The sequence below is a fragment of the Streptomyces sp. NPDC051976 genome (genome assembly GCF_040680795.1).
Taxonomy (GTDB): Bacteria; Actinomycetota; Actinomycetes; order Streptomycetales; family Streptomycetaceae; genus Actinacidiphila.
Map to the genome: position 1 here is coordinate 1 of NZ_JBFAXL010000054.1, position 56,345 is coordinate 56,345.

General features: G+C 73.0%; 54 protein-coding genes (1 of these 54 running past the window's edge). 38 read left to right on the top strand and 16 right to left on the bottom strand.

What is annotated here, in order from left to right:
- Positions 1-63: 63 nt before the first annotated feature.
- Positions 64-417, bottom strand: a complete 354-nt coding sequence (locus AB0M29_RS35810; protein ID WP_365390629.1) for an iron-sulfur cluster assembly accessory protein — start codon at positions 415-417, stop codon at positions 64-66.
- Between the two features lie 236 nt (positions 418-653).
- On the opposite strand from AB0M29_RS35810, the gene nadA reads away from it, so the two are divergent.
- Positions 654-1,826, top strand: coding sequence for a quinolinate synthase NadA (nadA, locus tag AB0M29_RS35815; protein WP_365390631.1), 1,173 nt, complete (start codon positions 654-656; stop codon positions 1,824-1,826).
- Between the two features lie 22 nt (positions 1,827-1,848).
- Positions 1,849-2,727: a GNAT family N-acetyltransferase gene (locus tag AB0M29_RS35820; RefSeq protein ID WP_365390633.1), complete on the top strand. Its 879-nt coding sequence runs from the start codon at positions 1,849-1,851 to the stop codon at positions 2,725-2,727.
- Positions 2,728-2,736: 9 nt separating this feature from the next.
- Here AB0M29_RS35820 and AB0M29_RS35825 read toward each other — a convergent pair whose 3' ends face one another.
- From AB0M29_RS35825 to AB0M29_RS35840, 4 genes are all read right to left on the bottom strand, one after another.
- On the bottom strand, positions 2,737-3,435 hold the full coding sequence (locus AB0M29_RS35825) for a response regulator transcription factor (RefSeq protein ID WP_365390635.1): 699 nt from the start codon (positions 3,433-3,435) through the stop codon (positions 2,737-2,739).
- Positions 3,432-4,742, bottom strand: coding sequence for a histidine kinase (locus tag AB0M29_RS35830; protein ID WP_365390637.1), 1,311 nt, complete (start codon positions 4,740-4,742; stop codon positions 3,432-3,434). The genes AB0M29_RS35825 and AB0M29_RS35830 overlap by 4 nt, the downstream gene beginning before the upstream one ends.
- 116 nt (positions 4,743-4,858) lie before the next feature.
- Positions 4,859-5,137 (bottom strand): hypothetical protein, encoded by a 279-nt coding sequence (locus tag AB0M29_RS35835; RefSeq protein ID WP_365390638.1) that lies wholly within the window; start codon positions 5,135-5,137, stop codon positions 4,859-4,861.
- 78 nt (positions 5,138-5,215) lie between these two features.
- Complete coding sequence (locus AB0M29_RS35840) at positions 5,216-6,007, bottom strand: PspA/IM30 family protein (protein ID WP_365390640.1); 792 nt, start codon at positions 6,005-6,007, stop codon at positions 5,216-5,218.
- A gap of 206 nt (positions 6,008-6,213) precedes the next feature.
- Between AB0M29_RS35840 and AB0M29_RS35845 the strand changes: the two genes are divergently transcribed.
- The 3 genes from AB0M29_RS35845 (at position 6,214) to AB0M29_RS35855 (ending at position 8,870) form a co-directional block, all read left to right on the top strand.
- Complete coding sequence (locus AB0M29_RS35845; RefSeq protein ID WP_365390641.1) at positions 6,214-6,795, top strand: DUF3043 domain-containing protein; 582 nt, start codon at positions 6,214-6,216, stop codon at positions 6,793-6,795.
- Between the two features lie 65 nt (positions 6,796-6,860).
- A complete protein-coding gene (locus AB0M29_RS35850) occupies positions 6,861-7,679 on the top strand; it encodes a class I SAM-dependent methyltransferase (protein ID WP_365390643.1) in 819 nt (272 codons plus the stop codon).
- Positions 7,680-7,778: 99 nt separating this feature from the next.
- Complete coding sequence (locus AB0M29_RS35855; RefSeq protein WP_365390645.1) at positions 7,779-8,870, top strand: trypsin-like peptidase domain-containing protein; 1,092 nt, start codon at positions 7,779-7,781, stop codon at positions 8,868-8,870.
- A gap of 90 nt (positions 8,871-8,960) precedes the next feature.
- Here AB0M29_RS35855 and AB0M29_RS35860 read toward each other — a convergent pair whose 3' ends face one another.
- Complete coding sequence (locus AB0M29_RS35860) at positions 8,961-9,179, bottom strand: hypothetical protein (RefSeq protein WP_365390647.1); 219 nt, start codon at positions 9,177-9,179, stop codon at positions 8,961-8,963.
- A 125-nt stretch (positions 9,180-9,304) separates the two neighbouring features.
- Between AB0M29_RS35860 and AB0M29_RS35865 the strand changes: the two genes are divergently transcribed.
- The 16 genes from AB0M29_RS35865 to rpmG all read left to right on the top strand — a co-directional run bounded on the left by AB0M29_RS35865 (position 9,305) and on the right by rpmG (position 30,835).
- Positions 9,305-10,501: a bifunctional adenosylcobinamide kinase/adenosylcobinamide-phosphate guanylyltransferase gene (locus AB0M29_RS35865; protein WP_365390649.1), complete on the top strand. Its 1,197-nt coding sequence runs from the start codon at positions 9,305-9,307 to the stop codon at positions 10,499-10,501.
- Between the two features lie 358 nt (positions 10,502-10,859).
- Positions 10,860-11,942: a nicotinate-nucleotide--dimethylbenzimidazole phosphoribosyltransferase gene (gene cobT / locus AB0M29_RS35870; protein ID WP_365390651.1), complete on the top strand. Its 1,083-nt coding sequence runs from the start codon at positions 10,860-10,862 to the stop codon at positions 11,940-11,942.
- Between the two features lie 88 nt (positions 11,943-12,030).
- Positions 12,031-13,764: a phosphatidylglycerol lysyltransferase domain-containing protein gene (locus AB0M29_RS35875; RefSeq protein WP_365390652.1), complete on the top strand. Its 1,734-nt coding sequence runs from the start codon at positions 12,031-12,033 to the stop codon at positions 13,762-13,764.
- A gap of 61 nt (positions 13,765-13,825) precedes the next feature.
- Complete coding sequence (locus AB0M29_RS35880) at positions 13,826-14,569, top strand: hypothetical protein (protein ID WP_365390654.1); 744 nt, start codon at positions 13,826-13,828, stop codon at positions 14,567-14,569.
- A 71-nt stretch (positions 14,570-14,640) separates the two neighbouring features.
- On the top strand, positions 14,641-15,447 hold the full coding sequence (locus AB0M29_RS35885; protein ID WP_365390656.1) for an adenosylcobinamide-GDP ribazoletransferase: 807 nt from the start codon (positions 14,641-14,643) through the stop codon (positions 15,445-15,447).
- Positions 15,448-15,685: 238 nt separating this feature from the next.
- Positions 15,686-17,197 (top strand): leucyl aminopeptidase, encoded by a 1,512-nt coding sequence (locus tag AB0M29_RS35890; protein ID WP_365390657.1) that lies wholly within the window; start codon positions 15,686-15,688, stop codon positions 17,195-17,197.
- A gap of 383 nt (positions 17,198-17,580) precedes the next feature.
- Positions 17,581-18,969 (top strand): dihydrolipoyl dehydrogenase, encoded by a 1,389-nt coding sequence (lpdA, locus tag AB0M29_RS35895; protein WP_365390659.1) that lies wholly within the window; start codon positions 17,581-17,583, stop codon positions 18,967-18,969.
- Between the two features lie 52 nt (positions 18,970-19,021).
- Complete coding sequence (gene sucB / locus AB0M29_RS35900; protein ID WP_365390661.1) at positions 19,022-20,785, top strand: 2-oxoglutarate dehydrogenase, E2 component, dihydrolipoamide succinyltransferase; 1,764 nt, start codon at positions 19,022-19,024, stop codon at positions 20,783-20,785.
- Between the two features lie 135 nt (positions 20,786-20,920).
- Positions 20,921-21,559: a GntR family transcriptional regulator gene (locus AB0M29_RS35905; RefSeq protein WP_365390663.1), complete on the top strand. Its 639-nt coding sequence runs from the start codon at positions 20,921-20,923 to the stop codon at positions 21,557-21,559.
- 401 nt (positions 21,560-21,960) lie between these two features.
- Positions 21,961-24,654: a pyruvate dehydrogenase (acetyl-transferring), homodimeric type gene (gene aceE / locus AB0M29_RS35910; protein WP_365390664.1), complete on the top strand. Its 2,694-nt coding sequence runs from the start codon at positions 21,961-21,963 to the stop codon at positions 24,652-24,654.
- A 261-nt stretch (positions 24,655-24,915) separates the two neighbouring features.
- Positions 24,916-25,932: a GNAT family N-acetyltransferase gene (locus AB0M29_RS35915; protein WP_365390666.1), complete on the top strand. Its 1,017-nt coding sequence runs from the start codon at positions 24,916-24,918 to the stop codon at positions 25,930-25,932.
- 66 nt (positions 25,933-25,998) lie between these two features.
- Entirely contained in the window at positions 25,999-26,511 is a 513-nt protein-coding gene (locus AB0M29_RS35920) for a DUF4240 domain-containing protein (RefSeq protein WP_365390668.1), read from the top strand.
- A gap of 64 nt (positions 26,512-26,575) precedes the next feature.
- Entirely contained in the window at positions 26,576-27,469 is an 894-nt protein-coding gene (locus AB0M29_RS35925) for a TIGR01777 family oxidoreductase (RefSeq protein WP_365390670.1), read from the top strand.
- Positions 27,470-27,598: 129 nt separating this feature from the next.
- On the top strand, positions 27,599-28,951 hold the full coding sequence (locus AB0M29_RS35930; RefSeq protein ID WP_365390672.1) for an NAD(P)/FAD-dependent oxidoreductase: 1,353 nt from the start codon (positions 27,599-27,601) through the stop codon (positions 28,949-28,951).
- Positions 28,952-29,189: 238 nt separating this feature from the next.
- A complete protein-coding gene (locus AB0M29_RS35935) occupies positions 29,190-30,566 on the top strand; it encodes a pyridoxal-dependent decarboxylase (RefSeq protein ID WP_365390674.1) in 1,377 nt (458 codons plus the stop codon).
- A 104-nt stretch (positions 30,567-30,670) separates the two neighbouring features.
- Entirely contained in the window at positions 30,671-30,835 is a 165-nt protein-coding gene (rpmG, locus tag AB0M29_RS35940; RefSeq protein WP_365390676.1) for a 50S ribosomal protein L33, read from the top strand.
- A gap of 57 nt (positions 30,836-30,892) precedes the next feature.
- Here rpmG and AB0M29_RS35945 read toward each other — a convergent pair whose 3' ends face one another.
- Positions 30,893-32,428: a regulator gene (locus tag AB0M29_RS35945; RefSeq protein ID WP_365390678.1), complete on the bottom strand. Its 1,536-nt coding sequence runs from the start codon at positions 32,426-32,428 to the stop codon at positions 30,893-30,895.
- Between the two features lie 238 nt (positions 32,429-32,666).
- On the opposite strand from AB0M29_RS35945, the gene lipB reads away from it, so the two are divergent.
- The 4 genes from lipB (at position 32,667) to AB0M29_RS35965 (ending at position 35,732) form a co-directional block, all read left to right on the top strand.
- On the top strand, positions 32,667-33,476 hold the full coding sequence (lipB, locus tag AB0M29_RS35950; protein ID WP_365390680.1) for a lipoyl(octanoyl) transferase LipB: 810 nt from the start codon (positions 32,667-32,669) through the stop codon (positions 33,474-33,476).
- 75 nt (positions 33,477-33,551) lie between these two features.
- Positions 33,552-34,529 carry a lipoyl synthase gene (gene lipA / locus AB0M29_RS35955; protein ID WP_365390682.1) on the top strand — a complete coding sequence of 326 codons (978 nt, stop codon included), beginning with the start codon at positions 33,552-33,554 and terminating at the stop codon, positions 34,527-34,529.
- 173 nt (positions 34,530-34,702) lie between these two features.
- Positions 34,703-34,945, top strand: coding sequence for a hypothetical protein (locus AB0M29_RS35960; RefSeq protein ID WP_365390684.1), 243 nt, complete (start codon positions 34,703-34,705; stop codon positions 34,943-34,945).
- 97 nt (positions 34,946-35,042) lie between these two features.
- Positions 35,043-35,732 (top strand): DUF4191 domain-containing protein, encoded by a 690-nt coding sequence (locus AB0M29_RS35965; RefSeq protein ID WP_365390685.1) that lies wholly within the window; start codon positions 35,043-35,045, stop codon positions 35,730-35,732.
- A 115-nt stretch (positions 35,733-35,847) separates the two neighbouring features.
- On the opposite strand, the gene AB0M29_RS35970 is transcribed toward AB0M29_RS35965, so the two are convergent.
- Entirely contained in the window at positions 35,848-36,315 is a 468-nt protein-coding gene (locus AB0M29_RS35970; protein ID WP_365390687.1) for an RDD family protein, read from the bottom strand.
- 200 nt (positions 36,316-36,515) lie between these two features.
- Here AB0M29_RS35970 and glnA point away from each other — a divergent pair, with 200 nt between their 5' ends.
- The 4 genes from glnA to AB0M29_RS35990 all read left to right on the top strand — a co-directional run bounded on the left by glnA (position 36,516) and on the right by AB0M29_RS35990 (position 40,972).
- Positions 36,516-37,925 carry a type I glutamate--ammonia ligase gene (glnA, locus tag AB0M29_RS35975; RefSeq protein ID WP_365390689.1) on the top strand — a complete coding sequence of 470 codons (1,410 nt, stop codon included), beginning with the start codon at positions 36,516-36,518 and terminating at the stop codon, positions 37,923-37,925.
- Between the two features lie 177 nt (positions 37,926-38,102).
- A complete protein-coding gene (locus tag AB0M29_RS35980) occupies positions 38,103-38,975 on the top strand; it encodes a helix-turn-helix transcriptional regulator (RefSeq protein WP_365390691.1) in 873 nt (290 codons plus the stop codon).
- A 160-nt stretch (positions 38,976-39,135) separates the two neighbouring features.
- Complete coding sequence (locus AB0M29_RS35985; protein WP_365390692.1) at positions 39,136-40,005, top strand: DNA-formamidopyrimidine glycosylase family protein; 870 nt, start codon at positions 39,136-39,138, stop codon at positions 40,003-40,005.
- A 274-nt stretch (positions 40,006-40,279) separates the two neighbouring features.
- A complete protein-coding gene (locus tag AB0M29_RS35990) occupies positions 40,280-40,972 on the top strand; it encodes a LuxR C-terminal-related transcriptional regulator (protein WP_365390694.1) in 693 nt (230 codons plus the stop codon).
- A gap of 31 nt (positions 40,973-41,003) precedes the next feature.
- Here AB0M29_RS35990 and AB0M29_RS35995 read toward each other — a convergent pair whose 3' ends face one another.
- Positions 41,004-42,428, bottom strand: coding sequence for a PLP-dependent aminotransferase family protein (locus AB0M29_RS35995; protein ID WP_365390696.1), 1,425 nt, complete (start codon positions 42,426-42,428; stop codon positions 41,004-41,006).
- Here AB0M29_RS35995 and AB0M29_RS36000 point away from each other — a divergent pair.
- The 3 genes from AB0M29_RS36000 (at position 42,427) to AB0M29_RS36010 (ending at position 45,410) form a co-directional block, all read left to right on the top strand.
- Positions 42,427-42,717 carry a hypothetical protein gene (locus AB0M29_RS36000; protein WP_365390698.1) on the top strand — a complete coding sequence of 97 codons (291 nt, stop codon included), beginning with the start codon at positions 42,427-42,429 and terminating at the stop codon, positions 42,715-42,717. The two genes, AB0M29_RS35995 and AB0M29_RS36000, sit on opposite strands and share 2 nt — an antisense overlap.
- Positions 42,714-44,018: an MFS transporter gene (locus AB0M29_RS36005; RefSeq protein ID WP_365390699.1), complete on the top strand. Its 1,305-nt coding sequence runs from the start codon at positions 42,714-42,716 to the stop codon at positions 44,016-44,018. Before AB0M29_RS36000 ends, AB0M29_RS36005 begins: the two co-directional genes overlap by 4 nt.
- Before the next feature lie 87 nt (positions 44,019-44,105).
- Entirely contained in the window at positions 44,106-45,410 is a 1,305-nt protein-coding gene (locus AB0M29_RS36010; protein ID WP_365390701.1) for a serine hydrolase domain-containing protein, read from the top strand.
- Positions 45,411-45,425: 15 nt separating this feature from the next.
- On the opposite strand, the gene AB0M29_RS36015 is transcribed toward AB0M29_RS36010, so the two are convergent.
- Positions 45,426-47,111: a discoidin domain-containing protein gene (locus AB0M29_RS36015; RefSeq protein WP_365390703.1), complete on the bottom strand. Its 1,686-nt coding sequence runs from the start codon at positions 47,109-47,111 to the stop codon at positions 45,426-45,428.
- 268 nt (positions 47,112-47,379) lie between these two features.
- Here AB0M29_RS36015 and AB0M29_RS36020 point away from each other — a divergent pair, with 268 nt between their 5' ends.
- From AB0M29_RS36020 to AB0M29_RS36030, 3 genes are read left to right on the top strand one after another with little or no spacing between them, the layout of a single operon-like run.
- The gene (locus tag AB0M29_RS36020; RefSeq protein ID WP_365390705.1) at positions 47,380-48,471 is read left to right on the top strand and encodes a serine hydrolase; all 1,092 of its coding nucleotides are present in this window, start codon (positions 47,380-47,382) and stop codon (positions 48,469-48,471) included.
- Between the two features lie 59 nt (positions 48,472-48,530).
- Positions 48,531-48,734 (top strand): helix-turn-helix domain-containing protein, encoded by a 204-nt coding sequence (locus tag AB0M29_RS36025; RefSeq protein ID WP_365390707.1) that lies wholly within the window; start codon positions 48,531-48,533, stop codon positions 48,732-48,734.
- Positions 48,735-48,742: 8 nt separating this feature from the next.
- Positions 48,743-49,222, top strand: a complete 480-nt coding sequence (locus AB0M29_RS36030) for a Clp protease N-terminal domain-containing protein (RefSeq protein WP_365390709.1) — start codon at positions 48,743-48,745, stop codon at positions 49,220-49,222.
- Positions 49,223-49,255: 33 nt separating this feature from the next.
- Here the strand turns inward: AB0M29_RS36030 and AB0M29_RS36035 are convergent, their stop codons facing one another.
- Positions 49,256-50,026 (bottom strand): winged helix-turn-helix domain-containing protein, encoded by a 771-nt coding sequence (locus tag AB0M29_RS36035; RefSeq protein WP_365390711.1) that lies wholly within the window; start codon positions 50,024-50,026, stop codon positions 49,256-49,258.
- 82 nt (positions 50,027-50,108) lie between these two features.
- Complete coding sequence (locus AB0M29_RS36040) at positions 50,109-51,113, bottom strand: NADPH:quinone reductase (RefSeq protein ID WP_365390713.1); 1,005 nt, start codon at positions 51,111-51,113, stop codon at positions 50,109-50,111.
- Between the two features lie 136 nt (positions 51,114-51,249).
- Between AB0M29_RS36040 and AB0M29_RS36045 the strand changes: the two genes are divergently transcribed.
- Complete coding sequence (locus AB0M29_RS36045) at positions 51,250-51,720, top strand: group II truncated hemoglobin (RefSeq protein ID WP_365390714.1); 471 nt, start codon at positions 51,250-51,252, stop codon at positions 51,718-51,720.
- A 48-nt stretch (positions 51,721-51,768) separates the two neighbouring features.
- Here AB0M29_RS36045 and AB0M29_RS36050 read toward each other — a convergent pair whose 3' ends face one another.
- The 4 genes from AB0M29_RS36050 to AB0M29_RS36065 all read right to left on the bottom strand — a co-directional run bounded on the left by AB0M29_RS36050 (position 51,769) and on the right by AB0M29_RS36065 (position 54,934).
- Positions 51,769-52,977 (bottom strand): acyltransferase, encoded by a 1,209-nt coding sequence (locus AB0M29_RS36050; protein ID WP_365390716.1) that lies wholly within the window; start codon positions 52,975-52,977, stop codon positions 51,769-51,771.
- Positions 52,978-53,123: 146 nt separating this feature from the next.
- A complete protein-coding gene (locus tag AB0M29_RS36055; RefSeq protein ID WP_365390718.1) occupies positions 53,124-53,558 on the bottom strand; it encodes a hypothetical protein in 435 nt (144 codons plus the stop codon).
- 90 nt (positions 53,559-53,648) lie between these two features.
- Complete coding sequence (locus AB0M29_RS36060; RefSeq protein WP_365390720.1) at positions 53,649-54,557, bottom strand: Gfo/Idh/MocA family oxidoreductase; 909 nt, start codon at positions 54,555-54,557, stop codon at positions 53,649-53,651.
- Entirely contained in the window at positions 54,557-54,934 is a 378-nt protein-coding gene (locus AB0M29_RS36065; protein ID WP_365390722.1) for a 5-carboxymethyl-2-hydroxymuconate Delta-isomerase, read from the bottom strand. The genes AB0M29_RS36060 and AB0M29_RS36065 overlap by 1 nt, the downstream gene beginning before the upstream one ends.
- Positions 54,935-55,108: 174 nt before the next feature.
- Between AB0M29_RS36065 and glnII the strand changes: the two genes are divergently transcribed.
- Together glnII and AB0M29_RS36075 are read left to right on the top strand one after the other, a co-directional pair.
- The gene (glnII, locus tag AB0M29_RS36070) at positions 55,109-56,128 is read left to right on the top strand and encodes a glutamine synthetase (RefSeq protein WP_365390723.1); all 1,020 of its coding nucleotides are present in this window, start codon (positions 55,109-55,111) and stop codon (positions 56,126-56,128) included.
- A 101-nt stretch (positions 56,129-56,229) separates the two neighbouring features.
- Positions 56,230-56,345: the beginning of a hypothetical protein gene (locus AB0M29_RS36075; protein ID WP_365390725.1), read on the top strand. 1,900 nt of this gene lie beyond the right edge of the window; the window shows 116 of its 2,016 coding nt (coding positions 1-116); the start codon lies at positions 56,230-56,232; the stop codon falls past the right edge of the window.

The window sequence follows — 56,345 nt, forward strand, 5'->3', positions numbered from 1 at the left end:
CACCCTCGGACGGAGGGTGCGGCCGCCGCTGTCAGTCCCGCGCGGTTCCGGTGGGGATCGGCGTCAGTGGAACGAGTCGCCGCAGGCGCAGGAGCCCGTGGCGTTCGGGTTGTCGATCGTGAAGCCCTGCTTCTCGATCGTGTCCACGAAGTCGATGGAGGCGCCGCCCAGGTACGGGGCGCTCATCCGGTCGGTGACGACCTTGACGCCGCCGAAGTCCTTGACGACGTCGCCGTCGAGCGAGCGCTCGTCGAAGAAGAGCTGGTAGCGCAGGCCCGAGCAGCCGCCGGGCTGGACGGCGACACGCAGAGCGAGGTCCTCGCGGCCTTCCTGCTCCAGCAGGTTCTTCACCTTCTCGGCGGCGGCGTCCGACAGGAGGATGCCGTCGCTCGTGGTGGTCTCGTCCTGAACCGTCATGTGCTTCTCTCCCGGGTTGTACGGACTGCTGGCTACCGACTGCTAACCGGTGGCCGCTCGGATTCATTCCGGGTCCGCTGCGGCTTGTTCCCTCACCATGCTCGCACACCGCTGCTCGCTCAAGGGAATGCGTCACATTGACATGACGGCCATCGTCAATCTGACACGAAGGAGCTATGATAGATAGTGTCAAGTAGACGAAAAGGTCTGCTCTGCAAAGAAAGGGCTACGGGCCCGTGACCACCACGCCAACGCTGGACGTTCAGCCCACGCCGCTCGCACTGCTTCTGCTCGGCCGCGAGTCCGACCCGCGCAGCGAGCGCGGGGTCGACTGTCCGGGCGACCTTCCCGCGCCGTCCGACCCGGATCTGGTGGAGCGCGCCCGCGCCGCCAAGGCCCGCCTCGGCGACCGGGTCTTCATCCTCGGCCACCACTACCAGCGCGACGAGGTCATCGAGTTCGCGGACGTGACCGGTGACTCCTTCAAGCTGGCGCGGGACGCCGCGGCCCGGCCCGAGGCCGAGTACATCGTCTTCTGCGGTGTGCACTTCATGGCCGAGTCGGCCGACATCCTCACCTCCGAGCGGCAGCAGGTGATCCTGCCCGACCTGGCCGCCGGCTGCTCGATGGCCGACATGGCCACCGCCGAGCAGGTCGCCGAGTGCTGGGACGTGCTCACCGAGGCGGGCGTGGCGGATGTCACCGTCCCCGTCTCGTACATGAACTCCTCGGCGGACATCAAGGCGTTCACCGGCCGGCACGGCGGGACCATCTGCACCTCCTCCAACGCGGAGCGCGCGCTGGAGTGGGCGTTCGACAAGGGCGAGAAGGTGCTCTTCCTGCCCGACCAGCACCTCGGGCGCAACACCGCGGTGCGGGACATGGGCATGTCCCTGGAGGACTGCGTCCTGTACAACCCGCACAAGCCCAACGGCGGACTGACCGTCGAGGAGCTGCGCGCCGCCAAGATGATCCTGTGGCGCGGCCACTGCTCGGTGCACGGCCGCTTCTCGCTGGACTCGGTCGAGGACGTCCGCGCCCGGATACCGGGGGTGAACGTACTGGTGCACCCCGAGTGCCGCCACGAGGTGGTCAGCGCCGCCGACTACGTGGGCTCCACCGAGCACATCATCAAGATGCTGGACGCGGCCCCGGCCGGATCCGCGTGGGCGCTGGGCACCGAGCTGAACCTGGTACGCCGGCTGGCCAAGGCCCACCCGGACAAGCAGGTGGTCTTCCTCGACAAGACCGTCTGCTTCTGCTCGACCATGAACCGGATCGACCTGCCGCACCTGGTGTGGACGCTGGAGTCGCTGGCCGACGGCAAGCTGGTCAACCGGATCCAGGTGGACGCGGAGACCGAGCACTTCGCCAAGCTGGCGCTGGAGCAGATGCTCGCCCTGCCGTGACCGCCGGGGCGAAAATGGGGGCGTGATCCTTCGACCGGTACGTGACGACGACGAGGACGCCGAGGTCGTGCGGGTGGTGGCGGCCGCCGCCTTCGGCGCCTCCCGCACCCTCGGGGGCGAGCCCGCGGACACCGACTGGCCGCCGGAGCGGACCGCCCGCCACCACGGCACCACCCGGCACCTGACCCGTACCGACCCCGGCGGCTGCTGGGTCGTCGAGGACGAGACGGCGGGCCCCATGGGGGTCGTGCTGTCCTCGCGGCGCGAGGGCACCTGGGGGCTCTCGCTGCTCGCGGTGGTGCCGGGCGCCCAGGGAAAGGGCGTCGGCAAGGCGCTGCTGGCGCGGGCGCTGGTGCACGGGCGGGCCTGCCTGCGCGGCATCATCGGCTGCCCGCCCGACCCGGTGGCGGCCCGTACGTACCGCAGGGCGGGCTTCACGCTGCACCCGGCGATGCGGCTGACCGGGCCGGTGGACGCCGGCGGGCTGAAGCCGCTGGACGGCGCCGTGCACGAGGGCACCGAGCGGCACCGCGACATGATGGACTCCGTCGACCGCAGGACCCGCGGCGGGGCGCACGGCGCCGACCACGAGGAACTGCTCCGCCACCACCGGCTGTTCGTGGTCGACGACCTGGCGGGCAGCGGCTACTGCTACACCCGCGGCGGCACCGTCGAGATGCTCGCCGCCACCTCACGCCGGCTGGCCACCCGGCTGCTGACCGCCGCGCTGCTGAGCGTGCCGGAGGGCGAGACCGCGCGGGTCCACGGGCTGACCGCCGAGCAGGACTGGGCGCTGGACGTGGGGATCGCCGCCGGGCTGGACATCGCCAACGCCGGGTTCGTCTGCCTGCGCGGCATGCGCCCGCCGGCGCCGTACATCCCCTCCGGCACCTTCCCCTGATCCCGCGGCTCAGCGGGTCTGCGGCCGGACCAGGCCCGACTCGTAGGCGGCGACGACCAGTTGGGCCCGGTCGCGGGCGGCGAGCTTGGCCATGGTGTGGTTGATGTGGGTCTTGACGGTGAGCGGGCTGACCCCGAGGCGTACGGCGATGGCGTCGTTGGACAGTCCGCCCGCCACCTCGACCAGCACCTCGCGCTCCCGGACGGTGAGCGTGTCCAGTCCGGCGACCGTGGCGACGCCGCCACCGCTGTGCTGGGAGACGAAGCGGGCGATCAGGCTCTTGGTGGCGGACGGCGAGAGCAGCGCGTCACCCGCGGCCACCGTCCTGATGCCGCCCAGGAGTTCGTCGGGCTCGGCGCCCTTGCCGAGGAAGCCCGCGGCCCCGGCGAGGATCGCCCCCACCACGTACTCGTCGGCCTCGAAGGTGGTCAGCACCAGCACCGCGGTCCCCGACAGATCCGGGTCCCCGGTGATCTCGCGGGTCGCGGCGAGCCCGTCGGTGCCCGGCATCCGGATGTCCATCAGCACCACGTCGGGCCGTGCCGCGCGGGCGAGCTGCACCGCCACCGCCCCGTCGGCCGCCTCCCCCACCACCTCCATGTCCGGCTCGGACTCCACCAGCACCCGCAGCGCGCCGCGCAGCAGCGCCTGGTCGTCGGCGAGCAGCACCCTCAGCGGCCGGGCCGGAGCCCGGTCCTGGGCGGTCATCCGGCGCTGCCCTGGGCGGTCGGCGGCGCGGTCGCGGGCCGCGGGGTGGGCGGGGCGGTGAGCGGCAGCCGGACCCAGACCCGGAACCCGCCGCCGGGGCGGGCACCGGCCCGGCACATGCCGCCGAGGGCGCCCGCGCGTTCGTGCATGCCGAGCAGGCCGTGGCCGCCGGTGCTGCCGTCCGGCGGGTCGGCCGGGCAGGGGATGCCCGGCGGCACCGGGCCGTCGGCGCTCCGGCCCGGCCTCGGCAGGGTTCCGGCCGGGAGCAGCGAGGCGGCCGTGCCGGGCGCGCCGTCGTCGTCCACGACCACCTCCAGCACACCGGGCTCGCGGCGGATCCTGACGACGGCGTCCGCGCCGGGGCCCGCGTGCTTCTGGACGTTGGTGAGCGACTCCTGGATCACCCGGTACGCGGTGAGGTCGACGCTGGCGGGCAGCGGCGCGTCCGGGTCGCCGTCCGCGCCCGCGCCGTCGTCGTCCTCGACGGTGACGTGCAGCCCGGCGCGCTGGAAGCCGTCGAGGAGCTGGTCGAGCAGCGCCAGCCCGGGGGCGGGCTCCCTGGGCGCCTCGGGCTCGCCGTACTGGCGCAGCAGGCCGACGGTGGCGCGCAGCTCGTGGAGCGCGGAGCGGCTGGCCTCCCGGACATGGGCGAGAGCCTGTTTGGCCTGGTCGGGGCGGTTGTCCATGACATGCGCCGCGACCCCGGCCTGGACGTTGACCAGCGCGATGTGGTGGGCGACGACGTCGTGCAGCTCGCGGGCGATCCGCATTCGCTCCTCGGCGACCCGCCGCTTGGCCTCCTCCTCGCGGGTCTGCTCGGCGCGCAGCGCCCGCTCCTCCACCGCGGTCACGTACGCCCGGCGGCTGCGGACCGCGTCACCGGCCGCGGCGGCCATGCCGGTCCAGGCGAAGACGGCGAGGTTGGCCTGCCCGTACCAGGGGCCGCAGCCGAAGACCATCGCGAGCGCGGTCAGGCCGACGCAGGCCAGCAGGCCGGTGGTCCAGGTGGTGGAGCGGTCGGTACGGGCCGCGACGGTGTAGAGCGCGACCGCGGCGGCCAGGATCACCGGGACCCGGCCGTCGGCCGGGCGCAGGGTGATGAAGACGGCGGACAGCGCGCAGGTGAAGACCAGCACGGCCCACGGGAAGCGGCGGCGCAGCGCCAGTGACGCGCACGAGAAGGCGGCCAGGGCGATACCGGCCGTCCCCAGCTCGTAGCTGTGGACGCCGCTGGTGCCGCCGAGCAGGATCACCCCGAGGACGGCGGCGGCCAGCCCGGCGTCGGCTGTGCCCTGGTGGGCGCGCAACCAGCACCTGGGGCCGGTGAGGGCTTTCCTGAGCGGATACTGCACAGTCGCCCACGGTACTGGTCCGCTCGCCCCGTGGAGCCGATCGTGGCCCGGCTCACCTCGGGACGCGCGCCTCAACCCGGGATGAGCCCGTCGTCGTTGAGCATCTTCCTGACCTCGTCCAGGCTGGCGTCCGGGGACGGCAGGATCAGCCCGGACGGTTCCAGGGCGTCGTCGGGCAGCGGCTCGCCCAGCCTGCGGACCGCGTCGAGCAGGGCGCCCAGCGTGCGCCGGAAGCCCTCCTCGTCGCCGCGCTGGATCTCGGCGAGCAGCTCGTCGTCCAGCCGGTTCAGCTCGGTGACATGGCTGTCGTCGAGTCCGAGCTGGCCCTCCCCCATGATCCGTACGATCATGACGGCCTCCTCCGTAGGTCACTGCCCGAGCTGCCGCCTGTCACCGACAGGCCGCCGTCGACGGGCTGCCGCCGCGTGCTACTGCTTGTCGAACCTGGGCGTGTCCTGCGGCTCCTGCCGGCCCGCCTGGCCGCCGTTGCCACCCTCGATGGCCTGCGGGGCGCTGCCACCGGCCAGCTCGGCCTTCATCCGCTGCAGCTCCAGCTCGACGTCGCTGCCACCGGAGAGCCGGTCCAGCTCGGCCTGGATGTCGTCCTTGGCCAGACCGCTCGGGTCGTCCAGGGCCCCGGAGGCCAGCAGCTCGTCGAGCGCGCCGGCACGGGCGCGGAGCTGCTCGGTCTTGTCCTCGGCACGCTGGATCGCCATGCCGACGTCGCCCATCTCCTCGGAGATGCCGGAGAACGCCTCGCCGATCTGGGTCTGGGCCTGGGCCGCGGTGTACGTGGCCTTGATGGTCTCCTTCTTCGTACGGAAGGCGTCGACCTTGGCCTGCAGCCGCTGGGAGGCGAGCGTGAGCTTCTCCTCCTCGCCCTGCAGGGTGGTGTGCTGCGTCTCCAGGTCGGTCACCTGCTGCTGGAGCGCGGCCCGGCGCGACAGCGCCTCGCGGGCCAGGTCCTCACGACCCAGCGCGAGGGCCTTGCGGCCCTGGTCCTCATAGGTCGCCGACTTCTTCTGCAGCTCGGTGAGCTGCAGTTCGAGGCGCTTGCGGGAGGTGGCGACGTCGGCCACACCCCTGCGTACCTTCTGCAGCAGCTCGAGCTGCTTCTGGTACGAGTAGTCAAGCGTCTCGCGCGGGTCCTCGGCCCTGTCCAGGGCCTTGTTGGCCTTCGCGCGGAAGATCAATCCCATCCGCTTCATGACACCGCTCATGGGCCTCGCGCGCCCCCTTCTCCGGCAACTGCTCCAGGATGCCTCAGCACCTCTTCAGACCCCAAGCCTACGGGGCCTGGTTCCATTACCGCACTGTTCGGACGCGGATGCGGTCATCCGTAGGGACGATCACGGTTCGGTGACCTCCGGCCCAAGGAGTAGGTGAGGGGCTGGGGGACGGCGCCGCGACCACGTAACCTGGGAGTGTGTTCCGACGTCGTTCCCAAGATGAGCAGGTCTCGACCACCGCGGTGCTCGACGACCAGGCCCGCGACCCCCAGGCTCCCAAGGGTCGCCCCACGCCCAAGCGCAGCGAGGCGCAGAACCAGCGCCGCAAGGCTGTGACGGCCCCCACCGACCGCAAGGCCGCCACCCGGCAGGCCCGCGACACGCGCCGGACGGAGCTGGCCAAGCAGCGCGAGGCGCTGGCAGGCGGCGACGAGCGGTATCTGCCGCTCCGCGACAAGGGCCCGGTGCGCAAGTACACCCGGGACTACGTGGACTCCCGCTACCGGGTGGCCGAGTTCTTCCTGCCGCTGGCCGTGCTGATCCTGGTGATGAGCATCATCGGCTCGCTGCAGAGCCTGTCGCTGCTGCTGTGGCTGATCGTGATCGTGGCGATCGTGGTCGACTCCGCGATCACCGGCGTCCGGCTGCGCGGGAACCTGCGGAAGCGTTTCCCCGACCAGAACACCAAGGGCGCCATGGCCTACGGTCTGATGCGCACGCTCCAGATGCGCCGGCTGCGGCTGCCGAAGCCGCAGGTCCAGCGCGGCACCAAGCCCTGAACGGCGGGCACACCGGCCACCACCCCTTCCACGGCGCGGGCCAGACCGGCCCGGGCCCCGGTGGTGTGCCCGGCGCGGCCGGTTTCGGCGGCGGTGCGGACGGCTGGCTCGCCGGTCTCGGCGGCCTGCGGAACACGGTGCGGCAGGAGCTGGTCGCCCGGCAGCTCGACGAGCAGATCGCCGAGCGGTTCCCCCGTTCCGGCGCCGCCCACGCGGGGCCGCCGCGGCTGCGCGTGCTGGACATCGGACCGGGGCAGGGCACCCAGGCGCTACGGCTGGCCCGCGCCGGCCATCTGGTGACCGGTCTCGAGTCCGATCCGGTGATGCTGGAGGCACTGCACGCCGCGGTCGAGGCCGAGCCCGCCGCCGTACGCGGGCGCCTGACGCTGATCGAGGGCGACGGCCGGGAGACCGGCAGGCACTTCGAGCCCGCCTGCTTCGACGTGGTGCTCTGCCACGGCGTCCTGATGTACGTGCCGCGCCCCGAGCCGATGCTGGCCGCGCTGGCCCGGGTGCTGGCGCCCGGCGGCCTGCTGTCGCTGCTGGTGCGCAACGGCGACGCGCTCGCCCTGCGCCCCGGGCTGCTCGGCGACTGGGAGGGGGCGCTGGAGGCGTTCGGCTCCACCGGCTACACCAACCGGCTGGGGCTGGCCACGCGCGCCGACCGCCGCGAGCCGCTGACCGCCACCCTGGCCGGGATCGGCGTACCGCTGCACGCCTGGTACGGGGTGCGGGTGCTCACCGACGCGGCGCCGGACCACGCGCGGGCGCCCCAGGACCCGCACGAACTGGCACGGCTGCTGGACGCGGAGGACCGGGCGGGCCGCACCGACCCGTACCGTGCGGTGGCCGCGCTGCTGCACCTGTGCGGCGTCAGGACCTGAGCGGGCCGCGCCCCGCCCGGCGGCGAGCCGGGTGCGGTGCGCAACCCGAACGGCGGCCCGAGCCGGGTGACGGGCCGTCGGGAACGCGACAATCCAGACATGAGTGGATCGCGTCAACCCAGGCTCCGCGCCCCCGTCGCGCTGACCGCCGCCGCGCTGGGAGTGACCGCGCTGCTGGCCGCCGGGTGCAGCTCCGCCGGCACGCCGTCGGGTACGTCCTCGGTGGCGGCCCCCATGGCGTCCGCCGCGGGCTCCGGCGCCAACGACCTCCAGACGGAGTACCAGAACACGGTCAAGAACGTCCTCCCGTCGGTCGTCCAGATCACCACCGACAAGGACCTCGGCTCCGGGGTGGTCTACGACGACCGGGGTGACGTCGTCACCAACGCCCATGTCGTCGACGGCGCCAAGAACTTCCATGTGTCGCTGGCGACCGGCGGCAAGACGATGACGGCGCAGCTGGTGGCCTCCTACCCGGCGGGCGACCTCGCCGTCATCCGGCTCACGTCGCCGCCCAGCGGCCTGAAACCGGCCTCCTTCGCCGACTCCTCCAAGGTGTCGGTCGGCCAGATCGTGCTGGCGATGGGCAATCCGCTGGGGCTGTCCAGCAGCGTCACCGAGGGCATCGTGTCGGGGACCGGCCGCACCGTCACCGAGGGCGCGTCCGACAGCTCGGGCGGCGGTTCGGGCGCCACCATCACCGACATGGTGCAGACCTCGGCGGCGATCAACCCGGGCAACAGCGGCGGCGCACTGGTCGACCTCGCCGACCAGGTGATCGGCATCCCGACGCTGGCCGCCACCGACCCGCAGTTCGGCTCCGGCGCCGCCCCCGGCATCGGCTTCGCCATCCCCTCCTCCACCGTCAAGCGCATCGCCGACCAGATCATCAGCAAGGGCAAGGTCACCGACTCCGGCCGGGCCGCCCTCGGCGTCACCGTCCGCGGCGTCCTCGACTCCGACCTGCAGCCCGCGGGTGCCGCGATCGTCTCGGTCAACAAAGGCGGCGCCGCCGAGAAGGCCGGGCTGCGGGCCGGCGATGTCATCACCAAGGTCGGCTCCGCCCAGATCACCACGGTCCAGTCCCTGACGGAGGCCCTGGCCGCCTACAAACCGGGCCAGAAGGTCCAGGTCACCTACACCCGCGACGGCAGGACGGAGACAGCCGAGGTGACGCTCGGGTCGCTGTGACGGGCGCGGTGTGCCCGGGCAGGAGGACGGCGGTACGGCACCCGCTTCGCCGGGTTCCGTACCGCCGTCCTTCAGCGTGAGGGGCCGTTCCTACGCGGAAGCGTCCTCTTCGCCGTGCAGGCTCATCGGGCCGTAGATCTTGGTGTCGCCGTCGAACAGCACCACCTGGTCGGCGCCGCCCTCGGCGAGGTCCTTCCAGACCTCACCGACCCAGGATTCGGCGTCCCCCTGAGTGGTGAACTCGTCGGGCTGCACCGCGGGCTGCACCTCCGTGCCGTCGGCCTTCTCGAACCGCCACGTCCACGCCATGTATGTCTCCTCGGTCCAGAGTCTGCGATCCAGGATGCTTGTTCCACCTGCCCAGCAGCGTATCGGCGATCACCGTTCGGCGGGCCCCCCACACCGCTCGCGCCCGGACGCGAGACGATCAGGGGGTGGAACTCACCCTGCTCGGCACCGGCGGCCCCGAGGCGCTGCCGCTGCCCGACTGCCCCTGCGCGCGGTGCGCGCTCGCCGTGGGCGAGGGCGCGCGCGCCGCGACCGCCGTACTCGTCGACGGCGTGGTGCTGCTCGACCTGACGCCCGGAGTGCTGCTGGCCGCGGCCCGCGCCGGGCACACCCTGGCCGGGCTGCGCCTCGTGCTGCTGTCGCATCCGCACGACGGACCCGCCGTGGAGATCCCGCCGGGGCTGCCCGCACCGGCGCGGGTGCCCGACGGTCAGCGGCTGACGCTGATCACCGGGCACCGGGTGGAGGCGGTGGCCACGGACGCGCCCGGCACCGGGTACGCGATCGAGTCGCCCGACGGCCTGCGGCTGCTCTATCTGCCGCCCGGTTGCGGCCCGGCGGGCAGTGCGCAGGCGCAGGCGCCGTACGACCTGGTGCTGCTCGACGTGGCGGGGCGGCCGGACGCGCTCGCCCGGCTGCGGGCGGTGGGCGCGGTGGGCGGTACGACGGACGTGGTCGCCGTGCACCTCGGCCACGACGCCCCGCCGCCGCCCGAACTGGCCCGGCGGCTGGCCGCGCTCGGCGCCCGCGCGGTGCCCGACGGTGCGACGCTGGCCGTCGGCGACTACCACGAGGTGCCGGACGTGCCGCGGCGCACGCTGGTGCTGGGCGGTGCGCGCTCGGGCAAGTCCGCCGAGGCGGAGCGGCGGCTCGCCGCCTTCCCCGGTGTCCTCTACGTGGCCACCGGGGGGCGGCGCGAGGGCGACGACGAGTGGGCGCGGCGGGTCGCCCAGCACCGCGACCGGCGACCCTCGTCCTGGCGCACCGAGGAGACGTGCGATCTGCTGCCGCTGCTCGGTGACGCGGAGGGGCCGCCGCTGCTGATCGACTGCCTCGCGCTCTGGCTGACCGACGTCATGGACAAGGCCGACGCCTGGTCCGACGACGCCTGGCACGACGGCGCCGAACGCGAAGTCCGCTCCCGCGTGGACGAGTTGGCCGCCGCCTGGCGCGCCACCCGGCGCACCGTCGTCGCCGTCTCCAACGAGGTCGGCTCCGGCGTCGTCCCCGCCACCTCCTCCGGCCGCCGCTTCCGCGACGAACTCGGCCGCCTCAACGCTGCGCTGGCCGGTGAGTCGGAGCAGGTCCTCCTGTCGGTGGCGGGCCGCGTCCTCGCCCTCTAGCCCGAACACGGCCCGCACCCCCCGTCGCCACGAACCCGTCTTCCGCCAACTCCTCCCGCCGCGACGGCGATACGCCCCCGCGGCGCGGACCGGCGGTGCCGGACCCGCCTGAGGAACGCCCGGCACCGCCGGACAGGTCCGTGGAGCGTCCCGCCGTCGCGGCGGGAAGTGGGTCGGCCGGGAGCGGTGTAGGGCGTGGGGCGTCCCGCCGTCGCGGCGGAGAAGGGGGGCGCCCCGGAGCCGGGTGAGGCGGGGGCGTCCCGCCGTCGCGGCGGAACAGGGTGCGGTGGGAAGAGGAGTTCGGCGGGAAGGGGCGGCCGGGTGAGGGGGAAGGGAGGGGGCGGGTAGTGTTCGGGGGGTGAGTGGGATCGACTTGGACGAGTTCGGCTCCTTGGTGGAGCGGCCCGACGCCGGGGTGCGGCGGGACTCTCAGGAGCGGTGGCCGCGGTTGGTGCGGCCCGCGGCGGGGCTGGGGAAGGTCGCCGAGCTGGCGGACTGGCTGGCCGCCGTGCAGGGCCACGCCCCGGTGCGCCCGATCAGCTCACCGCAGGTGCTGCTCTTCGCCGCCGACCACGGCGTGGCCTCGCTCGGCGTCTCGGCCCGGGCCGCGGGCACCGCGAGCGTGCTCGCGCGGGAGGCGGTCGACGGCACCGCGCCGGTGAACGTGCTGGCCCGTCAGTACGGCGCCCCCGTCCGGGTCGTGGACATGGCGCTGGACTGCGACCCGGCCGACCTGCCGGAGCACGTCACGGCCCACCGGGTGCGCCGCGGTTCCGGCCGGATCGACATCGAGGACGCCCTCACCGTGGACGAGGCCGAACGGGCCTTCCGTACGGGCATGGCGATCGCCGACGAGCTGGCGGACTCCGGCACCGACCTCGTACTCCTCGGCGACCTCAGCGTCGGCGGCACCACCCCCGCCGCGGTACTGATCGCCGCCCTGTGCGGCACCGACGCCTCGGTGGTCACCGGCCGCGGCTCCGGCATCGACGACCTGGCGTGGATGCGCAAGTGCGCGGCCATCAGGGACGCGCTGCGCCGGGCCCGCCCGGTCCTCGGCGACCAACTGGCGCTGCTGGCCGCGGTCGGCGGCGCCGACTTCGCCGCGACGACCGGCTTCCTGCTCCAGTCCGCGGTACGCAAGCTCCCGGTGGTGCTCGACGGCGTCGTCGGCGCGGCCTGCGCGCTCGTCGGCCAGCGGATCGCCTTCCGGGCGCCGGACTGGTGGCTGGCGGGGCACGCGAGCGGCGAGCCCGGCCAGGCGAAGGCGCTGGACCGTATCTCGCTCGAACCGCTCCTCGACCACGACGTGCACCTGGGCGGCGGCGCCGGCGCCGTACTCGCCCTGCCGCTGCTGCGGGCCGCCGCCGCGCTGTCCGCGGAGCTGCCGGAGCGCAAGCCGGAGCCGGTCGGCGACCCCGACGCCGTCCCGGAGGCGTAACACCCGGAGCCGTCACGCCCGGGGGTACTCCCGGAGCCTCGCGCCGTTACCCCATAAATGCGGACATTCCGTCATAAGATCAGCCGCTATGGAGACCGGCAGCTCGGGGACGTGGTCGCGGCGCGGCGCCGCATTCGCCGTCTGGTACCTGCGGTCCGTCGCCGCGGTGAACTTCCTCGGCGCCGTCTGGGTCTCCTTCGGCCAGGACATCCGCCGCCACAACACCGAGGACTACTTCACCCCGTACCTGCTCACCGCGGGCTTCACCTCGGGCGCCTTCGCGCTCTTCCTCGCCGTCACCATGCGCCGCCGCAAGCGCGCCGCGTGGATCCTCAACCTGGTGGTGTGCGGCCTGTTCCTCGCCGCCCTCGCGCTGAGCATGGTGTGGCCCGACATCCACCGGCACGCGCAGAACTGGATCTCGCTCGGCCTGACCACCGCCTTCCTCGGCGCGCTGCTGCTGGGCCGGGGCGAGTTCCGCGCCAAGGGCGACCGGGCCAACCCGCGGCACGCGGCCGTGGCCGCCGCGGCCGGGCTGGTGGTGGCCGCGCTGATCGGCACCGCCCTGGTCACCGCCACCAACACCGAGCAGGGCGCGGGTCTCGGCGACAGCCTCAGATACGCCCTGATGCGGCTGGTCTCGCTGGTGCCCAACGACACCGCGTTCCTGACCATCGCCACCCCCGCCTGGGTGGACGTGGTGATCAACGTGCTCAGCGCCCTCCTCTTCACGCTGGTGCTGTTCGTCGCCTTCCGCTCCCCGCGCGGCCGCGCGCTGCTGTGCCCCGCCGACGAGGAGCGGCTGCGCGACCTGCTCGCCCAGCACGGCGACCGCGACTCGCTCGGCTACTTCGCGCTGCGCCGCGACAAGAGCGTCATCTGGTCGCCGAGCGGCAAGTCGGCGATCGCCTACCGGGTGGTGGGCGGCGTCTCGCTCGCCTCGGGCGACCCGATCGGCGACCCGGAGGCATGGCCCGGCGCCATCGACGCCTGGCTGGCGGAGGCCGTCCGGCACGCGTGGGTGCCCGCCGTGATGGGCGCCAGCGAGGAGGCCGGTACGGTCTACGCCCGGCACGGCCTGGACGCCCTCGAACTCGGCGACGAGGCGATCGTGGACACCGCCGAGTTCACCCTCGACGGGAGGGCGATGCGGACGGTGCGCCAGGCGTACAACCGGGTGCTCCGCTCGGGTTGCACCGTACGGATCAGGCGGCACGCCGACATCGCGCCGGAGGAGATGGAGCTGCTGCTGGAGCGCGCCGACCGGTGGCGCGACGGCGGCACCGAACGCGGCTTCTCGATGGCGCTGGGGCGGCTCGGCGACGCCACCGACGGCGACTGCGTGATGGTCGAGTGCCAGGACGGCGAGGGCAGGCCGCGCGCGATGCTGAGCTTCGTGCCGTGGGGGCCGCGCGGTCTGTCGCTCGATCTGATGCGCCGTGACCGGGGCTCGGACAACGGCCTGATCGAGTTCATGGTGATCGAGCTGATCCAGCGGGCCGACGAGGTGGGCGTCGCGCAGATCTCGCTGAACTTCGCCATGTTCCGCTCGGTCTTCGAGCGCGGTTCGCGGCTCGGCGCGGGTCCGGTGCTGCGGGTGTGGCGGTCGCTGCTGACGTTCTTCTCCCGCTGGTGGCAGATCGAGTCGCTGTACCGCGCCAACGCCAAGTTCCGTCCGATCTGGGAGCCGCGCTATCTACTCTTCGGCAACTCGAGCGAACTGCCCAGGATCGGTATCGCGGGCGCCCTCGCGGAGGGCTTCCTGGAAGCGCCCCGGCTGCCGTCCCCCCTGCGCCGCAGGGAACGGTTCGCGGCCAGGTGAGTGCGCGCGTCCCGGCGGGCGCTGCTCCGGCGCGCGCGGGAGCCGCTTCGGCGGGCGCCGGGTGAGAGCGCCCGGCGGCGGGCCGGCGGTCAAGCGGGTACGGGAGTTCGCGTACGCGGAGTGGGGTGCGGTGGCCCACGACGTGGCGCTGCGGCTGCGCGCCCGCGGGCTGCGCGCGCTGCCGCTGACGCTCTCCTCCTGCGCCGGGATCCTCGCGCTGCAACTGGTCCAGCACTCGCAGGGCGCCGGGGACTGGGTGGACCGGCTGGGCGGCGTCTACGCCACGCTCCCCTGGTGGAAGGCGCTGCTGCGCACCCCGCTGTCGTTGTTCGTGCCCGACTACTCGCTGCCCGTGTGGGGGCTGATCGTGCAGGTGGTGGTGGTCTTCGGCATCGCGGAGACCACGGTCGGCGCCCGCCGCAGTCTCGGTATCGCCCTGCTGGCCACGGTGGCGGGCACCACCTTCGCCCGCTACTCGCTGTGGGTCGGCCCGCACGGCTTCCTCGGCCTGCCCGTCGAGGGGCTGATCGGCCGCGACACCGGCCCCTCCGCGGCGGTCGTCGCCCTCGGTGTGTACGTGGCCTGCCGCTACCGGGCCTGGTGGACGGCGGGCGCGGTCGTCGCGGCGATACTGATCGAGCTCGTCACGATCACCAATCTGGCCGGGTTCGAGCACCTCACCGCCATCGCGGCGGTGCTGCTGGTCTACGCGGCCGAGTCCTGGTGGCAGCGCCGCCGGGACCGCCCCACCGGCGGCCCCGGCGCCGCGCCGGCCGACCGGCGCCCGGCGGGGCGCTCGCACTGACCGGGTGCACACTCGCGCACTGACCGGGCGCACCCGCCCGTGGCCCTGACCCCGCGCGATAGCCTCACGCGGTGACCGAGTCCGTCCCCGCCGCCCCCGCTCCACCCACCGTGGGCGACGCCCTGCGCTTCGCCTTCGGCACGCTCAGCGTGCTGCCGGTGGCGGTACGGCGCTGGGACCGCCCGGCGGCGCGCGGCGGGATGCTGGCGGCGCCACTCGTGGGAGTGGTCGTCGGCGCGGTCGCGGCGGGCGTCGGCACGGGCCTCACCGTCCTGGGGGCGAGCCCGCTGCTCGCGGCGGTCGGCACCGTCGCGGCGCCCGCGGTGCTGACCCGTGGGCTGCACCTGGACGGACTGGCCGACGCCGCCGACGGGCTCGGCAGCGGCAGGCCCGCGGAGGACGCGCTGCGGATCATGAAGCAGTCGGACATCGGGCCGTTCGGCGTGCTGACCCTCGTCCTGGTCCTGCTGACCCAGACCGCCGCGCTCGCCTCCTGCTTCGCCGACAGCCGGGCGTACGGCGCCACCGCCGCCGTACTGGCCGCGGTGCTGGGCCGTACCGCCATGACCCTCGCCTGCCGCGCCGGGGTGCCCGCCGCCCGGCCGGGCGGTCTGGGCGCGGCCGTCGCGGGCGCGGTGCCACCACGAGCGGCCCTGGCACTCGGCCTGGCGGGCGTACTGCTGGCCGCGGCGGTCGGGCTGCCCTTCGGCGGCCTCAGCGCGCTGCGCACCGCGGCCGCCGCCACGCTCGGCCTGCTCGCCGCGGAGGCACTGCTGCGCCGCTGTGTGCACCGCTTCGACGGAGTCACCGGCGACGTCTTCGGCGCCCTGTGCGAGACCGGGGCCACGGCCGTACTGCTGGTCCTGGCGCTGCGCTGAACCACTTGCCGCCACACCGAGTTGGCACCGGCGGCGGGCCCGGAGCACCCCGTGCCGCCACGCGCCGCGGGCGTGCGCCGGACACGCCCTGAGGTGGGGTGGGGCGGGCGTAGGCTCGGGAAGTCGTCGGCGCCGGATTGCCGCCCCACTGATGTGGCGGAATACCATGCCAGCGGCCCCCGGCCGGGGCATCCACCGGCCGCCGACAGGACCTCGACCGAATAGGACCTCCACCACCGTGACTGCTCTGACTCTCAGTACTTCCGCCGCCGCAGCGTTGCGCGCGGACGCCGTCGTCGTCGGCGTGACCAAGGGTCCCAAGGGCCCGCAGGTCGCGCCGGGCGCGGAAACGGTGGACAAGGCGTTCGACGGGAAGCTCGCCACGACGCTCGACGCCCTGGGTGCCTCGGGCGCCGAGGGCGAGGTCACCAAGGTGCCCGCGCCCTCCGGTGTGAAGGCCGCGATCGTCGTCGCGGTCGGTCTCGGCGAGGCCCCGCAGGACGGCGCCGGCTTCGACGCCGAGGCGCTGCGCAAGGCGGCCGGTGTCGCCGCGCGCGCCCTGGGCGGGGCCAAGAAGGCGGCCTTCGCGCTGCCCGCGGCCGAGGCGGCGGACGTCGAGGCGGTCGCCACCGGCGCCCTGCTCGGCGCGTACGCCTTCACCGCGTACCAGGCGGAGAAGGACGGCCGGAGCACGCTGGGCGAGGTGGCCGTGGTCGGCGCCAAGCCGCGCGACAAGGCGCACAAGGCCGCGGCCGAGCGCGCCGCCGCGGTGGCCGCGGAGGTCAACCGGGCCCGCGACCTGATCAACACCCCGCCGAACGACCTGACCCCGAAGTCCTTCGCCGCCGCCGTCCAGGCCGCGGGCAAGGAGCACGGCTTCAAGGTCGAGGTGATGGACGAGAAGGCGCTGCTCAAGGGCGGCTACGGCGGCATCATGGGCGTCGGCCAGGGCTCGGCGACCCCGCCGCGGCTGGTCAGGATCGGCTACACCCATGCCAAGGCCACCCGCACCCTCGCCTTCGTCGGCAAGGGCATCACGTACGACTCGGGCGGCATCTCGCTCAAGCCCGCCGGGCACAACGAGACGATGAAGTGCGACATGAGCGGCGCCGCCGCCGTCTTCGCCGCGATCGTCGCCGCCGCCAAGCTCGGTCTGGAGGTCAACCTCACCGGCTGGCTGGCGCTGGCCGAGAACATGCCCAGCGGTGGCGCGGTCCGCCCCGGCGACGTGCTGCGGATGTACAGCGGTACGACGGTGGAGGTGCTCAACACCGACGCCGAGGGCCGGCTGGTGCTGGCCGACGCGCTGGCCCGCGCCTCCGAGGAGAGCCCGGACGCGATCGTCGACGTGGCGACGCTGACCGGCGCGATGGTGCTGGCGCTGGGCGAGGGCCGGTTCGGCATCATGTCCAACGACGACGCCTTCCGCGGCAAGGTGCACGCGGCCGCGCTGGCCCAGGGCGAGGACTCCTGGCCGATGCCGCTGCCCAAGGAGCTGCGCAAGACCTTCGACTCCCCCACCGCCGACATCGCCAACATGGGCGTGCGGCTGGGCGGCGGCCTGATCGCCGGACTCTTCCTGAAGGAGTTCGTCGGCGAGGGCATCACCTGGGCCCACCTCGACATCGCGGGCCCCGCCTTCCACGAGGGCGCCCCCTTCGGCTACACCCCCAAGGGCGGCACCGGCAGCGCCGTCCGCACCCTCTTCAGCCTCGCCCAGCAGACCGCCGACGGCGACCTGCTGCCTTGATTGCCGCCCTCTCGCCTCCGGTCGCTTAGACCCGGTGTCGACGGTCGATCGTGCTCGACCCCTCGTTCCTCGGGGACTCCGCGCGTTCTCCCTTTCGACACCGGCGCGACCTTTGGCTCGATGGCTACATCGGGGTGCCCGGCGACGCAGGGCGCCCGTCATGGGCCCTGCCCCGTGATTTACCTCACGTACGGCCCCGGGCGGTGCGCCCGGGGCCGTCTCGTACATCTCACCTCACGGCCCGGTGGCCCGTCGGCCGCCAACAAGTGCGAAGATGTTGTCTCGGCACGACAGGGCCCCCTTTGAGACAAAGCGGCCGAACCAAAGCCGCCGCCCGGTCATGGTGGACCGGCTCCGGCGAACCCATGCATGGAGGACGTGACGTGGCGAACGACGCCAGCACTGTTTTCGACCTAGTGATCCTCGGCGGCGGCAGCGGCGGTTACGCAGCCGCTCTGCGGGCCGCACAACTGGGTCTGGACGTCGCCCTCATCGAGAAGAACAAGCTCGGGGGCACCTGTCTGCACAACGGCTGCATTCCCACCAAGGCGCTGCTGCACGCCGGTGAGATCGCGGACCAGGCTCGCGAGAGCGAGCAGTTCGGTGTGAAGGCCACCTTCGAGGGCATCGACATCGCCGCCGTCCACAAGTACAAGGACGACGTGATCGCGGGCCTGTACAAGGGTCTGCAGGGTCTGGTGGCCTCGCGCAAGGTGACGTACATCGAGGGCGAGGGGCGGCTGTCCTCCCCCACCTCGGTCGATGTGAACGGCCAGCGGGTCGAGGGACGTCACGTCCTGCTCGCGACCGGCTCCGTACCGAAGTCGCTGCCCGGTCTGACCATCGACGGCGACCGGATCATCTCCTCGGACCACGCGCTGGTGCTCAACCGCGTGCCGCAGTCGGCGATCATCCTGGGCGGCGGCGTCATCGGCGTCGAGTTCGCCTCGGCGTGGAAGTCCTTCGGCACCGACGTGACCATCGTCGAGGGGCTGCCGCACCTGGTGCCCGTCGAGGAGGAGAACAGCTCCAAGCTGCTGGAGCGGGCCTTCCGCAAGCGCGGCATCAAGTTCAACCTCGGCACCTTCTTCCAGAGCGCCGAGTACACCGCCGACGGCGTCAAGGTCACCCTGGCCGACGGCAAGACCTTCGAGGCCGAGGTGCTGCTGGTCGCGATCGGCCGCGGCCCGGTCTCGCAGGGTCTGGGGTACGAGGAGCAGGGCGTCGCGATGGACCGCGGCTACGTCCTGGTCGACGAGTACATGCGCACCAACGTGCCGACCATCTCCGCCGTCGGCGACCTGGTGCCCACGCTCCAGCTCGCGCACGTCGGCTTCGCAGAGGGCATCCTGGTAGCAGAGCGGCTGGCCGGCCTGAAGGCCGTGCCGATCGACTACGACGGCGTGCCGCGCGTCACGTACTGCCACCCGGAGGTCGCCTCCGTCGGTATCACCGAGGCGAAGGCCAAGGAGCTGTACGGCGCCGACAAGGTCGTCACCCTGAAGTACAACCTGGCGGGCAACGGCAAGAGCAAGATCCTCAAGACCTCCGGTGAGGTCAAGCTCGTCCAGGTGCGCGACGGGGCCGTCGTGGGCGTCCACATGGTCGGTGACCGGATGGGCGAGCAGGTCGGCGAGGCTCAGCTCGTCTACAACTGGGAGGCGCTGCCCGCCGAGGTGGCGCAGCTCATCCACGCACACCCGACGCAGAGCGAGGCGCTCGGCGAGGCCCACCTGGCACTCGCGGGCAAGCCGCTGCACTCGCACGACTGACCCCTCCTCCACGCCACCCCATCCGCACAGATCGTTAGGAGTAACCGCAACCATGGCGGTTTCCGTAACCCTGCCGGCGCTCGGCGAGAGCGTGACCGAGGGCACCGTCACCCGCTGGCTGAAGGCCGAGGGCGAGCGCGTCGAGGCCGACGAGCCGCTGCTCGAGGTCTCGACCGACAAGGTCGACACCGAGATCCCGTCGCCCGCAGCGGGTGTGCTCGCGTCCATCAAGGTCGCCGAGGACGAGACGGTCGAGGTCGGCGCCGAGCTGGCCATCATCGACGACGGCAGCGGCGCCCCCGCCGCTGCCCCCGCACCGGCGGCCGAGCCCGCTCCCGCTCCCGCGGCCGCCGAGCCCGCCCAGGCCGCTCCCTCCACCGAGCAGGCCGCGCCCGCGCCCGCCCCGACCGCCGAGGCCGCCGCCGGCGGCAGCGGCGCGAGCGGCACCGATGTCGTGCTGCCCGCGCTCGGCGAGTCGGTCACCGAGGGCACCGTGACCCGCTGGCTGAAGGCGGTCGGCGAGACCGTCGAGGCCGACGAGCCGCTGCTCGAGGTCTCGACCGACAAGGTCGACACCGAGATCCCCTCCCCGGTCGCCGGCACCGTGCTGGAGATCCTGGTCAACGAGGACGAGACCGCGGAGGTCGGCGCCCGGCTGGCCGTCGTCGGTGCCGCGGGTGCGGCTCCGGCCGCGGCTCCCGCGCCCGCCGCCCCGGCCCCGGCTCCCGCTGCCGCCGCTCCGGCGCCCGCCCCGGCTCCGGCTCCGGCCGCGCCCGCCGCGGCTCCGGTGGCGACCACCCCGGCCCCCGCGGCCGCCGCTCCGGCCCCGGCTCCGGCGCCCGCCCCGGTCGCCGCTCCGGCCGCCCCGGCTCCGGCCGCGGTGTCCGGTGACGACGGCGCGTACGTCACGCCGCTGGTCCGCAAGCTCGCCGCCGAGAGCGGTGTGAACCTCGGCTCGGTGCGTGGCACCGGCGTCGGCGGGCGGATCCGCAAGCAGGATGTCATCACCGCGGCGGAGGCGGCCCGTGCCGCTGCCGCCGCCGCCCCGGCCGCCGCTCCCACCGCCGCGCCGAAGGCCGCCGCCGCGGTCTCCCCGCTGCGTGGGCAGACGGTCAAGATGACCCGGATGCGCAAGGTCATCGGCGACAACATGATGAAGGCGCTGCACTCGCAGGCGCAGCTCACCAGCGTGGTCGAGGTCGACGTCACCCGTGTCATGCGGCTGCGCGGCCAGGCCAAGGAAGCCTTCCTGGCCCGCGAGGGCGTCAAGCTCTCCCCGATGCCCTTCTACGTCAAGGCCGCGGCCCAGGCGCTGAAGTCGCACCCGATCGTCAACGCCCGGATCAACGAGGACGAGGGCACGATCACCTACTTCGACACCGAGAACATCGGTATCGCGGTGGACTCCGAGCGCGGTCTGATGACCCCGGTCATCAAGGGCGCGGGCGACCTCAACATCGCCGGTATCGCCAAGAAGACCGCCGAGCTGGCGGGCAACGTCCGGGCCAGCAAGATCACCCCGGACGACCTGGCGGGCGCGACCTTCACGATCAGCAACACCGGCTCGCGCGGTGCGCTGTTCGACACGGTCATCGTGCCGCCGAACCAGGCCGCCATTCTGGGCATCGGTGCCACGGTCAAGCGTCCGGTGGTCGTCGAGACCCCCGACGGCACGGTCATCGGTGTCCGTGACATGACGTACCTGTCGCTCTCCTACGACCACCGCCTGGTGGACGGCGCCGACGCGGCCCGTTACCTGACGGCCGTCAAGGAGATCCTGGAGGCGGGCGAGTTCGAGGTCGAGCTCGGCCTGTGAGGCCGCCAGGGCGGTGACGCCCGCGAAGCCCCCGTCCCGGCGTCCGGGACGGGGGCTTCGCCGTCCGCGCGGGAGGCACCGTTGCGTCCGCGTCGTATCGTCTATGTCACGCAAACTGTGAAGGAGCGCTCTCCCATGACCCCTGGCGCCGCCCCGCACCTGGTCGTCCACAGCCTGCGTGAGCAGATCCGCGAGCACATCCTCGAAGGCATCGTCAGCGGCCGCTGGAAGCCGGGCGAGCGGATCGTGGAGCGCAGGATCGCGGTGGAGCTGCAGGTCAGCCAGACGCCGGTACGGGAGGCGCTGCGCGAGCTGGAGACGGTACGGCTGATCGAGTCGGCGCCGAACAAGGGTGTGCGGGTGCGGAGCCTGACGGCGGCGGACCTCAAGGAGAGTTATCCCGTCCGGGCGGGGCTCGAGGTGGTGGCGGCCGAGCTGGCCGCCGAGCGGCTGGCGCGGGATCCGTCGGCGCTGGAGCACGAGGTCGCCGCGTTGCGGCGGGCGGACGCGGAGCTGGACGGGGAGGCGCAGGTGCGGCACACCGTGGCCTTCCACCACGAGGTGGTCCGCGCCGCGGACAACGCGGTCCTCCTGCACGCCTGGGAGTCCCTCGGGATCGAGGTCTGGACGACCCTCTCCATCCGCTGGCTCAGCCCCGCGCCGCGCGCCTACGCCGCCGACCACCAGGAAATCCTCGACGCCTTCACCCGCCGCGACCCCGCCATCTGTGACCTGATCAAATCCCACGTCCTCAGCTGCGCCCCCCAGGTCTAACGGCGCCCCGTAGGGGCGCGGGGAACTGCGCGACCAGCCGTCGCGCTCTTGCAGGTCACCACCGGCCCCAGAGGGGCAGACGCGTTGTCTTCGGACCACCGGCCGGTGGGGGCGGGCCGCGCAGTTCCCCGCGCCCCTTCGGGGCACGTCCGGTGCCTGAGCCTCCGCAAGCGCAGCGCGCGTCCCCGCGCCCCTACGGGGCACGTCCTCCATGGGTTCGCAGGCGGCAGCCACCTGGCACTCCGTGCCTTGAAGGTTGACACCCCGTGTCACCTGCAAAATTACCCGCCGGAAGCCGTTGATCGATCATCGATCGTAGGCGTATCGTCGAACGCGGGGAGCGAACCTGTCGTGCCGACTCGCACTTCCCACCCCACCCTCCGTTCGGAAGGCGGCCACCCATGCCCGACGCCGTACGACTGTCACGGCTGAGTCAGCTCGACCAGATCCCCGACCGGGATCCCGAGGAGACCGCGGAATGGCGGGCGTCACTCGACGCCGTCGCCAAAGCCGCGGGTCCGCACCGGGCCGCGTACCTGATGCGCCGCACGCTGGAGAGCGCCGGCGCCGGGATCGCGGTGCCGACGCTGCTGGAGACCGAGTACCTCAACACCATCCCGACCGCCGCGGAGCCCGAGTACCCGGGCGACGAGGCCATGGAGCGCCGGATCACCGCGTGGAACCGGTGGAACGCGGCAGCGATGGTCACCCGCGGCAGCAAGCTGGGCCTCGGCGGCCACATCGCCACCTTCGCCTCGGCGGCCTGGCTCTACGAGACCGGGTTCCAGCACTTCTTCCGTGGCAAGGAAGGACAGGGCGGCACCGCGAGCGGTGACCAGCTCTACATCCAGGGCCACGCCTCCCCCGGTATCTACGCCCGCGCGTTCCTCGACGGGCGGCTCACCGAGGGCCAGCTCGACCGCTTCCGCCAGGAGGCGGGCGGCGACGGCCTGCCCTCGTACCCGCACCCGCGCCGGCTGCCCTGGCTGTGGGAGTTCCCGACCGTGTCGATGGGCCTCGGCCCGCTCTCCGCGATCTACCAGGCGCGGTTCAACCGCTACCTGGAGCACCGCGGGATCAAGGACACCTCGGACTCGCACGTGTGGGCGTTCCTCGGCGACGGCGAGATGGACGAGCCCGAGTCGACCGCCGCCCTCGCGCTGGCCGGTCGTGAGGGCCTGGACAACCTGACCTTCGTGATCAACTGCAACCTGCAGCGGCTCGACGGCCCGGTCCGCCCCAACTTCAAGATCGTGCAGGAGCTGGAGTCCCAGTTCCGCGCCGCGGGCTGGAACGTGGTGAAGGCCCTGTGGGGCGCCGCCTGGGACGAGGTGCTGGCCCTGGACACCGAGGGCGCGCTGCTGCGGCGGCTGCGCGAGGTGCCCGACGCGCAGTTCCAGACGTACGCCACCCGCGACGCCGCCTATGTGCGCGAGCACTTCTTCGGCGCCGACCAGGACCTGCGCGCGATCGGCGCCCGGCTCACCGACGCCAAGCTGCTGGAGCTGTTCCAGACCTCGCGCGCCGGACACGAGCCGCGCAAGGTCTACGCCGCCTACCGGGCCGCCGTCGAGCACAAGGGCGCGCCGACGGTGATCCTCGCGCAGACGGTCAAGGGCTACACGCTCGGCGCCGGGTTCGAGTCCCGCAACGCCAACCACCAGATGAAGAAGCTCACCGTCGCGCAGTTCCGCACGATGCGCGACCTGCTGGAGCTTCCCATCCCGGACAGCGCGCTGGACGGCGACCTGGTGCCGTACGCGCACCCCGGCGAGAACTCCCCCGAGCTGCGCTACCTGCGCGAGCGCCGGGCGGCGCTCGGCGGTCCCGCGCCGGCCCGCAAGGTCACCCCCAAGCCGCTGCCGCTGCCCGCGGACAAGGTGTACGCGCCGCTCGAACAGGGCTCGGGCACCCAGGAGATCGCCACCACGATGGCGTTCGTCCGGCTGATCAAGGACCTGATGCGGGAGAAGGAGACCGGCCGCCGCTGGGTGCCGATCGTCCCCGACGAGGCCCGCACCTTCGGCATGGAGTCGCTGTTCCCCTCGGCGGGTCTGTACTCGCCCAAGGGCCAGACGTACGACCCGGTCGACCGCGACCAGCTGCTGTACTACAAGGAGGCGAAGGACGGCCAGATCCTCAACGAGGGGATCACCGAGGCCGGTTCGCTCGCCGACTTCACGGCCGCGGCCACGTCGTACGCCACCCACGGCGAGCCGATGATCCCGTTCTACATCTTCTACTCGATGTTCGGCTGGCAGCGCACCGCCGACCAGTTCTGGGCGCTGGCCGACCAGCTCGGCCGCGGCTTCGTGATCGGCGCCACCGCGGGCCGCACCACGATGACCGGCGAGGGCCTGCAGCACGCCGACGGCCACTCGCATCTGATCGCCTCCACCAACCCGGCGGCGCTCAGCTACGACCCGGCGTTCGCGTACGAGGTCGCGGTGATCGTCCGTGAGGGCCTGCGGCGGATGTACGGTCCCGGCGCGCCCGGCGAGGACCAGAACGTCTTCTACTACCTGACGGTCTACAACGAGCCGAAGCTGCAGCCCGCCATGCCCGAGGGCGTGGAGGAGGGCATCCTCAAGGGCCTCTACCGCTTCCAGGAGGCGGCCGAGCCCGAGCAGCAGGACGCCGCCCGGCTGCAGCTGCTGGCCTCGGGCACCGCGATCCACTGGGCGCTGGACGCCCAGCGGATGCTCGCCGAGGACTGGGGGGTGGCGGCCGACGTCTGGTCCGCGCCGTCCTGGACCGAGCTGCGGCGCGAGGCGCTGGAGTGCGACGCGGCGCGGCTGCGCGGCGAGGACCGGGTGCCGTACGTGACCCGCGCGCTGGAGGGCGCTCCGGGTCCCGTGGTCGCGGTCAGCGACTGGATGCGGGCCGTGCCCGACCAGATAGCGCCGTGGGTGGAGCAGGACTGGACGTCCGTGGGCACCGACGGGTTCGGCCTGTCCGACACCCGTGACGCGGCCCGCAGGCACTTCGGGGTCGACCCGCAGTCGCTGGTGGTCGCGGCACTCGCCGCGCTCGCCCGGCGCGGCGACGTCACGCCCGGCACGGTCAAGGAAGCCGTCGAGAAGTACGGCCTCTGAGGCGTTCACGCAGCAGAGGGGTACGGCCGCGCGCGGAGGGGTGCGCGCGGCCGTATCGTGCTGTCCCGAGGGAACCGGGCCGCGGGTCCATGTGGCCAGTGGGACGCGCGTAGCACAGGTGGCCCCTGCGGCGCATGCAACGCCTGAAACACCTGAAACACCTGAAACCGGTGAATCGCCACCACGCTCGCCGTATCCGGCCGCATCTCCTGTCCGGAAAGGGATTGCGGGCCTCTCCGGCGACCGGCTACGTTCCCTCGGATGCCAGCTAACCTCAGCCCGCTGACGGCTCCCACCGCCGATGATTTCCGCGCCTGGCACCGGGTGCGGGCGGCCGCTCTCGCGCACGACCGGCCGGGTGACCCGGTACCGTCCGCGGCGGCCGTCGAGGCGGAGCTGACGGCCACGAGCGCCCGCAGCAGGACGCAGCTGTGGCTGGTACGCAACTCCCGTGACGAGGCGGTGGCGACCGCGTCGCTGCGGGTGTTCACCGATCCCGGGCGCAGTCATCTGGCCGAGGTGCGGCTGACCGTCCATCCGGCGTACCGGCGGATGGGCACCGGTTCCCGGCTGCTGTCCACGGTCACCGAGGCGGCGGTCGGCGCGGGCTGCCGCAGTCTGGTCACCGAGGTGGTGGCGGGCACCCCCGACGAGGGATTTCTGGCCACCCGTGACTTCCTGCCGGTGCTGCGGCTGACCTGGCTGCGGCTGGCGCTGGACGAGGTGCCCGAGCGGATACGCAAGCTGCCGCAGGTGCCGCACCCGGGCTACCGCCTGACCTCCTGGCCGGGCGTGGTGCCCGACGAGCTGGCCGAGAGCTTCGCGCTGGCCCGGCAGGGCATGGACGACATGCCGGTCGGCGAGATGGACTTCGGCGAGGTCCGGTGGGACGTGGACCGGGTCAGGGAGATCGCCGAGGCGATCGCCCGGCGCGGCGAGCTGCTGCTGACGGTGGCCGCGCTCAGCGAGGCGGACGGCTCGGTCGCCGGGTACACCGAGCTGGTGCTGCCCGGCGAGGGGGTGGGCCGCGCCCAGCAGTACGACACCGCCGTGCTGCCCGCGCACCGCGGGCACGGCCTGGGCCTGTGGGTGAAGGCGGAGATGCTGCGGCTGGTGGGCAGCGTGTACCCGCGGCTCGCCGAGATCCAGACGGACAACGCGGACGACAACCGGCACATGCTCGCCGTCAACACCTCGCTCGGTTTCCGCCCGCTGCGGCGCACCGTGGAGTACCAGCTCGACCTGGGCAGGCACGGAGCGCCGCCCCGGAGTGCGTAACGACACGGACGCATACGGGGCTCTGGGCGTGCGGCGGGGCCCGGCAACCGGGAAGCTGGACCAGTGATGGACGAGACGGAGTTCTGGGAGATCGTCGACAGTACCCGCGAGGCGGCGGACGGCGATCCGGAGGACCATGCCGACCTGCTGGTCGAGCGGCTGGCCCAGCGGGACCCCGAGGCCGTGGTGGACTTCGCCCGGCACTTCGAGACCCGGTTCATCCGGGCGTTCCGCTGGGACCTGTGGGGCGCGGCGGACGTCATGCTCGGCGGCGCCGACGACGAGTCCTTCGACTACTTCCGCTGCTGGCTGATCGGCCAGGGACGGCATGTCTTCGAGGGCGCGCTGCACTCCCCCGACGACCTGGCGTTCCTGATCGCCGAGTTCGACCCGGAGACGGACGGCGACGCCGAGGACCTGGGGTACGCGGCCGACGAGGCGTACGAGCAGCTCACCGGGGTGCGGCTGCCCGATCTCGAACTGCCGCAGCAGGAGCGGCCGGAGGGTGAGCCGTTCGACATGGACGACGAGCGGGTGATGACCGAGCGCTTCCCGCAGCTCTGGTCGCGGTTCGGCTGAGCGGCGCGCCGCCCGCGCGGCGCGGGCGCCGGGGCGGGACAGCGGCGGCGGGCACAATGGCGGCATGCGTATCGCTGTCACGGGTTCCTCTGGTCTGCTCGGCTCCGCTCTCACCGGGTCGCTGACGGCCGACGGGCACGAGGTCGTCCGGCTGGTCAGGCGGGCGCCCGCGCACCCCGGTGAGGTGCGCTGGGATCCGCACGCGGGCACGGTCGACACCGCCGGTCTCGAGGGCTGCGAGGCGGTGGTCCACCTGGCGGGCGCCGGCATCGGCGACCGCCGCTGGACCGACAGCCGCAAGCGGGAGCTGCGCGACAGCCGGGTGCTGGGCACCGGGGCGATCGCCCGCGCCGTCGCCTCGCTCGCGACCCCGCCGCGGGTGCTGCTGTGCGGCAACGCGATCGGCTTCTACGGCGAGACCGGCGACGCCTACGTCGACGAGGACAGCCCGGCGGGCGAGGGGTTCCTCGCCGAGCTGTGCCAGGAGTGGGAGGCGGCCGCTGATCCCGCCCGCGCCGCCGGAATCCGTACCGTGCACGCCCGTACGGGGCTGGTCGTGGCGAAGGGCGGCGCCTGGGCGCGGCTGTTCCCGCTGTTCAAGGCCGGGCTGGGCGGGCGGCTCGGGAACGGGCGGCAGTACTGGAGCTTCATCGCGCTGCACGACGAGATCGCGGCGATGCGGTACGCGCTGGACACCGAGACGCTGGCGGGCCCGGTCAACCTGACCGCGCCCGAGCCGCTGACCAATCGTCAGATCACCGCCGAGATGGGCCGGTTGCTGCACCGCCCGACGGTGGCGCAGGTGCCCGCGCCCGTACTGCGGCTGGTGATCGGCGAGTTCGCCACCGACATCGTCGGCAGCCAGCGGGTACGGCCCAAGCGGCTGCTGGAGTCCGGATTCGCCTTCGCCTTCCCGGAGTTCGAGCAGGCCGTCCGCGCGGCACTGGGTGCCGAATAGGGCCGAATCGGGATGGTTGACGCCGCATCAGTTGGTGCCGTTGGGGGCATGACCCCTACCAGCGTTCAGCGGCGTACGGGACGCGCGCTGACGCCAGCGGGGATCGGACCCGACCTCGGGAGGGGCATCGTGCTCTTACCAGCACGCCGGAACGGTGGCGCCGCAGTGGTGGATGTCGTCGTGATCGGCGCCGGAATCTCCGGACTCGCCGCGGCACACCATCTCCTCGACGGGGGCCTGTCGGTCACCGTGCTGGAGGCCGCGGAACGGGTGGGCGGCCGGATGGCCACCGACAGTGTGGACGGCTTCCGGCTGGACCACGGACCGCAGTTGCTCAACACGTCCTACCCGGAGCTGCGCCGCACGCCGGGGCTGCGGGGGCTGCCGCTGGCCCCGCTGGCGCCGGGCGCGCTGGTGCGGGCCGCAGGCCGCGGCTACCGGGTCGGTGATCCGCGCGGCGCCCGCGCCGCGTTCAGTTCCGCCCGGGCCCCGATCGGCTCCACGCTCGACAAGGCGCGGCTCGGCACCACCCTCAACCGGCTGGCGGGCACGCCCACCGCGCGGCTCACCTCGCGCCCGGAGACGACCGCCGCGCGGGGCCTTGCGGGGCACGGTTTCGCGCCGCGTACCGTCGACGGCTTCCTGCGCCCGCTGCTGGCCGCGCTGCTGTGCGATCCGGAGCTGCGGACGTCCAGCCGGTGCGCGGACCTGGTGCTGCGCGGTTTCGCCCGCGGCCGTACGTGCCTGCCGGTGGCGGGCGCGGCGAGTGTGCCGCAACGGCTGGCGGCGGCGCTGCCCCCGGGCACGGTACGGCTGGGGACCCGTGCGGTGCGGGTCGCGGCCAACGCGGTGCGGACCGCGGACGGCGCCGAACTCCCGTGCCGGGCGGTGCTGGTGGCCACCGGCGCCCGCGCGGCGGCCGAGCTGCTGCCGGGTCTGCGGGTGCCCTCGTTCCACCAGGTGACCGTCTTCCACCACGCGGCGCCCGTGGCGCCGATCCGCGAGCCGGTGCTCGTCCTGGACGCCGACCGCCTCGGCCCGGTCTCGCACACCCTGCCCGCCAGCGAGATCGATCCTTCCCGGGCTCCGGCGGGCGCCGCCCTGATCACCTCCGTGGTCCTGGGCCCGCCCCCGGACGGCGACGCCGACAAGACGGTGCGGGCCCATCTGGCCGAGCTGTACGAGACGTCCACCGACGGCTGGGACCTGCTCGCGGTCCATCACGACACCGAGGCGGTGGCCGCGATGCCCGCCCCGCACGACCTGCGGCGCCCCGTCCGGCTGCTGGCGGGCCTCTACGTCTGCGGCGGCCACCGCGACACCAGCACCGTCCAGGGCGCCCTCCTCAGCGCCCGCCGCGCCGCCCACAGCCTCCTCCACGACGCGGGCCGCCCCCCGGCCTCCACCCCGGCGGACAGATCCGAACCACGGAGATCCGCGCCCGAACAGCCGGACGCGGACACGGAGGAGACGGCGGCCTAGCGCACAGCCGCCCCAACCGGCCCGGCCGCCGCACGGGGGCGGCCGGGACCGCGGCACGGCGGGGCGCTCGGCGGGCGCCGTCGCGGCGCGCCGCGACGGCTCCGGGCCGCAGACCGCCGCGTAGGCACAACGCCCGGGGCCGCCGGGCCGACGGCCCCGGCGGGCCCCGTCGGTGACCGGGCCAGAGGGTGCCGAATGGTCCGGGACTCGGCAGCGGCCGCTGCCTAGGCTGCGGGGCATGCATCCTCTTCTCGCGGACGATCTGGCGCGGCTGCCCGAAGTGCTCGGGGTGGCGCGGGACCATGCGGCGCGCTTTCTGGGCGGGCTGGACGGGCGGGTGGTGGCGCGTGGCCCCTGGCGGGGGGAGGCGGCGCCGCTGCCCGTGGCGGGGGCGGGGTTCGAGGGGGCGCTGGCGGAGTTCGCCGCGCGCTGGGAGCCGGGGCTGTCGGCGAGCGCGGGGCCGCGCTATCTCGGGTTCGTCACCGGGGGCGCCACCCCCGCCGGGCTGGCGGGCGACTGGCTGACCGCGGCGTACGACCAGAACGGCTCGTCCACGGTCGGCTCCAGCGCGGCGGCGCTGGAGAAGGAGACCGTGCGCTGGCTGGGCGAGCTGTTCGGCCTCGGGGACGCGCACAGCGGCGCGTTCGTCAGCGGCGCGACCATGTCCAACACCGTCGGCCTGGCCATCGGCCGGGAGTGGCTCGGTGAGCGGCTCGGCGTGAGCGTCACGGACGCCGGAGTCGCCGCGCTGGGGCCGGTCGAGGTGCTGTCCGGCACCCCGCACTCCAGCATCGGCAAGGCGCTGTCGCTGCTCGGCATCGGCCGGGACCGGCTGCGGACGGTCCCCACGCTGCCCGGCCGCGAGGCCGTGGACGTCGACCGGCTGGCCGACGCGCTCGCCGCGCTGGACGGGCGGCCCGCGATCGTCGTGGCGAACGCGGGCACCGTGAACACCGTCGACTTCGACGACCTGGCGGCGATCGCCGCGCTGCGCGAGCGCTTCCCGTTCTGGCTGCACGTGGACGCCGCCTTCGGCGGCTTCGCCGCGCTTTCCCCCGAGCACGCGGCGCTCACCGCGGGCCTGGCCGCGGCCGACTCCGTCTGCGTCGACCTGCACAAGTGGCTGAACGTGCCGTACGACGCCGCCGTGCAGTTCACCCGCCGCCGCGACCTGCAGACGGCCGTCTTCCACAACGCGTCCCCGTATCTCGGCGGACCCGGCGGCGACCCGGACTTCCTCCACCTCACCCCGGAGAACTCGCGGCGGCTGCGGGCGCTGGCCGCCTGGTTCGCGCTGGCCGCGTACGGCGCCGACGGGCACCGCGAGATCGTCGAGCGCACGGTGCGCTGCGCCCGCCGCCTCGGCGACGCGCTGGAGGCCCGCCCGGAGTTCCGGCTGCTCGCCCCGGTCCGGCTCAACGTCGTCTGCTTCACCCGGGCCGACGACCCGACCCCGGCCCGGATCACGGCCCTCGCCGACCGCGTCACCGCCACCGGCGAAGCCTTCCTCACCCCCACCGTCTACGCGGGCGTCCCGGCCCTGCGGGCGGCCTTCTCCAACTGGCGCACCACCGAGGAGGACACCGACCGGGTGCTGCGGGCGCTGCTCGCGTGAGGTGTCCCCGCGGGGCACGGGGGGGCCGGGAATGCCGGGGCGGGGGTCCGCGTTCAGCAGGGTGCACATGATTGTCGTGTGCGTTAATACCCCAGGAGACACCCATGGCACGCAGCGACCAGCGCCCGGTGGTCACCCTCCGCTCCACCGCGGGCACCGGCCACACCTACGTCACCCGTAAGAACCGCCGCAGCGACCCCGACCGGATGACGCTGCGCAAGTACGACCCGGTCGCGCGCGAGCACGTCCTGTTCCGCGAAACCCGCTGACCCGGGTCCAGGCCCGGCCCCGGCCCCGGACCTGACACCGGGGCCGGGGGTCAGCCGTCACCCCGCGCCGCGCAGCCCCAGGGCCACCGCGCGCTCGTGGAACCTGCGCACGGGTGCCGCGTCCCGGAACGGCTCCAGGCGGCGGCCGAACTCCCGTACGTACTCCACCGCGCGGACCGACCGCATCTCGGTCGCCGCCTGCATCACCTCGAGGCCCAGCGCGCACGCGGCGTCCACCTCGCCCAGCCCGAGCCTGGCCGCGGCCAGGACGGTGCTGCAGAAGAGCCGGGAGCGGGCGTAACCGGGCGCGCGCAACTGCAGCGAGCGCTCGGCGTGCTGGGCCGCGGCCCGGTAGTTCTGCAGGTCGCGGTGGCAGTGCGCGAACTCGTCGGCGAGCTGCGCCTCGTCGAAGAAGCGCGCCCAGTAGGGCATGTCGTCGCCCGAGCGGGACAGGTCGAGCGAGCGCTCGGCCCGGGCGAGGGCCGCCGTGCAGGCGCGGACCTCGCCGAGCAGGCCGTGCCCGCGCGCCTCGGCGGCGTGCAGCAGCGCCTGGACGACCGAGGGCGCCCCGGAACCGACGCCCTGCTGGGCGACCCGGGCGAGCTGTACCGCCTCCCGCCCGTGCCCGAGATAGACCGCCTGGCGGCTCATGGTGACCAGCACATACCCGCCGTAGACCCGGTCGCCCGCCGCCTGGGCCAGCCGCAGCGACTGGACGAAGTACCGCTGCGCGAGGCCGTGCGCGCCGATGTCGTACGAGGTCCAGCCCGCGAGCCTGGTGAGGTCGGCGACCGCGCCGAACAGCTTGCGGCCGAGCGCCTCCCCGTAGCTGCCGCGCAGCATCGGCTCGGCCTCGTGCTCCAGGTAGCGCACCAGGGCCTGGCGGGCGTGGCCGCCGCCGTACGCGTGGTCCAGGCCGCGGAACAGGTCGCCGACGGCGCGCAGCGCGGCCACGTCGCCGCCGCCGACCCTGCCGCGCGTCCCGTCGGGCGTGAGGGCCGCCCAGGACCCGTCCAGGGGCGGCGCGGCGGGCCTGCCGGGCGGCGCGATCGCGGGGGGCGGCGGGAGCTGTGGCAGACCGCCGCGGCTCTGCGCGGGCACCCGGACGGCGCGCTCGGGTTCCGGCGCGGTGCGGGCGACCTTGTCGTCGGCGCGGCCGATCAGCCAGTCCCGGCTGGGCACCACGAGACCGGCCGGAGTGAAGGCGATCTTGCGCAGCTCGGCGTGGTTGCCGGTGTCCTTGCGCCACAGCCCGCTGACGATGTCCACCGCCTCGGCCGGGGACGCGGCGAACTCCAGGCCCGCGTAGACCGGGGCGCACGCGTCGAGGCCGAGGTCCTGCGCGGACAGCCGCCGCCCCAGGCGCTGGGTGAACACCTCCGCGATCAGCGCGGGCGTGGTGCCCCGCGGCTGCTGGCCGCGCAGCCAGCGGGTCACCGAGGTCTTGTCGTAGCGCAGGTCGAGGCCGTGCTCCAGGCCGAGCTGGTCGACCCTGCGGGCGAGCCCCGCGTTGGAGAAGCCCGCCTCGGCGATCAGCGAGGCGAGCCTGCTGTTGGGACGGGTCGGAACGCGCTGCGTGGAGAGGTCCGTCATCGGCGGTGCGGCCCACTTCCTGGGGAGGTCTCGGGACGGCGCGAATGTAACGGTCGGTGCCGGGTCGCTCACGACCTGCGCCTCAGATTCCCCTGAATGGGTGACAACAGCTCCCATCAGCGGGTAAATCACCCTCATCGGTCCCAGACCGCGTGGTATGGCGACGGCGCCCGCGGGGCATCCCAGCCCCGGCCGTACAGTTGCAGAGGCGCACAACGAGCAACGCAGAGGAGTCGCCATGAGGTTTCCGCAGGACATCGCGGGGACGGACGAGCTGCGCTTCGTCCACCTGGGCTTCGGGGCCGACGCGGTCGATTACACCGTGGCCTGGGAGGAGCAGCGTGCGGTGCACGCGGCGCGGTTCGCCGACGAGGTGCCCGACACCTGTCTGCTGCTCGAACACCCGCCGGTCTACACGGCGGGACGGCGTACCTCCGACAACGACCGCCCGCTGGACGGCACCCCCGTGGTGGACGTGGACCGCGGCGGCAAGATCACCTGGCACGGTCCCGGCCAGCTCGTCGGGTACCCGATCCTGAAGCTGCCCCGGCCGGTCGACGTGGTCGCCCATGTGCGCCGGCTGGAGGAGGCCCTGATCCGGGTCTGCGCCGAGTTCGGCGTGGAGACCAGCCGGGTCGAGGGACGCTCGGGTGTGTGGGTGCTGGGCGACCCGGTCGACCAGCGTCCGGCCGTGGGCGGGATGACGCTGGACTTCGACCCCCGGCTGCACGACGAGGAGTTCGACCCGCGGCTGAACGGCCCGGAGTACGCGCCGTCCAACGCCGGGCAGCGCCGCGAGGACCGCAAGCTGGCCGCGATCGGCATCCGCGTCGCCAAGGGCGTCACCATGCACGGCTTCGCGCTGAACTGCGACCCCGACAACACCTGGTTCGACCGGATCGTGCCCTGCGGCATCCGCGACGCGGGCGTGACCTCGCTCTCCAACGAGCTGGGCCGCGACATCACCGTCGCCGAGGTGCTGCCGGTGGTCGAGAGGCATCTGGCCGATGTCCTGAGCACGACGGCGCCGCTCCCCCGGGCCGTCTAGGAATTCCGGGGCGTACCCTGGCGTTCACCAAAGAATCAAAGCCGCAGGCAGAATCTCAGCTTTAGGGAGCCGGTCGTGTCCGCAGTCGCACCCGACGGACGCAAGATGCTGCGCCTGGAGGTCCGCAACAGCCAGACCCCCATCGAGCGCAAGCCCGAGTGGATCAAGACCCGGGCGAAGATGGGCCCCGAGTACACCCAGATGCAGAAACTCGTGAAGAGCGAGGGCCTGCACACCGTGTGCCAGGAGGCCGGCTGTCCCAACATCTACGAGTGCTGGGAAGACCGCGAGGCCACCTTCCTGATCGGCGGCGACCAGTGCACCCGGCGCTGCGACTTCTGCCAGATCGACACCGGCAAGCCCGCCGCCCTCGACCGGGACGAGCCGCGCCGGGTGGGCGAGTCCGTGGTCACCATGGACCTCAACTACGCCACCATCACCGGCGTCGCCCGCGACGACCTGGAGGACGGCGGCTCCTGGCTGTACGCCGAGACCGTCCGGCAGATCCACGCGATGACCGCGGCCCGCGAGGGCGGCCACACCAAGGTCGAGCTGCTCATCCCCGACTTCAACGCCGAGCCCGCGCAGCTCGCCGAGGTCTTCGGCGCCCGCCCCGAGGTGCTCGCGCACAACGTGGAGACGGTGCCGCGGATCTTCAAGCGGATCCGCCCCGGCTTCCGCTACGAGCGCTCCCTCGAGGTCATCACCCGCGCCCGCGAGGCCGGTCTGGTCACCAAGTCCAACCTCATCCTGGGTATGGGCGAGGAGCGCGAGGAGATCAGCCAGGCGCTGCAGGACCTGTACGACGCGGGCTGCGAGCTGATCACCATCACCCAGTACCTGCGTCCGTCCGTGCGCCACCATCCGGTGGAACGCTGGGTGAAGCCGGCGGAGTTCGTGGAGCTGAAGGAAGAGGCCGAGGAGATCGGCTACGCGGGCGTCATGTCCGGTCCCCTGGTGCGTTCGTCGTACCGCGCGGGACGGCTTTTCCAGCAGGCCGTCGACAAGCGGCTGCGGGACGGCGAGCGACTCGCGGTGACGCCCGCGCTGTGAGTCGCCTCACCCGCGAGGAGGCCCCGCCGGGCGAGTGACCTGGCGGGGCGCCATGCGGCGCGATCAAGGCTTTCATGCGAGATTGACCGAGTGGTCACCGGCTGGTAACACAATGTGGCGACCCTGGTCCTACGCACATCCTTGCGCTTCTCGCCGCCCGTGAAGGGGCCGCCATGTCGTCCGAGTCAGTCACCGTTACCGCGTCGACCTCCCCTCTTCCGCACCTGCCGCCGCGCCCGTCGGTGGCGCTGCGCGCCGTCGAGTCGTTCCTCATGCGCGGCGGCCAGCAGACCGCCCGCCGCAACGCCTGGGCGGCCGTCGTCGAGGACCGGCAGCGGGCCAGGGACCGCCGTGAGGCCCAGTACGCGATGGACGCCATGCAGAGCGGCCTGCGCGGCACCGCACTGCCCGACTGAGCGCCGCCCGGCCCGGACGGGCCCCGGTGCCGATCGCGGGTACCGCTACCGTCCACCGCGGTGACGGCCGCGGTGCTGGCCACGTATCCTTTGCCCCATGGCGAGGAAGGAAACACCCGAGAGCTCCGAGAGCGCTGGACGGCTGAAGCAGATCGTCCAGACGTACAAGATGACCAGGCAGGCCGACTCCAAGGTCGGACTTGTCGTAGCGGCTGTGGGAATCGTCACCTTCGGTGTCCTCCTCGCCCTCGGCTTCTTGATCGGTCACCCCATTTACGCAGCGATCCTGGGCTTCCTGCTGGCCTTCCTCGCGATGGCGGTCGTCTTCGGCCGCCGCGCGGAGCGGGCGGCGTTCGGGCAGCTCGAGGGCAAGCCGGGAGCGGCCGCGGCCGTCCTGCAGAACGTCGGGCGCGGCTGGACCGTCACCCCGGCGGTGGCGATGAACAAGAGCCAGGACGTGGTGCACCGCGCGGTCGGCAGGGCCGGTGTCGTGCTGATCGGCGAGGGCAACCCGAACCGGGTCAAGGGCCTGCTGGCCGCCGAGAAGAAGAAGGTGGCCCGGGTCGTCTACGACGTGCCGGTCCATGACTTCATCGTCGGCAACGGCGAGGGTGAGCTGCCGCTGAAGAAGGTGCGCACCACCCTGCTGCGGCTGCCGCGCGTGCTGGCCGGGCCGAAGACCACCGAGGTGAACGACCGGCTGCGGGCGCTCGGTGACCTGATGACCAACATGCCCATCCCGAAGGGCCCGATGCCCAAGGGCATGCGGATGCCGAGGGGCCGCTGACACGGCCACTGACCATGCTGGACCCGGCGGGGCCCGGACCGATCGAGTCGATCGGTCCGGGCCCCGCCTGTCTGCGCCGAGCGTGTGCGTGCCGTGCTTCGTGCCGCGCTGTGCCTCAGATCCTGATCTCGACGGCGTTGACGGCCTTGTCGTGCAGCCCGCGGGTGTCGCGGTCCCAGATGAGGGCGGGCACCACGATCACCAGCAGCGCGGTGCGGACGGCCACCGCGAGCAGCCCGAGCCGCGTCCCGTCCAGGCGTACGACCCGCAGCCGCATGACGCGCTTGCCGGGGGTGCTGCCGATCGTGCCCACGGTCAGCACGCTGAGGACGGCGAACACCGCGAGTGTCCACGGACTGGACCCGTTGAAGTGACCGTGCGCGAGCAGGCCGTATGCGATCACCAGGCAGAGCATCCAGTCGATGAACACCGCCGCCAGCCGCCGGCCGGTCGGAGCGATCGATCCCGGCCCCTCCTTGGGCAGTCCGAGCCGCTCTCCGCGGTACCCGAACTCCACGCCCATCTGCTCGGCCGTGGCGCGGGGGCCCGACAGCCACGATCCCATTACTTCCCTGTTGTCCACCTGACCACGGTAACCCCCCGCCCGGCCCATCCGTACAGGGCGGACGTCACCCTCGCGGCGTCGCGGTTAACCTCCGCGAAACAAATGGGTCATGCTGGAGAAATCCCTGATCCCTATGGTCGGGGCAGTGTGCGCCACCGCACTGGCCGCACCTCTCGTTGCCAACCCGACCCCCGGGGGCCGGGCCTAGGAGGAGTTGGATGTTCCAGAACGCCGACGACGTCAACAAGTTCATCTCGGACGAGGGCGTCAAGTTCGTCGACGTCCGGTTCTGCGACCTGCCCGGCGTGATGCAGCACTTCACGGTCCCGGTCTCGACGTTCGACCCGACCGAGGAGCTGGCCTTCGACGGTTCGTCCATCCGCGGCTTCCAGGCCATCCACGAGTCGGACATGGCGCTGCGCGCCGACCTGTCGACCGCCCGTGTGGACCCGTTCCGCAAGGACAAGACGCTCAACATCAACTTCTTCATCCACGACCCGATCACCGGCGAGCAGTACAGCCGTGACCCGCGGAACGTGGCGAAGAAGGCCGAGGCGTACCTCGCCTCCACCGGTATCGCCGACACGGCGTACTTCGGTCCCGAGGCGGAGTTCTACGTCTTCGACAGCGTGCGTTTCCAGACGTCCGCGAACGAGTCGTTCTACCACATCGACTCCGAGGCGGCCGCGTGGAACACCGGCGCCGTCGAGGACAACCGCGGCTACAAGGTCCGCTACAAGGGCGGCTACTTCCCGGCCCCGCCGGTCGACCACTTCGCCGACCTGCGCGCCGAGATCTCCCTCCAGCTCGAGGCCAGCGGCCTCCAGGTCGAGCGCCAGCACCACGAGGTCGGCACCGCGGGCCAGGCGGAGATCAACTACAAGTTCAACACGCTGCTCGCCGCGGCCGACGACCTGATGCTCTTCAAGTACATCGTGAAGAACGTCGCCTGGCGCAACGGCAAGACCGCGACCTTCATGCCCAAGCCGATCTTCGGTGACAACGGCTCCGGCATGCACGTCCACCAGTCGCTGTGGCAGGGCGGCACGCCGCTCTTCTACGACGAGCAGGGCTACGCGGGCCTGTCGGACACCGCCCGCTACTACATCGGCGGCATCCTCAAGCACGCCCCGTCGCTGCTGGCCTTCACCAACCCGACGGTGAACTCGTACCACCGCCTGGTGCCCGGCTTCGAGGCCCCGGTCAACCTGGTCTACTCGCAGCGCAACCGCTCGGCCGCGATGCGTATCCCGATCACGGGCTCCAACCCGAAGGCCAAGCGCGTCGAGTTCCGCGCCCCGGACCCGTCGTCCAACCCGTACCTGGCGTTCTCGGCCCTGCTCCTCGCGGGCCTGGACGGTGTGCGGAACAAGATCGAGCCCGCCGAGCCGATCGACAAGGACCTCTACGAGCTGGCCCCCGAGGAGCACGCGGGCGTCCCGCAGGTCCCCACCTCGCTCCCGGCCGTCCTCGACGCCCTCGAGGCCGACAACGAGTACCTCCAGGCCGGCGGTGTCTTCACCTCCGACCTGATCGAGACCTGGATCGACTACAAGCGCACCAACGAGATCGCCCCGATCCAGCTCCGCCCGCACCCGCACGAGTTCGAGCTGTACTTCGACATCTAGGAAGACCCCAGGCCGGAGCGGGTAGCCGCTCCCCTGGATCTCCTTCGGGCCGTCGGCTGTTCCCCCGGGAACGGCCGACGGCCCGGTGCGGTTTCTGGGAGAGTTGACCCGTACTCCTGAAGCTCCTGAAGGTCCTGGAACTCCTGCACCGGAACTACTCACGCCCCGGGGGGACGCGTGGACGAGTTGGCGGCGGTTGACGGGTCATGGCGGCTGGTGACGGAGCTGCCGGATCGGCGGCTGCGTCCGGGGGTCCGCTCGTACCGCGGTTTCGCGCTGGACCTGCGGGGCGTCCAGCAGCGGCTGGAGCTGCCGCACGGCACGGTCTCGCTGGTGGTCAACTTCGACGCCCCGGTCTGGCTGACCCAGGCCGTCGGGCGGCCGTCGTACTCCGCGTACCAGTCCCTGATGGAGGGCCCGCGCACGACGGCGACCATCGGGCGCCACAACGGCTCGATGCGCGGGGTCGAGGTCATCATGACCCCGTGGGCGGCCTACCGTGTGCTGGGCATGCCCATGAGCGATCTGCGCGAGCTGGTGGTGCCGGTGCCCGATGTGCTCGGTGCCGACGGCCGTGAGCTGGAGGAGCGGCTGGCCTGCGCGGAGAGCTGGGGAGCGCGGTTCGCCGTTCTCGACGCCTTCCTGCTGCGCCGGGCAGCCGCCAGGGCGGAGCCGGCGCCGCAGGTCGTCAGCGCGTGGCACGCGCTCCGCCGCAGCGGTGGAGCGGTGTCCCTGGCCGGGGTGGCCGACCGGATCGGCTGGAGCGAACGCCATCTGTGCACCCGCTTCCGCGAGCAGATCGGTCTGCCGCCGAAGAAGATCGCCCGGGTGTTCCGTCTCAGCCGCGCGCTCGACCTGGTGGCCGAGCGCGAGAGCGGGAGCACGATCGCCGCGGACTGCGGCTTCTTCGATCAGGCGCACTTCAACCGGGAGTTCAGAGCGATGGTCGGGCGCAGCCCTTCCGAGTTCGCCGGTCACCTGCTGCACCCTTCGTCGGCCAGGCCCGTTGGCCGACTGCCGGGGCGGGTGACCAGCGCCCTGCTCGGTTGAGGGCTGGATCAGTAGTACGGGGTGCCCCTCTCGAATCCGAGGCCCGTACGAGCCGCACGCAACACGATGTGCTCCCTTCGTCAGGCGGGGACGCGGCAAGGGTGCCATCCGCCCGGCGGGCCGGTATTGGAAAAAACCGCCACGGAGGCAGACTGGGGGTATGCCCGAACTGCCGGAGGTCGAGTCGCTCAGCGCCTTTCTGGACGGACGGCTGGCCGGCCGGACCGTGGCGCGGGTGTATCCGGTCTCGGTGGCCGCGCTGAAGACGTACGACCCGCCGGTGGAGGCGCTGCAGGGACGCCGTTTCGAGGCGGTGACGCGGCACGGAAAGTTCCTCGACCTGGTCACCGGCGAGCTGCATCTGGTGATCCATCTGGCGCGGGCGGGCTGGGTGCGGTGGAGCGACGCGCTGCCGGAGGCGCCGCCGCGGCCGGGCAAGGGTCCGCTGGCACTGCGGGTGCGGCTGGGCGAGCCGGAGGACGGGGCGGGGTTCGACGTGACGGAGGCGGGGACGCAGAAGCACCTCGCGGTCTACGTCGTACGGGATCCGGCCGCGGTGCCGGGGATCGCGCGGCTGGGCCCCGACCCGCTCTCGGACGGTTTCACGCGGGAGGCGTTCGCCGCGCTGCTCGCGGGGGAACGCCGGCAGATCAAGGGCGTGCTGCGCGACCAGAGCGTGCTGGCCGGGATCGGGAACGCGTACTCGGACGAGGTGCTGCACGCGGCGAAGATGTCGCCGTTCAAGCTGGCCGCCAAGCTCACCGAGGACGAGGTGACCGGGCTGTACACGGCGATCGGCAGCACGCTGGCCGACGCGATCGCCCGCTCGAAGGGACTGGCGCTGCGCGATCTGAAGGCGGAGAAGAAGAGCGGGCTGCGGGTGCACGGGCGCAAGGGCGAGCCGTGCCCCGTCTGCGGGGACACGATCCGCGAGGTGTCGTATCGGGACTCGGCACTGCAGTACTGCCCCACCTGCCAGACGGGCGGCAAGCCGCTGGCGGACCGGCGGATGTCACGGCTGCTCAAGTAGCGCGGCCCCTGGGCGAGTTGTGATGACCGCGAGACGATTGCGGATTCAACCTTGCATTGTCCAGGGGTGGTTGACGGTCCAGGAAGGGCGTTGGTAACGTCTCGTCACATTAGCGTCAGGAAATACCGCGAACCGAAGCGCCCAGGCCCGTAGGCGCTCCGACCGCCGGTCCCCTCAGGTCACGAGGGGGCGGCATCGCGTTGCAGTGGTTGACCGGCTTGTGGGGACAGGCCGGAGCGCTGGTCTCTCTGGACGACACACGGGCGGACATGTCATGACAGCAGTACATCTCACACACCTGCAACCGGCACCGCGGCGCAACTGCCTGCGCGCGGTGTTCTTCGCCGAGGACCCCGCACTCCACACGGAGTTGGCGGACCTCGCGGCCGATCTCACCCCCGACATCGACATCTACCGCGCGACGAACGAGTTCGACTTCGTCGGGAGGGTGCGGGAGTTCACCCCCGACGTGGTCATCCTCAGCGGTGCGCGGCACCGGCTGTGGCGGCTGGTCGCCGGCGGGGACGAACAGCCTTCGCTGCGGCTGCTGTTGGTGGTGGAGCGGCAGGAGGCGGACGGGATCGCGCGGCTGTCGGCCGACGGCTATCTGGTCCGGGAGGACCTCACCGCCGACGGGCTGGGCCGCGCGCTGCACCAGCTCGCCGCCGATCAGCTGGCGATCCCCCGGGAGTTGGGGCGCACCCTGATCCGGCAGGCCGCGGTCTCGGTGGCGCCCAAGCGCCGCGTGACGCTGACCGTACGGGAGAACGAAGCGCTGCTGCTGCTCGTCAGCGGTTTGAGCAACAAGCAGATCGGCCGCCGGATGCGGATCTCCGAGCACGGCGCCAAGCGGCTGGTGAGCAGCATCCTGCAGAAGCTGGACGCGACCAACAGGACCAGCGCGGTCGTCACGGCCATCAAGACCGGCCTGGTCGACGAGACGGCACTGGCGGGTTCGGACCACTGAACCGCGCCGCCGCAGCGCGGCCCCCGGCAGGTCACGGAGCCGGGGGCGCGCAGTCGGCGGCCGCCAGGCCCAGGCGGCGGGCCGCCTCGGTGAGGTGGGCCGCGTCCTCGGTGGCGGCGAAGCCGATACGGAGGAAGGCGCCCGCGGGTTCCGCCGGGAAGTAGCGGCGGCCCGCGTCGACGGCCACGCCGTGGGCGCGGGCCGCCTCCACGGCCGCCGCCTCGCTCACGCCGGACGGCAGCCGTACCCACAGGTGCAGGCCGCCGGCCGGGATACGGGTGATCTGCCAATCGGGCGCCGCCGTCGCCAGAGTCCCGGCGAGCACCGCGCAGCGTTCCCGCAACGCCGTGGCCAGGGCGCTGAGATGGCGGTTCCAGGCGGGGGTGCTGACCAGTTCGACGGCGGCTTCCTGGAGCGGGCGGGCGGTGAAGAAGTCGTCGACCAGCCGGATCGCGCGCAGCCGCATCCGCACCGGGCCGCGGGCGACGAGCGCGCCGATCCGCAGGCTCGGGGAGGCAGGCTTGGTGAGCGAGGCCAGGTGGATGACGGTGCCGTCGGGGTCGTCGGCGACCAGCGGGCGGGGTACGGGGCCGCCGTGGCCGAGGTGGCGCGCGAAGTCGTCCTCGACCAGAAAGGCCCCGGCGGCGCGCGTCACATCGGTGATCTGGCGGCGGCGCTCGGCGGTGAGGACGGCGCCGGTCGGGTTGTGGAAGGCGGGCTGGCAGTAGAGCAGCCGGGCGCCGGTCATCGCGAAGGCGTCGGCGAGCAGATCGGGGCGCAGGCCGTCGGCGTCCATCGGCACCGGTACCGGGCGCAGGCCCGCCGCGCGGGCGGCGGCGAGCGCGCCCGGGTAGGTCGGCGACTCGACCAGGACCGGCGAGCCGGGCGGGGCGACCGCCCGGAACACCATGGACAGCGCGCCCTGGCCGCCGCCCGTCACCAGCACGTCGTCGGCGGTGACGTCCCCGCCGGCCTGCTTGGCGAAGATCGCCCGCAGCGGGGCCAGACCGGCGACCGGGGCGCGGTCCCACGCGTCGGGGCGGCGGGCGGCACGGGCCAGCGCGGCGGACAGCGCGCGGGTCGGCTGGAGCGAGCGGTGCGGGTAGCCGCCCGCCATCGCGAGGGTGCCCTCGGGCAGCGGCGCCGAGGGTTCGACCGCCGCGCCGAGACCGGCGTCGCTCTCACGCCCGGCCAGCGCCACGGCCTGCCAGGAGGTGTCCGCGGCGGCCGGACCCGGCCGCACCCGGCGCGGCGCCACGAACGTACCCGCGCCCGGCCGGGTCACCACCATGCCCTCGGCGGCGAGTTGGGCGAAGGCCCGGGAGACCGTCACCGGGCTGACCGTGTAGCGGGCGACCAGTTCGCGGCTGCTGGGCAGCCGGTCCCCCGGCGCGAGGTCGGCGATCCGCGCCTGGAGGCTCGCGACCAGCGAGGCGATACTGCTACTGTCTGACATGAGAATACAGGATAGCGCTTTTCCCCTCAGTGGAGGACCGCTCCTCACCGCGGACGACGTCGCGGCGCTGCGGAAGGACACCCCGGGGTGCGCGTCGGTGGTCCACTTCAACAACGCGGGCTGCGGGCCGCTCTACCTGGTCGACGCCTGCCAGTCGGTTGGCCAGTACCCGGTCGACGTCGAGTGGTGTCTGCGCCTCTCACCGCACTGCTGCAACACCGAGGAGGAGGTCGACACGGTCGCGGCCGGCGTGGCCGAACTCGCGGGATCCGTAAGGGGCGTGCGATGACCGCCCCGTTGGCGTCCCGGGCGCGCGAAGGCGGGTCGGCGGCGGGCGGGGCGCGGTTGCGGGAGAACCACGACTTCCTCAGGTTCTGGCTCGGCGAGACCGTGTCGCTGCTGGGCACCCAGGTGACGACCCTCGCGCTGCCGCTCACCGCCATCCGCGCCTTCGACGCCACCGACGAGCAGGTCGGCCTGCTGCGGTTCCTGCAACTCGCCCCGTACATCGGCCTGGCGCTGCTGATCGGGGTGTGGACCGACCGGGTGCGGCGGCGGCCGGTGATGCTCGGCGCCAACCTGGCCCGGATGGTGCTGATCGCGCTGGTGCCGGTGCTCTACGGGCTGGACGTGCTCAACCTGCCGACGCTGCTGGTGCTGGCCTGCGCGATCGGGGTGGCGTCGGTGGTGTTCGACGTGAACTGGATGAGCTATGTGCCCACGCTGGTGAAGAGCCCTGAGCACTACGTCGAGGCCGGCGCGAAGATGGGCGTCAGCTCGTCGGCGGCCGACGTGGCCGGGCCGGGGCTGGCGGGTGTGCTGGTCTCGGCGCTCACCGCGCCGGTGGCGATGGCCGTGGACGCCGCCTCGTACCTGGTCTCCGTGGTGTCGCTGCTGCTGGTCCGCACCCGCGAGCCGCGGCCCGAACCCCCGGCGGTGAAGCGGCGGTTGCTGCCGGAACTGCGCGACGGGCTGCGCTGGGTGCTGCGTGACCCGATCCTGCGGTGGCTGGCGCTGATCGGCTTCTGCTGCAACTTCTCGATGGTCACGGTGTGGACGATGTTCCTGCTCTACGGCACCCGGGACCTGGGCCTCGGCTCGGCCACGCTCGGCGCGATCTTCGCCACCTCGTCCGTCGGCGGGCTGATCGGCGCGCTGGTCTCCCGGCGGGTCATCCGGCGTTTCGCGCTCGGCCGGGTCTACCTGGTGGCGCAGTCGGCGCTGCTGCTCGGCCCGTCGCTGATCGTGGTGGCGGCAGGTCCCCGGCCGCTGATGGTGGGGCTGTTCGTCGCCTCCTTCTTCGTGACGTACCTGGGGCTCGGGGTGGCGGGCGTGATCATCGTCAGCCTGCGGCAGACCAGCACCCCGCAGTCGATGATGGGGCGGATGACGGCGGTCTTCCGCACCCTGCTGTTCGGCGGCGGCGCCCTCGGCAGTCTCTTCGCCGGGTTCCTCTCCGGCGCGATCGGTGCCAGGGGCGCGCTGACGGTCGCCGCGATCGCCTCGGCCGCGGTGGTGGCGGGCCTGCTGGTCTCCCCGGTGAGCAGACTCAAGGCCCTCCCCGACCCCGTCGAACTCCCCGTCCGGTAGGGGTGCTCCGCGGCCCGGGGGTTGTCCCCACCCCCGGGCTGGGTGGCACCTCCATGTTCCGGTGATCGCCGGAGGACTTGACTGGACGTGTTCCGCACGGCATTCGGGGAGAACGGGGAGTACGTCATGGGGATCACCAGGTCACGCGCGCGCCGCAACACCGTCGTGGCGGCGGCGGTCGTCACCGCCGCCGCGCTGGCGGTGCTGCTGCCCGCGGGGGCGCAGGCGGCCGGGCACGACCAGCGGCAGGACCAGGGCCGCGGCCCGGCGCGGAGCACGGCGGCGCACGGCGGATACAGCACTGCCGACCTGCGGCGGGATCTGGCCGCGGTACGGGCCGCGGGCGGCGGCGACGTGAACGTGGCCGCCCGGCTGGACACCCCGCAGGGGCCGCTACGGGCGCGGTACGGCACCGCGGGGCGCGGGTCGACGGCGCCGGTGCCGTGGGACCCGGAGTTCCGGGTGGCGAGCACCACCAAGACGTTCACGGCCGTCGTGGTGCTCCAACTCGTCGCGGAGGGACGGCTGTCGCTCGACGACACGGTCGAGCACTGGCTGCCGGGAGTGGTCGACGGCAACGGCAACGACGGCTCGCGGATCACCGTACGCGACCTGCTGCGGCAGACCAGCGGCGTCTTCGAGTACCTCGCCGACCCGGTGCTCCAGGACCAGTTGCTGAACCACTTCGACGAGAACCGCTACAACGCCACACCGCCCGCCCAGCTCGTCGCCGTCGCGATGAAGCACCGGCCGGTGTTCACGCCGGGGCCCGCGGGCACCCCGCGGCAGTGGTCGTACTCCAACACCAACTACCTGCTGGCGGCGATGATCGCGGAGAAGGCGAACGGCGACGGTGCCTCCTGGAGCGAGCTGGTGGAGCACCGGATCATCGCGCCGCTGGGATTGCGGCACACCTACATCCCCGGGCTGAACCCGTTCCTGACCGGCCCGCACGAGCGGATCACCATGGACGGCCCGGACGGTGTGCCGGTCGACCTGACCGAGCACAGCTTCATGCACACCGCGGACTCCGGGGTGGTCAGCACCCCGGCCGACCTGAACACCTTCTTCCGCGCGCTGGCGACGGGCAAGCTGCTGCCCGCCGGGCAGTGGCGGCAGATGACGGAGACGGTGCCGTACGACGATCTGCCGGTGCCGCCCTCGGGCCGGCAGGGCGGCTACGGCCTCGGCCTGCGGGTGATCCCGCTGACCTGCGGTGGCGTCTACTACCTGCACGAGGGCGACGGCATCGGGGTGTACTCCCGTCCGGCCGTCGGCTCCGACGGCCGCCGCGCGGTGACGGTGTCGGTGACCACCACCACCGCGCTGATCGACCAGGACAAGGTCAACCGGGCGGTGGAGGCGCTCACCGACCACGCCCTGTGCGGGTGAACTCGCCCACCGCGGTCAGGCGTTGTAGACCTGGAACCCCGACGCCTGACCGGCGGGCCACCCCGTGTTCGCGCTGAAGTCCAGCCGCACATAGCGCGCGGAGGCCGTCGCGGGCAGGGTCAGCGTGGCGGTGTTCCCGGTCGCCGGGTCGAAGGTGTACGACGCCGCGCCGAGCAGGGTGCTGAAGGTGCCGCCGTCGGTGCTGCCGCGCACCGCGACGGTCTGGCTGCGGGCGCCCCACGCGGCGGACGGGGGCAGGGTGAGGACGATCCGCCGGACACCCTGCGCCGAGCCGAGGTCGGTCTGCAGCCACTGCGGGAAGGCGTTGTTGGCGCTCTCCCAGTAGGTGTTCGGGTCGCCGTCGGTGGCGTTGGCGGAGCCGTACACCTGGGTGTGGCTGCTCTCCGAGGTGGGGCGGTGCAGCGCGAGGTCGGTGTTGCCGCCACCGCCACCGGAGACGACGGGCTGGGTGGGGCGGGTGGCGGTCAGGGCGAGCTGGCCCTTGAGCATCCGGCCGCCGTCGCCGGTGAGCCGCAGATAGTAGTCGGAGGAGCAGGCGGTGCCGTCCTCGTCGAGCGCCAGGAAGCCGGAGTCGGTCGGCACCCACGCCTGCGACTCGGCGGTCTTGGCGATCTGGTTGCCCTCGTTGAACTCGTCGAACATCGAGATGTAGACGCCCTGCACCCCCGCTCTGACCATGTTGTAGAACTGCCGCCACATGAAGTCGCCGTGGGCGCGCTGCCGCAGGGTGACGGCGCCCGGCAGCACGCACGGCTGGTAGTCGATGCCGTGGGCGGCGCACTCGGCCAGGTCGGGCACGGTCGCCACGTTGTAGAAGTTGTCGGCGTCGCCGACGTTGCCGATCCGGCCGACCATCCACGGCGAGAGCATGTCGAAGGCGTGGTAGACGTCCGAGAAGCCGGGGCGCGAGTCGCGGTCGCCGGTACGCCACCAGGTGGGCACGCCGCCGATCACGTAACACCCCTGGGACTTGAACCAGTTGACGACGTCGAGGCAGGGCGCGGGCGCCCAGGGCCGCTTGTCGTCGTTGAAGCCGAAGCCCCATATGCACACCACCGGCTTGCCGTTCTGCTTGGCGTAGGCGGACGAGGCGGTGTGCGCCTTCATCTTGTTGGTCCAGTCCGTCTTGATCTCGGACTGCATGTTCGTCCAGTCGGTCACGTCGTACATGACGTAGAACTTCCGGCCGTGCGCCTCGGCGGCGCTGCGCACCTTGACCGCCATCGCGTCCCGGGTCGGGCCTTCGCCGCCGGTGGGGTTGAACCGCTGGAGGGCGGCGGTGTCGATGGCGTTCTGCTGCATCCACTGGAAGTGGACGTCGACGGTCTGCTGGTCGTACGACGAGAAGAGCGTGGCGGGCTGGCCGTTGCCCAGGTGCGCGTAGCCGGTCTGATACGTCCGGGTGTACTCGCGTACGTCGGGCCAGGCGACGATGCCGGTGTTGGACGGGGACGGCGGCTGACCGGAGTTGGGGCTCCAGTGCCACCAGGCGTTGATCGGCGCGCCGTCGCCGACGCAGGCGAACCAGCCCTGGTAGCCGACCGTGACCTTGCCGACGACGTCCCCCGGCGCGCTGGCCGCGCTCGCGCCGGCCGCTGTCGCCAACTCCGTGGCGCCTACTGCTCCCGCTGCGGTCCCCGCGAGGACGGCTCCCAGGAACACCCGGCGTGTGACACCCATCTGGACTCCTCCGATCGGCTGTCAACTCCCGGCAGCCGCGTGGTTGTTGGGTCGTGAGCAGCGGGCGGGAAGTCTGGTGCGGAGGATCGTAATGACGTGGACACCACAGCGCAATACTTGTGGCAGCAAGCGAAATAATTGACAGAAGAGACGCAAGAAGTGATGTGCTCTCGATGGCGCGGACCGTGCGCCGGTGTCCGAGCACACTCTCAGGCGATTGATATCCGGACCTCAGGGGAACCCCAGGCTCCCTCCCTAGCGTCGGGCCATGGACGACGAGTGGCAGCCCCGGGAGGGCGAGGAACCGATAGTGGCCGGGCCGTGGGACGCCCGCGGCACCCGCGGGGCGCGGTGGTGGGTACGGCCGACGCTGGTGTCCTTCACCGCGCTCGCGGCGATGGCGGTGCTCACCCTCGCCACGGTCGTCCAGTCGCCGTCCGCGCACGGTGACGCCGGGAGCGCGCCGACGGGGGCGTCCGCGACGCCGACGCCGTCGGCGACGGTGACGCCGCGGGTCACGGTGAAGCCGAGCGCCACGGAGACGGCTCCGAAGGCGACCGCGACGGTCACGCCGCGGGCCACCAAGGCGGCACCCGCGACCGGGAAGAGCCCGCAGCGCGCGGTGGCCGCGGCGGTCGCGGACCTCGCCGGGGAGACGGACGGGAATCTGGCCGTCGCGGTGACGGACGCGGGCGGGAGCGGCGCCGCGGCCGTGTACGACAGCGCGGCGGGCGGCGGGCACACGTACGACACCGCGAGCATCGTGAAGGTCGACATCCTGGCCGCGCTGCTCCTCCAGGACCAGCGCGCCGGGACCCTGTTGACCGCCGGGCAGCGGCGACTGGCCGACGCGATGATCGAGTCCAGCGACAACGACGCGGCGACGGCGCTGTGGGACACCATCGGCGGCGCGGCGGGGCTCGACGCGGTGAACGACACGCTCGGGCTCGCGCACACCGACGGTGGGTCGGGTGAGCTGTGGGGGCTGACGCAGACCACGGCCGCCGACCAACTCGCGCTGCTGCGGGCGGTGTTCGGCGATCACTCGGCGCTCTCGGCGGCGTCCCGGGCCTATGTGGCGTCGCTGATGGGCGCGGTCGACGCGGACCAGAACTGGGGTGTGTCGGCCGCCGATTCCGCGGCGGGCGGCGGATTCGCCCTGAAGAACGGGTGGTTGCGGCGGACGGCGACCGGACTGTGGGACATCAACAGCGTCGGCCGGATCAGTTACGCCGGGCACACCCTGCTGATCTGCGTGCTGTCCGACGGGCGGCCGTCGGAGGAGGCCGGGATCTCGCTGGTGGAGCGGGCCGCGGTGGCGGCGGCGCGGGCGTACGGGGACGCGGCGGGGTGGGAGTGAGGCGGGCGGTTGTCAGTTTGGATTGACACTCGGGCAGATGTCAGTCTAGATTGACAGTCATGGACTCGATCAGTCTCTCCGCGGTCATGAACTCGGACGACCCCGCTGTCGGTCTGCGTGCCGTCGGCGCCCTGCACCGGCTGGCCGAACAGGTCGAGGCGGCGCATGTGGCGCTCGCGCGGCGGCAGGGCTGGTCGTGGGAGCAGATCGGCGACGCCCTCGGGGTGTCCCGCCAGTCGGTGCACGCGAAGTACGGAAAGTGAGGACCCTCATGTCCGACACCACAACTCCCGCTCGCCTCAAGCCCGTTCTCGACCTGGCCAGAGAGGAGGCCACGCTGCGCGGCGACCGGCGGATCGGCACCGACCACCTGCTGCTGGCGCTGCTGCACGACGCCGCCGCGCCGCCCGCCCGCGCGGTGGGCGCCACCGTCGCCGACGGCCGCGAAGCCCTCGACTCCCTGGACCGCGCCGCGCTCGGCTCCCTCGGCATCTACCTCGACGGCCCGCTCACCCCGCCCCCGGTCCGCGGCCACCGCCGCCTCCCCTTCAACTCCGCCGCCCGCGCCGCGATCGGCGCCGCCAAACGCGAGGCCGACGCCGACCGCAAGGGCCGCCGCATCGAACCCCGCCACCTCCTCCTCGCCCTGCTCGCCGCCCGCCACCCCGACCCCGCCGCCGCCCTCCTCACGGAACTCGGCCGCACCCCTGCCGCCGTAAGAGAACGCCTGGCGGCGAGCCGGCGGGACTAGGGGGCGGGTGCCCTGCCCCCCGGTGCCCCCGGATCAGTCGGGGAGGGTCAGGGCCTCGGGGGGGATGGCGAGGGTGCGGTGGAGTTCTTCGGTGCCCAGGGGGGTGACCTTGACGGCGCGGGTGGTGCCGATGCGGGTGGCCCAGGTGCGGGCGAGGAGGAGGCGGCAGATCTCGGCCCCGGCGATGCCCGCGAGGTGCTGGCGGCGTTCGGTCCAGTCGAGGCAGGGGCGGGCGAGGGGGCGGCGCGAGGTGGCCGGGCGGGTGAGGTCGGCGCCCAGGTCGGTGAGCCAGCGCACGCCGTCGTCGGTGAGGGCGAAGCCGGTGTCCTGGCGGAGCAGGCCCCTGCCGGTCATCGCGTCGGTGATCGCGACGCCCAGCCGCCCGGCGAGATGGTCGTAGCAGGTACGGCCGCGGGCCAGCGCCCGCCCGGCGCTGTGGGCGCGCAGGCCGCCGGTGGTCGGACGCCGTACGTCGGTGGCCACCCGTGCCACCAGGTCCTCGACGAACCTGGCGGTGTCCGGGTCGGCGATCCGGACGTAGTGGTGCCGCCCCTGCCGCTCCCGTACCAGCAGGCCGCCGTCCACCAGGCGGGTCAGATGCTCGCTCATGGTGGAGGGCGCGACCTCGCACAGCCGGGCCAGCTCGCCGCCCGTCCAGGCCCGCATGTCCATCAGGGCGAGGCAGACCGTGGCCCTGGTCTCGTCGGCGAGCAGCCCGGCGAGGGCGGCGAGGCGCGGCGCGGCCGGGTCGGCCGGGCCGGTGCGGCCCGTACCCCTCGGCGGCGGGGTGGGTGCTGGGGTCATGACCCCAGCATGACCCCGCGACGTTTCGGCGCGCACCGAAACACGGCCGCCCGAGCACCCCGCCCCGCGCCCGCGGCCCCCCTCACGCCACGTCGATCAGCACCTTGCCCACCGCCCCCTCCTGGACCGCGGTGTGCGCCTCGGCCGTCCGCTCCAGCGGGAAGCGGTGGAAGGGCAGGCCCGCCTCGGGCCCGGCGCGCAGCTCCCCGTCGGCGACGGCCGCCGAGACCGCCGCGACGGCGTGGTCCTTCGCGGCGGCGGGCACGGTGTAGACGAGCACGCCCTGCCAGCGGAGGTTGGGGACCATCGAGCCGCGCACCGGCACGGCGGCGCTCTCGCGGTCGTCCGCGTAGAAGGCGACCACCGCGTTCGGCGCGGCGACCGCCACATCGAGCGCGGCATTGGCGCCGGGCGCGACCTCCACCACGATGTGCACGCCGTCGGGCGCGATACGGCGGATCTCGGCCGCGGCGTCCTGCGCCCGGTAGTCCACGACATGGTGCGCGCCCGCCGCCCGCGCCAACTCGCCCTTGGCGGGGCCGCTGACCGTGGTGATCACGGTGGCACCGGCCCAGCGCGCGAGCTGGATCGCGGCGTTGCCGACCGCGCCCGCGCCGCCCGCGACCAGCACCGTACGTCCGTCGAGGGCGCCGGGCGCCAGCCGTTCGGGACCGCCGTCGGCGACGGTGAGCGTGCGGTGGGCGGTGAGCGCGGGGATGCCGAGGCTGGCGCCGAGGTCGAAGGAGGCGTGCTCGGGCAGGGCCACCGCCTGGCGCGCGGGCAGCGTCACGTACTCCTGCGCGGTGCCGTCCGCGCGCCGCCACGCGGCCTCCCACAGCCAGACGCGCTCGCCGACCCTGCTGCCGGGTACGCCGGGACCGACCGCGTCGACGACGCCGGAGCCGTCCTGGTTGGGCACCTGTTCGCCCGCCGGGTCGGCGCCCTGCCGGGACTTCCAGTCGGTCGGGTTGACGCCGGAGACACGGACCCGCACCCGGACCTCGCCGGTGCCCGGTTCCGGCACCGGGCGCTCGCTGAGGGTGAGGACGCCGGGGCCGCCGCTGCTGGTGTAAGTGATCGCCTTCATGTCGGCTACAAGTAGCGCGGCCCCGGCTTTCTTCCCGGAACCCGCTGCTCCGCTTGGTCCGCCCGCCGCGAAATCCGCTCGCCCGAGGGAGGTACGGAGTGATCCTTGACGGCATCCACCAGGCCAGGGAGATCTCATGTCCGGCGAGCAGCACAGCAGTGACCACAGCGGTTCCTTCTACGACGCGGTCGGCGGCGCCGAGGCGCTGAGCCGGCTGATCAACGCCTTCTACGACCAGGTGCTCGTCGACCCGCTGCTGCAGCCGGTCTTCGTCAACTTCACGCAAGCGCACCTCGACCACGTGGTGGTGTGGCTGTCCGAGGTCTTCGGCGGTCCCGCGGAGTACACCGAGCGGTTCGGCGGCCACCACGCGCTGCTCTCCCAGCACCTCCACCTGCGGATCACCGAGGAGCAGCGGGCCCGCTGGGCCGAGCTGATGATCGCCACCGCCGCGAAGGAACTGCCCGACGACGCGCTGGTGCAGCAGCGGTTCGCCGAGTACATCGAGTGGGGGACGAAGATCGCCCGGTCGGTCTCCCAGCAGGAGGGCGACGACCTGGGCGAGCCCGGCCCCGTACCGCACTGGGGCTGGAACGGCCTGGAGTGACGGCGCGGCCCTGGCCGCCCGGTCGGTCGCCCGGGCGGCCGACCGAGGTCAGCGGGCCGGGCGCGGGCTGCCCGGCCCGCTGAGCTGCCGCACCAGCAGCCGCTTGAGGCGCGGGGCGAACGGCCGCTCCACCAGCCGGTGCACGATCCAGGCGAGCACCAGCATCGAGATCACGGCGATCGCCAGCACCGCGGAGTCGGGCAGGCTGGTGTGCTTGACCAGCTTGTCGGTGACGACCCGGCCGATGGTCTCGTGGACCAGGTAGAAGGGGTACGTCAGGACACCGGCCGTGGTCAGCCAGCGCCAGTTGACGCGGGCCGTCCACGGCACCACGGTGGCCAGGGCCACGGCGGCGAAGCCGAGGGCGACCAGCGCGATCACGATGGTCGGCGACCGGTGGTAGAAGACGTGCAGGCCCGGCGGCGCCACCATCTCCTTGACCGCGTAGTGCTGGCCGAGCAGGAAGCCGGTCGCGACCACGCCCCAGGCCATCGCGTCATGGCCGAAGCGGTGGATCAGGTACAGGCCGATGCCGCCGACGAAGAACGGCGCGTACTCCGGCATGAGCGCCAGCTTCAGGAACGGCTGGCCCGAGGAGTCCGCGTAGAGCGCGCCGACCGTCCACACCGCGCAGAACACCAGCACCCGCTGCCGGGTCGCCCCGCGCCACAGCACGGTGAGCGCGAAGAGCAGATAGAACCGCAGCTCCGCCCAGAGCGTCCAGGAGACGCCGAGCACCCGCTGGGCGCCGGCCGGTGTCTGGAGCATGGTGAGGTTGGTGAGCAGGTCGGTGCGGGAGACGGTCGTGTAGCCGACGATCGGGAAGATCACGGCCACCAGCAGGATCGCCGCCCAGTACGCCGGGTAGAGCCGGATGATCCGGGAGATCGCGAAGTCCTTGACGCTGCGTCCCCAGCCGCTCATGCAGATCACGAAGCCGCTGATGATGAAGAAGTAGTGCACGCCGAGCGGCCCGTACGAGCACGGCCGCATGAGGTGCGGGAAGACGTGCTGCATGGGGCGGCCGAAGGCGCTGCCGCCGCGGTCCACGAAGTGGTACGAGCACACCATGAGGGCGGCCACCAGGCGCAGTCCGTCCAGGGCGCGCAGCCGGACCGGTTCGCGGCGCCCGGCGGGCGGTGCGGGCGTCGGTGCCGGGTTCGCGCCGACGGCCGGGGCGGACTCGGCGGACCCGGGCTGCGCGGTGGCGGCGGGGGGCGCCGACCCGTCGCGGGGCGCGGGGAACTTCAGGCTCATCGCATGCTGCCTTCTCACAGGCCCGAGCCTGGCGGGGCACGCGGCATAACCTCTATGTCTGCGCCGCAAGCCTACCGTCCGCCCCACAGGCCGCACACAGAGCACCTGGTGTGACAACCCGGCGAACAGGTAACAGTCCCGGTGGGTCAGCCGGTCAACGGCCGAGCGGTGACGACCGGGCCCACCGTCTGCAGCGGGCCCAGGAGTTCGGCGGGCGGCACGGGCTCCGGCAGCGCCTCGTGCCCCGCGCCCGGTGCGATCCGCGGCGCCCGGGGGACATAGCTGCCGGACGCGCCGCCGTGCCCGCGGTGCACCAGCAGCCCGCTCAGCGGGTCGGGCACCGCGTCGAGCGCGGCCTGCGTACCGGGCAGGGAGCGCCAGTGCTGCCACGCGCGCTCGTCGGGGAACGCCACTTCCAGGACGACACCCCAGTCGTAGGCGAACCACTTCCACGACACCGCGCCGTTGGTGACCGCCGACTCGGCGAGCGTCTGCGCGTACGCGTCACGCCACGCCTCGGCGGAGGTCACCGCGTGCTCGGCGTCCAGGATCTCTATCGACCACCAGTCCGCAGGCCTCATGCCTTCGACGATAGACACCGCCCAGGAAGGCCGGAAGGGGTCGTGCGGCCGAGCCGTCTGATCCTTTGCGGTCACGGGGGTTGACGCGATCTACGCCTCCCCCGCCGCCCCCTCCAGCGCGTCCTCCGCAGCGGTCAGGATCTCGGTGACGCGCAGCGCGAACCGGACGTCGCAGGGGTGCGGTTCGCCGCTCAGCAGTGCGTCGACGGCGCGCCCGAAGGAGGCGTCCGGCGGGCCGCCCGCATCGGTGGGGAAGGTGGCGACGCCCTGGGCGCCGCGCAGTTCGACGCTCACGCCGCCCGCGGCGGGCGGGGCGGTGAGGGTCAGCGCCGACGTACTGGACGCGCCGCCCTCATGGCGGAGCGTCAGGTGGACGGTGTCGCCGGGGCCGCGGGCCGCGGTGACGGCCGTGACGTCGCCGAGCACCGGCAGCAGTACGGACAGCGCGTGCGGGCCGACGTCCCACAGCCCGCCCTTCTCCCGCCGCCAGGGCGAGTCGGCGTACGGGCTCTCGCCGCCGCCGAAGACCGTGCCGAACCAGTCGGCGCGGCCGGTGTACCACTCCCCCGCGGCGGCCTGCCGCTCGATCCACTCGGCGGGCCGGGCGTCGAAGCGCAGGGTGAAGAAGACCACGGACCGTACGCCCGCGCGCTCCACCGCCTCGACCACCGCCCGCCCCTCGGCGACCGTCGTCGCCAGCGGCTTGTCCAGCAGCAGATGGCGGCCGGCGGCCGCGGCCCTGGCCGCCAGTGCGGACTGCGGGCCGGGCGGCAGCGCGATCGCCACGGCGTCCACCGCGTCGATGAGCGCGTCCACGTCGTCGAACGCCCGCGTGCCGAACTCCTCGGCCAGTTCCGCCGCCGCCTCGGGCCTGCGGCCCCACACCCCGGTGAACTCCACCCGGGGGTGCGCGGCGAGCGCGGGTCCGTGGGCACGCCGCGCCCAGGGCCCGGTACCGAGCAGCCCGACGCGGAGGGTGGCTCCCGCGGCCGCCGGCACTACGCGTCCCCGGCGCGCGGCTCGGTGTGGCCGAGGTACGTCTCGCGGTCGAGATCGCGGATGTTCACCGAGAACTGCACCTCCAGTCGCGGGGTGGCCTCGGTGTGCTCGCGGGCCAGGTCGAGCACGACCTGGTTGAGCGCCCGCTTGGTCTCGGCGGTACGGCCGGAGAGCAGGGCGATCTCGATGTGGACCATGGCGTAGTGCGGGGAGCCGTCGGCGATGTACATCTCGTCCTGGCGGACGAAGCGCGTCTTGCACCCTCCGGCCCGTCCGTCGGCGACGGAGACGATCGCCGAGTGCAGGTCCTTGGCGAACCCCGGCCGGTCGAAGGCGTCGGCGAGGACGCCGGAGTATTCCACGGTGGTGTGCGGCATACCCGCAGCCTAGCCGCCTCCGTAAGGCCCCCGGAGGGGCCCCGGACAGCCGTGTTCACATCGGGTTAACACACGGGCAACAGTCGAGAAAAACGTTCCTGCGACGCTGCCCTCGGCTCGATCAGCGCAGCTCGGCCGCACCCGCGAAGACTGTTCGGTAAGGATGGCGCCCCCGTGACCTACAAGGCTGAGTACATCTGGATAGACGGCACCGCGCCGACCGCGAAGCTGCGTTCCAAGACGCGCGTCCTGGCCGACGGCGCCGAGCTGCCGGTCTGGGGCTTCGACGGCTCCAGCACCAACCAGGCCGAGGGCCACGCCTCCGACCGCGTACTCAAGCCGGTCGCCTCCTTCCCCGACCCGATCCGCGGCGGCGACGACGTCCTCGTGCTGTGCGAGGTCTTCAACACCGACGGCTCCCCGCACGAGTCCAACACCCGCGCCGAGCTGCGCGCGGTCGCGGAGCGGTTCGCCGACCAGGAGTCGCTGTTCGGCATCGAGCAGGAGTACACCTTCTTCCAGGGCTCGCGCCCGCTCGGCTTCCCGGAGAACGGCTTCCCGGCCCCCCAGGGCGGCTACTACTGCGGTGTCGGCGCCGACGAGATCTTCGGCCGCCCCGTGGTGGAGAAGCACCTGGAGAACTGCCTGGCCGCGGGCATCGGCATCTCCGGCATCAACGCCGAGGTCATGCCCGGCCAGTGGGAGTTCCAGGTCGGCCCGCTCAGCCCGCTGGAGGTCTCCGACCACCTGTGGGTCGCCCGCTGGCTGCTCTACCGCACCGCCGAGGACTTCGGCATCTCCGCGACGCTGGACCCCAAGCCCGCCAAGGGCGACTGGAACGGCGCCGGCGCGCACACCAACTTCTCCACCAAGGCCATGCGTGAGGGCTACGAGGCGATCATCGAGGCCGCCGAGGCGCTCGGCCGCGACGACAAGCCGCTGGAGCACATCAAGCACTACGGCGCGGGCGTCGAGGCCCGGCTGACCGGCGCGCACGAGACCGCCCCGTGGAACGAGTACAGCTACGGCGTCTCCGACCGCGGCGCCTCGGTGCGCATCCCGTGGCAGGTCGAGGTGGACCAGAAGGGCTACATCGAGGACCGCCGCCCCAACGCCAACGTCGACCCGTACGTGGTCACCCGGCTGATCGTGGACACCTGCGGCGCCGCGCTGGAGAAGGCCGGACTGGTCTGATCCCGGTCCGCCGCGCCCGCCGAGGGCTCGGCGGGCATGAGCGACGGCCGGGCCGCGGCCGGTTCGAGTGACCATCGGATGAACCACTCGTTTGACGGAGCGTGGACACGCACCGGCCGAACACCCCGCCCGCGCACGACGACCTCGACCCAGGCCCCGGCCCCGTACCTTCGGGGACCGGGGCCGCGGTCGAGGTGGAGCAGGCGGAGGCGGTGCT

What these genes read in the sequence shown, in the direction of transcription:
- AB0M29_RS35960 (WP_365390684.1), top strand. Translation starts at nt 34,703, where the DNA reads ATGTCGTCCGAGTCAGTCACCGTTACCGCGTCGACCTCCCCTCTTCCG.
- AB0M29_RS35915 (WP_365390666.1), top strand. Translation starts at nt 24,916, where the DNA reads ATGCCAGCTAACCTCAGCCCGCTGACGGCTCCCACCGCCGATGATTTC.
- AB0M29_RS35860 (WP_365390647.1), bottom strand. Translation starts at nt 9,179, where the DNA reads ATGGCGTGGACGTGGCGGTTCGAGAAGGCCGACGGCACGGAGGTGCAG.
- AB0M29_RS35995 (WP_365390696.1), bottom strand. Translation starts at nt 42,428, where the DNA reads ATGTCAGACAGTAGCAGTATCGCCTCGCTGGTCGCGAGCCTCCAGGCG.
- AB0M29_RS36040 (WP_365390713.1), bottom strand. Translation starts at nt 51,113, where the DNA reads ATGAAGGCGATCACTTACACCAGCAGCGGCGGCCCCGGCGTCCTCACC.
- AB0M29_RS36055 (WP_365390718.1), bottom strand. Translation starts at nt 53,558, where the DNA reads ATGAGGCCTGCGGACTGGTGGTCGATAGAGATCCTGGACGCCGAGCAC.
- AB0M29_RS36065 (WP_365390722.1), bottom strand. Translation starts at nt 54,934, where the DNA reads ATGCCGCACACCACCGTGGAATACTCCGGCGTCCTCGCCGACGCCTTC.
- AB0M29_RS36045 (WP_365390714.1), top strand. Translation starts at nt 51,250, where the DNA reads ATGTCCGGCGAGCAGCACAGCAGTGACCACAGCGGTTCCTTCTACGAC.
- AB0M29_RS36015 (WP_365390703.1), bottom strand. Translation starts at nt 47,111, where the DNA reads ATGGGTGTCACACGCCGGGTGTTCCTGGGAGCCGTCCTCGCGGGGACC.
- AB0M29_RS35835 (WP_365390638.1), bottom strand. Translation starts at nt 5,137, where the DNA reads ATGATCGTACGGATCATGGGGGAGGGCCAGCTCGGACTCGACGACAGC.
- sucB (WP_365390661.1), top strand. Translation starts at nt 19,022, where the DNA reads ATGGCGGTTTCCGTAACCCTGCCGGCGCTCGGCGAGAGCGTGACCGAG.
- AB0M29_RS35825 (WP_365390635.1), bottom strand. Translation starts at nt 3,435, where the DNA reads ATGACCGCCCAGGACCGGGCTCCGGCCCGGCCGCTGAGGGTGCTGCTC.
- AB0M29_RS36030 (WP_365390709.1), top strand. Translation starts at nt 48,743, where the DNA reads ATGTCCGACACCACAACTCCCGCTCGCCTCAAGCCCGTTCTCGACCTG.
- AB0M29_RS36050 (WP_365390716.1), bottom strand. Translation starts at nt 52,977, where the DNA reads ATGAGCCTGAAGTTCCCCGCGCCCCGCGACGGGTCGGCGCCCCCCGCC.
- AB0M29_RS35920 (WP_365390668.1), top strand. Translation starts at nt 25,999, where the DNA reads ATGGACGAGACGGAGTTCTGGGAGATCGTCGACAGTACCCGCGAGGCG.
- lipB (WP_365390680.1), top strand. Translation starts at nt 32,667, where the DNA reads ATGAGGTTTCCGCAGGACATCGCGGGGACGGACGAGCTGCGCTTCGTC.
- aceE (WP_365390664.1), top strand. Translation starts at nt 21,961, where the DNA reads ATGCCCGACGCCGTACGACTGTCACGGCTGAGTCAGCTCGACCAGATC.
- rpmG (WP_365390676.1), top strand. Translation starts at nt 30,671, where the DNA reads ATGGCACGCAGCGACCAGCGCCCGGTGGTCACCCTCCGCTCCACCGCG.
- AB0M29_RS35945 (WP_365390678.1), bottom strand. Translation starts at nt 32,428, where the DNA reads ATGACGGACCTCTCCACGCAGCGCGTTCCGACCCGTCCCAACAGCAGG.
- AB0M29_RS35985 (WP_365390692.1), top strand. Translation starts at nt 39,136, where the DNA reads ATGCCCGAACTGCCGGAGGTCGAGTCGCTCAGCGCCTTTCTGGACGGA.
- AB0M29_RS36025 (WP_365390707.1), top strand. Translation starts at nt 48,531, where the DNA reads ATGGACTCGATCAGTCTCTCCGCGGTCATGAACTCGGACGACCCCGCT.
- AB0M29_RS35925 (WP_365390670.1), top strand. Translation starts at nt 26,576, where the DNA reads ATGCGTATCGCTGTCACGGGTTCCTCTGGTCTGCTCGGCTCCGCTCTC.
- glnA (WP_365390689.1), top strand. Translation starts at nt 36,516, where the DNA reads ATGTTCCAGAACGCCGACGACGTCAACAAGTTCATCTCGGACGAGGGC.
- AB0M29_RS36035 (WP_365390711.1), bottom strand. Translation starts at nt 50,026, where the DNA reads ATGACCCCAGCACCCACCCCGCCGCCGAGGGGTACGGGCCGCACCGGC.
- AB0M29_RS35810 (WP_365390629.1), bottom strand. Translation starts at nt 417, where the DNA reads ATGACGGTTCAGGACGAGACCACCACGAGCGACGGCATCCTCCTGTCG.
- AB0M29_RS36000 (WP_365390698.1), top strand. Translation starts at nt 42,427, where the DNA reads ATGAGAATACAGGATAGCGCTTTTCCCCTCAGTGGAGGACCGCTCCTC.
- AB0M29_RS36020 (WP_365390705.1), top strand. Translation starts at nt 47,380, where the DNA reads ATGGACGACGAGTGGCAGCCCCGGGAGGGCGAGGAACCGATAGTGGCC.
- AB0M29_RS35990 (WP_365390694.1), top strand. Translation starts at nt 40,280, where the DNA reads ATGACAGCAGTACATCTCACACACCTGCAACCGGCACCGCGGCGCAAC.
- AB0M29_RS35905 (WP_365390663.1), top strand. Translation starts at nt 20,921, where the DNA reads ATGACCCCTGGCGCCGCCCCGCACCTGGTCGTCCACAGCCTGCGTGAG.
- AB0M29_RS35875 (WP_365390652.1), top strand. Translation starts at nt 12,031, where the DNA reads ATGGAGACCGGCAGCTCGGGGACGTGGTCGCGGCGCGGCGCCGCATTC.
- AB0M29_RS35965 (WP_365390685.1), top strand. Translation starts at nt 35,043, where the DNA reads ATGGCGAGGAAGGAAACACCCGAGAGCTCCGAGAGCGCTGGACGGCTG.
- AB0M29_RS35840 (WP_365390640.1), bottom strand. Translation starts at nt 6,007, where the DNA reads ATGAGCGGTGTCATGAAGCGGATGGGATTGATCTTCCGCGCGAAGGCC.
- AB0M29_RS35935 (WP_365390674.1), top strand. Translation starts at nt 29,190, where the DNA reads ATGCATCCTCTTCTCGCGGACGATCTGGCGCGGCTGCCCGAAGTGCTC.
- AB0M29_RS36005 (WP_365390699.1), top strand. Translation starts at nt 42,714, where the DNA reads ATGACCGCCCCGTTGGCGTCCCGGGCGCGCGAAGGCGGGTCGGCGGCG.
- AB0M29_RS35855 (WP_365390645.1), top strand. Translation starts at nt 7,779, where the DNA reads ATGAGTGGATCGCGTCAACCCAGGCTCCGCGCCCCCGTCGCGCTGACC.